33 protein-coding genes, 3 pseudogenes and 1 riboswitch are annotated in these 42206 nt (G+C 59.5%); of the genes and pseudogenes, 19 read left to right on the top strand and 17 right to left on the bottom strand.

Annotated elements, in window-relative coordinates; all coding sequences use genetic code 11:
* Positions 1-95: 95 nt before the first annotated feature.
* From BN1125_RS14605 to sixA, 3 genes are all read right to left on the bottom strand, one after another.
* Positions 96-1013 carry a DMT family transporter gene (locus BN1125_RS14605; protein ID WP_042013149.1) on the bottom strand — a complete coding sequence of 306 codons (918 nt, stop codon included), beginning with the start codon at positions 1011-1013 and terminating at the stop codon, positions 96-98.
* A gap of 166 nt (positions 1014-1179) precedes the next feature.
* Positions 1180-1386, bottom strand: coding sequence for a DUF1107 domain-containing protein (locus tag BN1125_RS14610; RefSeq protein WP_005336998.1), 207 nt, complete (start codon positions 1384-1386; stop codon positions 1180-1182).
* 133 nt (positions 1387-1519) lie between these two features.
* Positions 1520-1987 (bottom strand): phosphohistidine phosphatase SixA, encoded by a 468-nt coding sequence (gene sixA / locus BN1125_RS14615; protein WP_042013150.1) that lies wholly within the window; start codon positions 1985-1987, stop codon positions 1520-1522.
* 162 nt (positions 1988-2149) lie between these two features.
* On the opposite strand from sixA, the gene BN1125_RS14620 reads away from it, so the two are divergent.
* Entirely contained in the window at positions 2150-4936 is a 2787-nt protein-coding gene (locus BN1125_RS14620; protein WP_042013151.1) for an insulinase family protein, read from the top strand.
* Between the two features lie 320 nt (positions 4937-5256).
* Here the strand turns inward: BN1125_RS14620 and BN1125_RS14625 are convergent, their stop codons facing one another.
* From BN1125_RS14625 to BN1125_RS14635, 3 genes are all read right to left on the bottom strand, one after another.
* Positions 5257-5904 carry a thiopurine S-methyltransferase gene (locus tag BN1125_RS14625; RefSeq protein WP_042013152.1) on the bottom strand — a complete coding sequence of 216 codons (648 nt, stop codon included), beginning with the start codon at positions 5902-5904 and terminating at the stop codon, positions 5257-5259.
* Positions 5905-6190: 286 nt separating this feature from the next.
* Positions 6191-7564 (bottom strand): leucine-rich repeat-containing protein kinase family protein, encoded by a 1374-nt coding sequence (locus BN1125_RS14630; RefSeq protein WP_042013153.1) that lies wholly within the window; start codon positions 7562-7564, stop codon positions 6191-6193.
* Between the two features lie 224 nt (positions 7565-7788).
* Positions 7789-8580, bottom strand: coding sequence for an alpha/beta fold hydrolase (locus BN1125_RS14635; RefSeq protein ID WP_042013154.1), 792 nt, complete (start codon positions 8578-8580; stop codon positions 7789-7791).
* A gap of 118 nt (positions 8581-8698) precedes the next feature.
* On the opposite strand from BN1125_RS14635, the gene BN1125_RS14640 reads away from it, so the two are divergent.
* The 3 genes from BN1125_RS14640 to BN1125_RS14650 are packed head-to-tail and all read left to right on the top strand — an operon-like array spanning position 8699 to position 9957.
* Complete coding sequence (locus BN1125_RS14640; RefSeq protein ID WP_042013155.1) at positions 8699-9079, top strand: MmcQ/YjbR family DNA-binding protein; 381 nt, start codon at positions 8699-8701, stop codon at positions 9077-9079.
* A complete protein-coding gene (locus BN1125_RS14645; protein ID WP_042013156.1) occupies positions 9076-9564 on the top strand; it encodes a GNAT family N-acetyltransferase in 489 nt (162 codons plus the stop codon). Before BN1125_RS14640 ends, BN1125_RS14645 begins: the two co-directional genes overlap by 4 nt.
* Positions 9565-9621: 57 nt before the next feature.
* A complete protein-coding gene (locus tag BN1125_RS14650; RefSeq protein WP_042013157.1) occupies positions 9622-9957 on the top strand; it encodes a DUF3802 family protein in 336 nt (111 codons plus the stop codon).
* A gap of 260 nt (positions 9958-10217) precedes the next feature.
* On the opposite strand, the gene msrA is transcribed toward BN1125_RS14650, so the two are convergent.
* Positions 10218-10850, bottom strand: a complete 633-nt coding sequence (gene msrA, locus BN1125_RS14655; RefSeq protein ID WP_042013158.1) for a peptide-methionine (S)-S-oxide reductase MsrA — start codon at positions 10848-10850, stop codon at positions 10218-10220.
* Positions 10851-11118: 268 nt separating this feature from the next.
* On the opposite strand from msrA, the gene argA reads away from it, so the two are divergent.
* Positions 11119-12447 carry an amino-acid N-acetyltransferase gene (gene argA, locus BN1125_RS14660; protein ID WP_042013159.1) on the top strand — a complete coding sequence of 443 codons (1329 nt, stop codon included), beginning with the start codon at positions 11119-11121 and terminating at the stop codon, positions 12445-12447.
* Positions 12448-12554: 107 nt separating this feature from the next.
* A riboswitch (Lysine riboswitch) is annotated at positions 12555-12778 on the top strand.
* 90 nt (positions 12779-12868) lie between these two features.
* Complete coding sequence (lysC, locus tag BN1125_RS14665; protein ID WP_042013160.1) at positions 12869-14221, top strand: lysine-sensitive aspartokinase 3; 1353 nt, start codon at positions 12869-12871, stop codon at positions 14219-14221.
* 82 nt (positions 14222-14303) lie between these two features.
* Here lysC and BN1125_RS14670 read toward each other — a convergent pair whose 3' ends face one another.
* Positions 14304-15389 (bottom strand): protein kinase family protein, encoded by a 1086-nt coding sequence (locus BN1125_RS14670; RefSeq protein ID WP_042013161.1) that lies wholly within the window; start codon positions 15387-15389, stop codon positions 14304-14306.
* Between the two features lie 256 nt (positions 15390-15645).
* Here BN1125_RS14670 and BN1125_RS14675 point away from each other — a divergent pair, with 256 nt between their 5' ends.
* Complete coding sequence (locus BN1125_RS14675) at positions 15646-17901, top strand: LTA synthase family protein (protein ID WP_042013162.1); 2256 nt, start codon at positions 15646-15648, stop codon at positions 17899-17901.
* Positions 17902-17993: 92 nt separating this feature from the next.
* Here BN1125_RS14675 and aroG read toward each other — a convergent pair whose 3' ends face one another.
* The 5 genes from aroG to BN1125_RS14700 all read right to left on the bottom strand — a co-directional run bounded on the left by aroG (position 17994) and on the right by BN1125_RS14700 (position 23770).
* Positions 17994-19049, bottom strand: coding sequence for a 3-deoxy-7-phosphoheptulonate synthase AroG (gene aroG / locus BN1125_RS14680; RefSeq protein ID WP_042013163.1), 1056 nt, complete (start codon positions 19047-19049; stop codon positions 17994-17996).
* Between the two features lie 219 nt (positions 19050-19268).
* Positions 19269-20552, bottom strand: coding sequence for a 3-phosphoshikimate 1-carboxyvinyltransferase (gene aroA, locus BN1125_RS14685; protein ID WP_042013164.1), 1284 nt, complete (start codon positions 20550-20552; stop codon positions 19269-19271).
* Between the two features lie 228 nt (positions 20553-20780).
* Complete coding sequence (gene serC / locus BN1125_RS14690) at positions 20781-21869, bottom strand: 3-phosphoserine/phosphohydroxythreonine transaminase (RefSeq protein ID WP_042013165.1); 1089 nt, start codon at positions 21867-21869, stop codon at positions 20781-20783.
* Positions 21870-22094: 225 nt separating this feature from the next.
* On the bottom strand, positions 22095-23021 hold the full coding sequence (locus BN1125_RS14695; protein ID WP_042013166.1) for an electron transfer flavoprotein subunit alpha/FixB family protein: 927 nt from the start codon (positions 23019-23021) through the stop codon (positions 22095-22097).
* A complete protein-coding gene (locus BN1125_RS14700) occupies positions 23018-23770 on the bottom strand; it encodes an electron transfer flavoprotein subunit beta/FixA family protein (RefSeq protein ID WP_042013168.1) in 753 nt (250 codons plus the stop codon). Before BN1125_RS14700 ends, BN1125_RS14695 begins: the two co-directional genes overlap by 4 nt.
* A 169-nt stretch (positions 23771-23939) precedes the next feature.
* Here BN1125_RS14700 and BN1125_RS14705 point away from each other — a divergent pair, with 169 nt between their 5' ends.
* The 6 genes and pseudogenes from BN1125_RS14705 to BN1125_RS14730 all read left to right on the top strand — a co-directional run bounded on the left by BN1125_RS14705 (position 23940) and on the right by BN1125_RS14730 (position 31024).
* A complete protein-coding gene (locus BN1125_RS14705) occupies positions 23940-25583 on the top strand; it encodes an electron transfer flavoprotein-ubiquinone oxidoreductase (protein ID WP_042013169.1) in 1644 nt (547 codons plus the stop codon).
* Positions 25584-25964: 381 nt separating this feature from the next.
* Positions 25965-26912: a magnesium/cobalt transporter CorA gene (gene corA / locus BN1125_RS14715; RefSeq protein WP_005337059.1), complete on the top strand. Its 948-nt coding sequence runs from the start codon at positions 25965-25967 to the stop codon at positions 26910-26912.
* Positions 26913-27060: 148 nt separating this feature from the next.
* Positions 27061-27537: a DUF2919 domain-containing protein gene (locus tag BN1125_RS14720; RefSeq protein ID WP_042013171.1), complete on the top strand. Its 477-nt coding sequence runs from the start codon at positions 27061-27063 to the stop codon at positions 27535-27537.
* 218 nt (positions 27538-27755) lie between these two features.
* A pseudogene (locus BN1125_RS19585) lies at positions 27756-27957 on the top strand (hypothetical protein); the annotation flags it as partial.
* A 58-nt stretch (positions 27958-28015) separates the two neighbouring features.
* Positions 28016-29710 carry a hypothetical protein gene (locus tag BN1125_RS14725; RefSeq protein WP_042013172.1) on the top strand — a complete coding sequence of 565 codons (1695 nt, stop codon included), beginning with the start codon at positions 28016-28018 and terminating at the stop codon, positions 29708-29710.
* A 102-nt stretch (positions 29711-29812) separates the two neighbouring features.
* Positions 29813-31024, top strand: coding sequence for a Bcr/CflA family multidrug efflux MFS transporter (locus BN1125_RS14730; protein WP_042013173.1), 1212 nt, complete (start codon positions 29813-29815; stop codon positions 31022-31024).
* A 77-nt stretch (positions 31025-31101) separates the two neighbouring features.
* Here BN1125_RS14730 and nhaD read toward each other — a convergent pair whose 3' ends face one another.
* Both nhaD and BN1125_RS14740 read right to left on the bottom strand, forming a co-directional pair.
* Entirely contained in the window at positions 31102-32544 is a 1443-nt protein-coding gene (nhaD, locus tag BN1125_RS14735) for a sodium:proton antiporter NhaD (protein ID WP_042013174.1), read from the bottom strand.
* A gap of 109 nt (positions 32545-32653) precedes the next feature.
* The gene (locus tag BN1125_RS14740; protein WP_042013175.1) at positions 32654-33121 is read right to left on the bottom strand and encodes a DUF4357 domain-containing protein; all 468 of its coding nucleotides are present in this window, start codon (positions 33119-33121) and stop codon (positions 32654-32656) included.
* A gap of 198 nt (positions 33122-33319) precedes the next feature.
* On the opposite strand from BN1125_RS14740, the gene BN1125_RS14745 reads away from it, so the two are divergent.
* From BN1125_RS14745 to BN1125_RS19140, 4 genes and pseudogenes are all read left to right on the top strand, one after another.
* Positions 33320-34000, top strand: coding sequence for an ABC transporter ATP-binding protein (locus BN1125_RS14745; protein ID WP_042013176.1), 681 nt, complete (start codon positions 33320-33322; stop codon positions 33998-34000).
* Positions 34001-34033: 33 nt separating this feature from the next.
* A complete protein-coding gene (locus BN1125_RS14750; RefSeq protein WP_042013177.1) occupies positions 34034-36463 on the top strand; it encodes an ABC transporter permease in 2430 nt (809 codons plus the stop codon).
* A complete protein-coding gene (locus tag BN1125_RS14755) occupies positions 36460-37527 on the top strand; it encodes a lipocalin-like domain-containing protein (RefSeq protein ID WP_042013178.1) in 1068 nt (355 codons plus the stop codon). The genes BN1125_RS14750 and BN1125_RS14755 overlap by 4 nt, the downstream gene beginning before the upstream one ends.
* A gap of 50 nt (positions 37528-37577) precedes the next feature.
* Positions 37578-37723: pseudogene (locus tag BN1125_RS19140) on the top strand (IS4 family transposase); the annotation flags it as partial.
* 47 nt (positions 37724-37770) lie between these two features.
* Here BN1125_RS19140 and BN1125_RS14760 read toward each other — a convergent pair.
* Together BN1125_RS14760 and BN1125_RS14765 are read right to left on the bottom strand one after the other, a co-directional pair.
* On the bottom strand, positions 37771-38097 hold the full coding sequence (locus BN1125_RS14760) for an Hpt domain-containing protein (RefSeq protein WP_042013179.1): 327 nt from the start codon (positions 38095-38097) through the stop codon (positions 37771-37773).
* A 66-nt stretch (positions 38098-38163) separates the two neighbouring features.
* A complete protein-coding gene (locus BN1125_RS14765; RefSeq protein WP_042013180.1) occupies positions 38164-39804 on the bottom strand; it encodes a response regulator in 1641 nt (546 codons plus the stop codon).
* A 340-nt stretch (positions 39805-40144) separates the two neighbouring features.
* On the opposite strand from BN1125_RS14765, the pseudogene BN1125_RS14770 reads away from it, so the two are divergent.
* Together BN1125_RS14770 and BN1125_RS19275 are read left to right on the top strand one after the other, a co-directional pair.
* Positions 40145-40991, top strand: a pseudogene (locus BN1125_RS14770) (transposase).
* 359 nt (positions 40992-41350) lie between these two features.
* A partial coding sequence (locus tag BN1125_RS19275) for a hypothetical protein (RefSeq protein WP_042013181.1) occupies positions 41351-42206 on the top strand: 856 nt, incomplete at its 3' end.

Below are 42206 nucleotides of genomic sequence, written 5' to 3' on the forward strand. Positions count from 1 at the left end.
GGCAAGATGTGACCATAAAAAGCGCCTGCATTGCTGCAGGCGCTTTTCATTGGCGACCAGCAGGCCACTTGGCCCATCTACGCTTTCGCGCAAGATTACTCTTCGGGACAAGGAGCCAACACCACCCTACGGCGCCCCACCACCACCGGCCGCACCAGCAGCTGTGCCAGCAAGACCCCCAGCAGGGTCAGACCGCCCCCGATCAGGTGATAGCTGGTCAGTCGCTCGCCCAGCAGGGTGATGGCAAGGCCAGCCGTCATCACCGGCAGCAGGTTCATGAAGATGGCGGTACGGTTGGCACCGAGCAGGGAGATCCCCTGCATCCAGAGCCAGGGAGAGAGCGCCGAGGTAGGAATGCCGGCATAGAGGATCAGCCACAGGGCGCGTCCATCCGGCCAGTGGCCATCCACCAGCAGGAAAAAGGGCGTCAGCAACAACACGCTGCAGAGCACCTGACCATAGAGCAGCGACCAGTTGTCGAGCCCCAGATCCCACTTCTTGAGCAGTACGCTGTATAACGCATAGGTGCTGGCCGACAGCAGCATATAGACAGAACCGATATGAATGCCCCGGGTCAGCAGTGCAGCAGGATCCCCCTGCCCCAGCAAAATAGCCAACCCGGCAAGAGAGAGGATCCCCCCCACCAGCGCGCCCCAGGTCGGACGCTCATGCAGCAGCCAGATGCTGAGCAGCAGGGTGAGCAAGGGGGTCAAGCCCATCATCAGGCCGATCTCGGTAGCGCCGAGGGTCTGCGCGGCGTAATAACCAAAGGTCTGGTTGAGCACCATGCCCAGCAGCGCCAGCGTGGCGATTTGCCACCACCCGGCCAGCAACCTGGCCCGTACACGCCAGACGCGCCGGATCAGAAAAGGGGTCAGGATCAGAGCGGCGACCGTCCAGCGTGACCAGGCCAGCGCGGCAGGAGAGAGGATACCAACTGCCAGTTTGCTGACAATGCCATTGCCAGCCCAGATGGCAATGCAGGAGAAGGGAAACAGAAAAGCAAGGGGCATGAGAGATCCCAGATCACAGAAAAGAGAGGAGCCGGGAAGTATAGGGGGCAACGAGGGATAAACAAAGACATCAACAGGATCGGGCCATTACCAGAGCCCCTTCACCAGATACAAATATGCCCGGAAAGTGCGGGCATATCGATGCAGAAACAGGTTCAGAAGCACATCAGGCTGCATCCATGTGCAGTCTGGAGATCAGCTCGTTGACCTCGGTGACTGTCTGGCGGTGGGGAATATCCGCAGGATTCGGCATCAGCAACAAACCGGATTGGAAATCAAACCGCCCCCGACCATGGATGTAAATCCGACCTTTAAAGAAGGTTTTGACATGCTTTGCCACCATGAGTGGCAGGTACTTCTTGAACACTCTCATCGTTTGCAACCTCTTGCAGTTGTATCCGTATGACAGCAGCTTCTGCGAATTAATTCCGTAAAATATTTATAAAAATCCGGAAAACTCGCCCACCTCTTCCCGAAAAATTCAATTCATAACTTTTTATTAACTTTTAGCCTATTGTATGCGGCCCTTCGAGCCAGAGCAAGGTGCCTTTGCCATCGCACCACTCGATACAGGCGATGCCCGAGGTGGCGAACATGGGGGCTCCTGCGGCCGGGCAGAGACTTTGCACCAGATAACCCACCAGCGGCAGATGGCTGACCATCAGGATCTGGTCGTGTTGTGCAGCCAGGGCGGTGAGGTAGCTGGCCACGAACGCGGTATCTCCGTAAGGGGTAATATCACCGCTCTCTTCGACGGCTGCTGCGTCAGGCAAATCATTGCATATGGCTTGCCAGGTTTGGCGGGCTCGCAGATAGTTGCTGTGTATCACCCGATCCAGCGGGCCGACCAACTGAGGTGCCAACCAGCGAGCCATTTGAATCGACTCGTCAATACCCTGCTCGGTCAATGGACGCTGTTCATCTGTTTTCGCATTCATGCCAGCTTGGCCATGACGCATGATATAGATCTTCATTACAACCTCGCCCAACGGGCCTGTTTTGATAGCCGGGGGATCTTACCCCGCTACGGGAGTGGAAACAATTGCGCTACCTCTCAGAAAAGGGTTTGCCTGACGGGATAGCGGGGTCGATAATCATGTTTAAATTCAAATAAATCCAACGTGAGTCACACGCCAATGAGCCCATATGCCAGTCCCAACGACCATCGGCAATACCATTATCTGGAGCTGGCCAACCGGCTCAGGGTCTTGTTGATTTGTGATCCCGATACCGACAAATCCGCCGCCTCGCTGGCCGTCAATACCGGCCATTTTGACGATCCCGCCGACCGGCAGGGGATGGCCCATTTTCTGGAGCACATGCTATTTCTCGGCACCTGCACCTACCCCAAACCCGGAGAATACCAGCAGTTCATGAGCCGTCATGGCGGCAGCAACAACGCCTGGACCGGTACCGAATTCACCAACTTCTTCTTCGAGATCGATAACGGCTTCTTCGAAGCGGGGCTGGATCGCTTCTCCCAGTTCTTCATCTGCCCCACGTTTGATCCTGAATGGGTGGATAAAGAGCGCAACGCCGTCGACTCCGAGTATCGCCTCAAGCTGCAAGACGACATGCGCCGCAGCTATCAGGTGCATAAAGAGACGGTCAATCCGGCGCACCCCTTCTCCAAATTCTCGGTGGGCAACCTCGATACCCTGGCCGACCTGCCTGGGCGCGATCTGCGCTCAGACCTTATCCGTTTTTACGAAAGTCACTACAGCGCGGATCGCATGGCGCTGGTGATGATCTCACCGGAATCCATCGATACCCAGCTTCAGTGGGGCTGTCGCTATTTTGCTCCCATTTTGAATCGCAATTTGGGAACGCCGACCCTAACCATGCCGCTCTACCGGCTCGATGATCTCGGCGTGCGCATCCACATCAATCCGGTCAAGGAGACCCGCAAGCTGTCGCTCAGCTTCCCCTTGCCCAATGTGGACGAGTTTTACGACAAAAAGCCCCTCACCTTCCTGAGCCATCTGATTGGCTACGAGGGGGATGGTAGCCTGCTCTCCCTGCTCAAGGCGAAAGGCTGGGTCAACCAACTCTCGGCGGGCGGTGGCATCAGTGGCGCCAACTTCAAGGATTTTGGCGTCAACTTCGGCCTCACGCCCCTGGGACTTGAGCATATGAACGACATCCTCGCCGCCCTGTTTGGCTATCTGAAGCTAATTGCCCGCGAAGGGTTGCAGAGCTGGCGTTACGACGAAAAACGGACCGTACTCGAATCGGCGTTTCGCTTTCAGGAGCGCGGCCGCCCCCTCGATACCGTCTCAGGATTGGTGCTCAATCTCTTTAGCTACCAGCCTGAGGAGCTGCTCTACGGCGACTACATGATGCGCGAATATGACGAGCCGCTGATCCGCCGCTTTCTCACCAAGCTCACCCCGCACAATCTGCGCATCACCATTACCGCACCGGAGGTAGCGACCGATCGACTGGCGCGCTGGTATCAAACCCCTTACAGCGTGGCGACCATCACCGAGACCGAGAAGATCCGCTGGCAGCAGAGCGAGCCGGATCCGGCGCTGGCCCTGCCCAAGCCCAACCCCTTTATCAGCAGCCGGCTCGATCCACGCACGCCAAAGCTTACCGCTGACATGCCTACCGGCCTTATCGATCGCCCTGGTTTTCGCCTCTGGCACCTCCATGAGCACCTGTTCAACGTGCCCAAAGGCAATCTCTATATCTCCATCGATAGCGCACATGCGGTGAAAAATCCGCGCAATATCGCCATGGCGCGCCTCGCCGTGGAGCTCTTGGCCGATCACCTCAACGCTCTCACCTATCCGGCAGAGCTGGCGGGACTGGGCTACCAGATCTATGCCCATCAGGGGGGGTTTACTATCAACCTGAGCGGCTTTGCCGACAAGCAACCGCTCTTGCTCGATATGATCCTCAGCAATCGCACGTTGGGGTATCCTGATCCGGACCGCTTTAGCGAGATCAAAGAGCAGCTCATTCGCAACTGGGAAAACCAGTCCAAGGCGCGCCCCATCTCCCAACTCTTTAACCAGCTCACCAGCCTGTTGCAACCAAACAACCCGCCGTTCGAGCAGTTGCTGCGCCACCTGCGCACCGTCGAGCTCTCCGAGATGCCCGCCTTCGTGGCCCAACTGTTTGGTGAGGTGCATGTCGAGGCGCTGGTGCACGGCGACTGGACCGCCGCCGAAGCGCTGGAACTGGCGGCCCTGATGGAGCGCCACCTGAGCGATATCAATGGCACCAGTAGCAAACCGAGCGATGAGACCCGCCGCCCGCTCATCTCCATTCAGGACAGGGGCACCCTTATTCGCGAACAGGGTTGTGATCACGAGGACTCGGCGCTCTTGGTCTACTACCAGTCCCGCACCACCCGGGCGCGGGATCTCGCCTGCTTTACCCTGGCGAACCACATTATGTCCTCCACCTTCTTCCACGAACTGCGCACCCGCCAGCAACTGGGGTATGTGGTGGGCGCCGGCAACCTGCCCCTCAATCGCCACCCGGGGCTGATCTTCTATATCCAGTCACCCGTGGCGGGGCCGCAGATCCTGCTCGATGCGGTGGAGGAGTTTATCGACCTCTTCCCGCTCGCCATGCTCGAATTCACCGAGCAGCAGTGGCAGGAGAGCAAGGCGGGGCTGCAAGCCCAGTTGAGCGAGCGGGATGCCAACCTGCGCAGTCGCGGCCAGCGACTGTGGGTCAGCATCGGCAACAAGGATCTGGGGTTCGATCAGCGGGAACGGGTCTGCGACGAGGTGGGCAAGTTGAGTCGTGCCGATCTGGTGCGCTTTATTACCCAGCTGCGTTCGCGCACCTCCGATCGGCTGATCCTCTGCAGCTATGGCCAGGGGCATGAACATGATGAGCGGATCACCGGCCAGTTTATCGATGATCCACAGGCATTTCGGCTCAATGCCGCCACCTTCGAGGCCTGATCAGGCCTCGCTATCCCCCGTTTTTCCTTCCCACCGCAAATCGCAAGCAATAAAAAGCCGACCCATCAGGGTCGGCTGGAAAAACCATAACAAGTGCGACCAAAGCCGCCAAAAGTGAACATGAGCGTGAAAATCAGACACTGATCTGCCGATCAGCAAGCGGGACAGACCCGATACTCGCTTTTCAATGCCAACAGTGATTGAGAAACAGCCTCATAGTAGGCTCTCCCCCCGAGAGTCACGTTGATCTACGTCAAAGGAGGTAGCGAAGAGCGCGCAGCCCGACGATTTGTCAGCGCGGATCACGCTTTGGCCGACCGTTAACCCCGGCGAACCAGCCGGTAGGCCACCTCATCGAAGTAGGAGAGCTGACCCGACAGTACACGCGGGTGATCCACTTCGGCGGCGCGCCCCAACACCTCAACCCGAAAGTCCCGTTCAAACAGCGCCCGTACCTCCATCTCCCCCACCGAGAAGGGGGGCTGAGTCTGCTGCTCAGGCTGATATTCAAGGGTCACCAGCAGGATCTGGCCACCGGTCTCGACAAGCGAACTGATCAGGGCCGCATACTGGCGGCGCATCGCGGTCGGCAGGGCGATCAGCGCCGCGCGATCATAGACCAGCCAGTAACGGCGACCCAGACTGGGGGCGGCGAAAAAATCCCCCTGAAAAATGCGCAGGCTGTCCACTTGATGGCACTGATAAGGGCCCACCTCGCTCACGGTCGCGGCGAGCTGGTTTTCACTGAAGAACTGGCTGACGGCAAGGCTCGATAGCTCGAAACCGTCGATTGGATGACCCTGAGCGCTCAGCCAGAGCATGTCGCGGGACTTGCCGCACAGGGGAACCAGCACCGGCTCGTCCGCTTGCTGGGCCGACCACCAGGTTTGCAGCCAGTGGTTGAAGTCCGCCTGATGAAAGCCAATCCGGTTCTCTTCCCAACGCTGATGCCAAAACGCAGCTTCCATCGTTATTACCCTTCTGAACTAAAGATGCCTCAATATCACAACTTAACCGGCACCGCGCAACCCTCTGCCCTCCCCTTTTTGCCGCGTAGCCCCTGCCTGTTATCGGGCACATGACAGGCGATCCCCTTGCCACACACCTCGCTGTCGCAATGGGCGCTATTGGGTGCGTTAATGACAGGCAGAGGCACACCAATCCATGCAAAAACGTCATGGGTGTATGGCGATGAATGAATAAGAGGAATGGCGTTGGCAGGCCAACCCGTGCCTGCCAACGCAAGAAAGGTCATCAGACTGTGGCGCGAGCGACCGCCAGTTGACGTTCTATATCAGCAAAATCGGGGCGATCTGCGGGGAATTCGGAGAGACAGGCCGCTTTGAGCTGATGCAACCTATCCAGCTGTGAGCCTTGCGTATCGCAATGGGCCAGCAGCTCCTCCAGCAGGCAACCAAAGGCGCGCACTTCCAGTCGTTCAAGGCCCACGGCCCGCTCGCGATCGCTGCGGTTATACAAGGACGCTGCACCAAAATCCCCCAGCAAGGCGCGAGCCGGCGCGTCAGTCCCGCGGGCAAACAAAATATTGTGGCCGTAGAGATCCCCGTGCATGATGCCGGCGCGGTGCAGATGACCCGCTACCGAGGCGATGCTGTGGGCCATCGCCAGCGCATCCGGCACACTCAGACGCAGCCCCTCGGGATAGACATCCCGGGTGCAGGAGTTCAGGCTCGGCGGCCCGGCCAGATTGGCAAAAGCCGGGTCGATCAGCTCCATCACCAGTGCTGGAATGCCGGAGGGGTGATCCGCCACCTTCCCCATCACCTTGATAAGGTTGGGGTGGCTGCCAGCCGCCAGCGACGCCGCCATCTCGCAGCGGGGCAGCCCATCGCTGGTCACCTCCCCCTTGAATAGCTTGACCGCCACCTGACTGGCATCGCCTCTGTTGCTCACCTGACTCATGTCATCAGCAACAGGCAGGTCGCCAGCAAGGGTGGCGCGATGGATCACGCCGGATGCCCCCTGCCCCAGCAGCTCGCCCAGCGCCAGCGTCTCCCAGACAAAAGGCGTGACATGGACCTCTTCGATGGCCCGCGCCTCCTCCCCTTCGCTAAAGGGGTTGCCGGAGTAGGCAAGCCAGGCGAGACGCGGCAGAACCAGCAGCCACTCGGGGAAGCGTTCAATGCGGTTGGCGGCGATACGCAGCAGCTCCAGACGGCGGCAATTGGCAAGGCTTGCCGGCAGCTCGCGCAGGCGGTTGCCCGCCAGCATCAGTTTTTGCAGGCCGTCACACTGGCCCAATTCATCCGGCAACTGTTCCACCGCGTTATCGGTCAGGATCAACCAGCGCAGCCCGGCAGGCAGCGCCCTGGCCGAGACGGTGGCAATCCGGTTGGCCTTGAAGCCCACAATGGTGAGTGCCGGGCAGCGCCCTAGCACCTCAGGCAGTTCGGTAAAGCGGTTCTCGGAGCAGAAGATGATGCGCAGGTTGCGAAACCCGGCCAGCTCGTCAGGGAGTGTGCTTAGCTGGTTGCCGGTGAGATCCAGCACCTCCAGCGTCTCTTTCAGGCTCAAAATCTCGTGGGGGAAAACCGCGAGGTTTTCAGAGAGTTTCAAATGGCGGGCACCGCACAGTTCACCTGCGCGCAGCTGTTCCAGAGTATGCATAACCGTTTCTCAATCCTGATGATCTGCCTGATGGCGCAACGGCCATCAGCGCACGCCGAACCCGGGGCCGGCGATTTTAAAGGGGGGCATTATAAATAATTCGGGGCACAGATCGCCCCTTGCAGCTTGAAAGGGTGCTGCTCACGCCACGGGTTTTATCATCAACACCGCGACAAACAAGGGGACCTCTCTTGCACGCCCTCACGACAGAGGGGAATGACTCGTTATTTCCGACCACTCCCCAGCGATTGAATAAACGCCAACGTACGGCGATTAAACTGCTCCGGTTGTTCTACATTGCAGACATGGCCGCACTGCTGGATCACCGCCAGCGAGGAGCTGGCATCGCGGGCCACCTGTTCGCGTACCGGTGCCAGAAACATATGATCCTCCTCCCCCATCACATAGAGGGTGGGAATGGGCAGGGAGCGTTCGCGGAAGTAGCGCATCAGCGGGTTGACCTCGGTGGCGAGGCGGAACCAGCGTTTGAACTCTTTCTGGCAGAGCTTGCGGGCCTCACGCACAAAGAGGTTGCGCGACTCCTGATGGTGCTGGCGCGGCATGATAATGAAGGCAAACAGCCGGTAGAGCCACATATAGGGCAGGATATGCTGGCCGAGTCGGCCCAGCTGTACCAGCACCCGCGAGCGGATATCGAGCCGCAAAATGGCGCCCCCCAGTACCATACTCTTGACCCGCTCCGGGCAGAGCTCCGCCAGATGGCGAATCAGGATGGTACCAAGAGAGATGCCGACAAAGTGGGCGCGGCGGATATTGAGATGATCGAGCAGCCGAACGATATCTTCGGTCACTTCCCGAAAGCTGTAGTGGCCCTTGACCACCTGTTGCAGCTGGTGGGACTGGCCGTGGCCGCGCAAGTCCAGCAGCAGCACGTTGAAGTGTTCGCGATAGGCACGCAACTGCTTGAACCAGATGGAGGAGCTGCCACCGGCCCCGTGGACAAACACCACCCAATCCCGCTCGGGACCCAGCTCGAAAGTCTTGTGATACAACATCCAATAGGCTCCCTTGGTGATGGGGGGTATACTCGGCAGCGGGCATATTAACAGAACAGACCCGCCGATAGATATGCGCCTGACATGACCCGGATCACCCCTTGCGCGAGAACTCTCCATGGATTTGACCCGTTTGCGCCACTTTCTGCTGACTCTGCCGGGTGCCACCGAAGATACCCCGTTTGGCCCGGAGATCCTGGTCTACCGCATCGCGGGCAAGATGTTCGCCCTGGTGGATTGGCAGGCCGAGCCTCTCACCATCAACCTCAAGTGCGAGCCAGAGCTGGCGTTACTGCTGCGCGAGATCCACCCCGAGGTCAAACCGGGCTGGCATATGAACAAGCTACACTGGAACACAGTGACCCTGAACAGCACCTTGCCGGATGAGCAGTGGCAAGGCTGGGTGCACCACTCCTATGAACAGGTTGTCGCGGGTCTGCCCAAAGCCAAACGGCCACAGGCGCCGCCCCCTCCCCCCATTGATGATCAGACCCCATGATACAACCACTTCACCCACCGCTTTGCATTGTCCCACTAAGCGAGGCGCATATCCCCGCCCTCGTGACCCTCTTTGAGCAGGTGGTGCGACGCAGCGGCCCCGAGCACTACAGCGCCGAGCAGGTCGCGCAGTGGGCCCTCGGCGTCCGCCATCCCGGCTTTATCAGTCAGCTGCGCGAGCACCACGGCTGGGTAGCGGAGATCGCAAATGTTCCCCTCGGTTTTGTCACTCTGAGCCCCGATGGCCACCTCAGCCTGCTCTATGTCAGCGCCGACTATCAGCGCCAGGGACTGGGCAATCTGCTGCTCACCACGGCGCTCGCGGGGGCCAGAGGACTCGGACTGACGCTCATCACCACCGAGGCCAGCGCCTTCAGTTATGAGCTATTTTTACGACATGGCTTTACGTTGACCGGGCTGGAGTGCGTGGAGCGAGGTGGAGTCCGTTTTACTCGCCATCGCCTGCACTGCAGCTTGCCAAGCTAGGGCAAGCCACTAAAATACGCTTAATTTTCGTCTTGTTACTGTATTGAGGCAGCAACCATGGTGGTAGAAAGTGAAGGCTATATCTCGCTGATCGAGTATCTGGTGGAGAGTTTGGAATTGTTTGAATCCCAACAGCAGAGCAACGGTGAAGAGACCATCGAAGATCTGGTCAGTGGCCGTGTTGCCAGCAACCTGATGGCCATTTGCGAGCAAAACCCCCAGCTCGATCCCAAGGTGCGTTTCGCCATTATGCAGGAGGCCGACGCCGTGGTCGCCGATCTGGAAGAGGTGCTCTCCGCCGTCTGGCTGCGCGCCCCGACCACGGAACAGAAAACCTTCCTCATCGAGTTTATTGACCTGATCAAGAACCTGTTCGACAGCGTCATCGGCTGATCTGCCGTCCAGCTCTCCCGCCCAGCGCAAGATTACAAAAACGCAGAAAGGAAAAGGGCCGCCTTGGTGGGCAGCCCTGCTTGCTATCATTTTCAATCCACCCATGGGTTCATTCATGGGGTGGCTTTCAAGGCAACAAATGTGTCTGGACTTTGCATCCGATCCCTGGACGCTACCTAGTTAGTCCCGACTGGTCGTAATAAGTTCCCTCCTCCGACCATTTATTTTCACTTTTATTAAGAAATCGACTATAAACCTGTTCAGCGGTTCAGGCTGGGCGGCAAACAGACTCCAATACCACCCAGCCCGCAGTAACCATCCGGGTTCTTCTCCAGATATTGCTGATGGTAATCCTCGGCATAGTAGAAAGGCGCCAGCGGCAGAATGCGGGTGGTAATGGCACGACTGTCGCCGCTCGCCGCCATCGCCTGCTGATAGGCCGCCATGCTCTGCTGGGCAATGATCTGCTGACTCTCGTCGCCATAGAAGATCACCGAGCGGTACTGGGTGCCCAAATCCCCCCCTTGCCGCATCCCCTGCGCCGGATCATGGTTCTCCCAGAACAGTCTGAGCAGCTCGCCGTAGCTGATCACCGCCGGATCAAACACCACCTGCACCGTCTCGGCATGGCCGGTCAGCCCGCTGCACACCTCTTTGTAGGTGGGATTCTGGGTCACACCGCCCTGATAACCGGCCGCGGTGGAGTAGACGCCCGGCTGCTGCCAGAACAGGCGCTCTACCCCCCAGAAACAGCCCATGCCAAACCAGGCCACCGCCATCCCTTCCGGCCAGGGGCCCTGGGTCGGGATGCCATTCACCGCATGCTGCTGACCAATCACCATCGCTTCGCGTCGTCCCGGCAGGGCATCTGCCGGTGAAATAATCTGTTCCATGAATTTTGTCCTTGTATAAAACCCTGTGAAATCACACAGCTGACGAAAAGGAGCATCGAAGATAGCAGTTTATCGCGCCGGATCAACCGGCAGGCCCCTCCCCGCTCGCCCCAGCGGCCATCTGCGCTTCCTGCCACCTGTTCCCGATCCGTACGGCCAAGCCGCCTCTACTAGACCAGAAACAGCCAAAATCAATATTTAGTCTTGATTTGTGAATTAATTTTCATATATTGAGCCAATCGCTGTTTTTTTATGGAAGAAATATCAAGTGCGTGAACGCGAACCCAGTCTGGTCAATGCCTTCCGGCAATCCACCCCCTATGTCAATGTGCATCGGGGTGCCACCTTTGTGCTGATGATGGGGGGAGAAGCCATCTGCCACCCCAACTTCGCCAATATCGTCAGCGATATCGCTCTGCTGCAGACACTGGGCATACGCCTGGTGCTGGTATTTGGTTCACGTCCGCAAAATGATGAGGCGCTGGCCCGCGCCGGCATCGAGGCCCAGTACCACAAGCGGATCCGGGTCACCGATGACGAGAGTTTTACCGTCATCAAACAGGTGTGTGGCGGCCTGCAATATGACATCACCGCCCAGCTCTCCATGGGGCTCGCCAACACCCCGATGCAGGGGGCGCGGATCAGCGTGGTGAGCGGCAACTTCGTCACCGCCCAGCCGCTGGGGGTGGATGATGGCATCGACTTTTACCACAGCGGCCGGGTGCGCCGCATCGACGTGGAGGGGATCACTCGCCAGCTCGACCAGAAGAGTCTGGTGCTCATCTCCCCCATCGGCTGCTCGGTTACCGGCGAGAGCTTTAACCTCAGCTCCGAAGAGGTGGCCCGCCGGGTGGCGGTCGATCTCAAGGCGGACAAGCTCATCTGCTTTAGTAGCACCCAGGGGGTGATGGACAGGCGCGGTGAAGCCATCTCCGAGCTCTTCCCCGAGCAGGCCGAAGAGCTGCTGGTGGAGCTGGAGCAGGCAGGCGAAGAGATGTCCGGCACCGCCCGCTATCTGCGCGCGGCGATCGCCTCTTGCCGTGGCGGGGTGCCCCGCTCCCATCTGGTGAGCTATCAGGATGACGGTGCCATGCTGCAAGAGCTGTTCAGTCGCGACGGCCTCGGCACCCAGATCGTGCGGGAAAGCGCAGAGCAGGCCCGCGCCGCTACCATCGAGGATATCGGCGGCATTCTGGATCTTATTCGTCCGCTGGAGGAGGAAGGGATCCTGGTGCGCCGCTCCCGCGAGCAGCTGGAGATGGAGATCGACAAGTTCACCATTATCGAGCGCGATGGCCTCATCATTGGCTGCGCGGCGCTTTACTGCTTTATGGAAGAGGCGATGGCGGAGATGGCCTGCGTCGCCATCCACCCCGACTACCGCAACTCCAACCGGGGGGATCAGCTGGTGGCCAAGGTAGCCGAGCGGGCCAAGCGGCTCGGCATCCGTCGCCTGTTCGTGCTCACCACCCGCTCCCTCCACTGGTTCCGGGAGCGGGGCTTCGATCCGTTGGAAGTGGAAGATCTGCCGGTGGCGCGCCAGCGTCTCTACAATTGGCAGCGTCGTTCCAAGGTTTTGTCAAAGACAATCGCCTAAGCCATTGATTCTGCGTCGAGTTATCCGAAAATTTGAACTTTTTCACAAACTCGATTGACAATGCAATCCAACGCAGGTTATTTCTAACTGCACTCCACCGCCCTGGTGGAGCCAGAAGAGGAGCGCTGCCCAGGCAGCCCAAGGGAGGACGCCAGCGTCCGGTGAACTTGGGTCAGGGGGAGCAGCGCCGAGACGAGTGAGGAAACTGGTGACCTCAACGTCGGCTGCGGGGGCTGAATCCCCCGGGTTGTCATCGGTAGTGATCATCCCCCACCGTGCCCTGTAAGGGGCGGTACGGGATGGGCTCTGCAGGTGGAGTGCTTCTGGCCGGGATAGCTTCGTTCATTCCTGCCATTTTTAGCCTCCTCCTCTCTTTTTTGCCCGACGGAACCGGAAACTTAAATTAAGACAGGAGTAAGCAATGAGCCCGATCAATGTCGCCAAGTTTGGCGGAACCAGTGTCGCCAACGCCGCGGCCATGAATCACTGTGCCGATATCGTACTGGCCAATCCCGCCACCCGGGTAGTGGTACTCAGTGCCAGCGCCGGTGTCACCAACCTGCTGGTCGCCCTGGCACAAGGGGAACTGAACGAAGCGGACCGCGATGAGCAGTTGGCCAAACTGGCCGGGATCCAGCAGGCCATTCTGGCCGATCTCGGCAACCCTAGCGATGTGAGCGCCCTCATTCATGACCAGCTGGGCGAAATCCGACTCATGGCCCAGCAAGCCCATCAGCGTACTGATGCAGAGCTGGCCGATCGCCTCATCGCCTGTGGCGAGCTGATGTCTACCCGCCTATTTACCGAGCTGCTGCGCCAGCGCGGCGTCAAGGCCCACTGGCAGGATGTGCGTCAGCTGATGCGCACCGACAGCCGCTTTGGCAAGGCCACCGTCGATCTGGCCACCACCCGTACCCTCTGCCAACAGACGCTGGGCCCGCAGTTGGGCGACAGCCTCATCATTACCCAGGGCTTTATCGGTGCCGATGGCGATGGCCGCACCACCACGCTGGGGCGCGGCGGCTCTGACTACAGCGCAGCCCTCTTGGCCGAAGCCCTTGATGCCGCCAGTATCGAGATCTGGACCGATGTGCCCGGTATCTACACCACGGATCCGCGCCTCGTCACCCGCGCCCGCCCCATTCCCGAAATCAGCTTTGTCGAGGCGGCCGAAATGGCCACCTTCGGCGCCAAGGTGCTGCACCCCGCCACCTTGCAACCGGCGGTGCGCCAGAATATTCCGGTGTTTGTCGGCTCCGCCAGGGATCCCGCCGCTGGGGGCACCTGGATCCGCGCCAGCACCGATTCAAGCCCGCTGTTTCGCGCCGTCGCCCTGCGCCGCCAGCAGGTGCTGGTGACCCTGCACAGCCTCAACATGTTCCACGCCTACGGCTTTCTGGCCGAAGTGTTCGGCATTCTGGCCCGTCACCGCATCTCGGTCGACCTCATCACCACATCGGAGGTGAGCGTGTCGCTAACCCTGGATCACACCGGCAGCCAGAGCAACGGCGAACCGATCCTGAGCGACAAGGTGCTGGCCGAGCTGGGGCAGCTTTGCAAGGTGGAGGTGGAAACCGGTCTGGCACTGGTGGCGCTCATCGGCAACCGGATGAGCGAAGTGAACGGGGTGGGCAGTCAGGTCTTTGACGCCCTGCGCGAGCACAACATCCGGATGATCTGCTACGGCGCCAGCGCCCATAACCTCTGCTTTCTGGTCAAGGAGAGCGAAGCGGGCAATATCGTCAATCGCCTCCATCAGGAGCTGCTGGACTGACCCTCACCACGAGGCAATTCCGGCCATGCAACAGGGCGCCTACAAGGCGCCCTGTTTATTTGTGTTCCGCTGAGGAGTTGGCTCAGGCAAGGCTGGTGGCGGGCAGCTGGCAGGCCACCGCCTCCCGGCGCAACTGTTGCAAACGGGCCAGCAGCCCGGTCTGGCCCAGCTCCGTCTCCTGTGGCGACAGATGATCCACCAGCAGCGGATAGTGATCCGTCACCGCCTGCTCCAGCCAGTCGAGGCGACGCAGGGTGAGCGGACCGCAGCTCTGGCCGCTCAGATCATCGGCCACATCGAGCCGGTGGCTACGATACATGTCCCGCCACCAGTTGGCGGCCAACGCGTCATCCGTTGCCAGTGCGGCGCGCCACTCCCCCTGCAGGGCGTATAAACGGGCCAGCACAGGGGCTCTGGCCCCTTCCCGTATCAGGTGTTGGATCTCCCGTTTGACCCACTTGAGGCAGAGTTCGCGCCAGTAGCGAAATGGCGGCAAGGGATCGGCTTCATCGAGCCAGAGCCCTGACAGGGTGCGGGTCTCCAACCGCTCCGGCACATGGAACTGCGGGTCGACCAGTCCGTTGGAGTTGTATTCAAAGCGGGGATCGAAGGTCCACATGTAGCCAAAGTCGAACGCGCTGATCTGCTCGCCGTCATCGAGCAGGTTGCCCGGACTCGGATCCCAGTCAAACCAGCCCCAGCGGGCCAGCTCTCCCTGCACCTCCAGCATCTGGGCCAGATTGCGCTCGTTGAGCTGATGGACCGGCACGCCCCGCAACCAGGGGGAGACCAGCACCCCGGCCCGCGCCGAGCCGAAGCTGGTGCAGACCACGTGGGAGAGGATGGTGGGGTGCAGCTCGCGCAGCGCCTCGATTTCACGCCGACGCTCCAGTTCGGTCAGAAAGGCAGTCTTGCCATCGAGGTTGGCCACCAGCGAATCCTGACGCCGCCGCTTGAGGCACCAGTGATGCCCCTCCACCTTGAGGTGAAACACCTCGGCGGTGAGGCCGTGGCGATAAACCTTGACCACCGCCGGATGACTATCCTGCAGTTTGACCAACTGGGCCAACGGCAGCGGGCAGTCACGCTCGCGTCCGATCCGGATCTCTTCCTTGCTCTCCAGCATGCGCAGCAATCTGGCCTGACGCGCCATCACCTTAGGATTCATACATACACCTCCCGTCGCTATTGAGAGACTAAACAGCCCCCCCCCTCCCAGGCCAGCGGCAAAACACCATGATGATGCTTTCATCACATATTCCATGTCACCCCTCGACCGGGATCACAATTTGCAAGGCTGAACCGTAACCAAATATTCATTAAGTGGTCATTAAATTGACAAGCAGGAGCAAGGCCCGCACCATCGGGTCAAACTCTATGCGGATGAACGATCTCTCCCTCACTCGCTCAAAGGATGAGCTTATATGAATCACCCCTCCTCAGGCCGCCCCCGCGTCCTGAGTCTGCCCTCTCTGCTGCTTGCCCTGCTGGGCGGATTGCTGCTGCTGACCCTGTTGTTGCCGCTGATCAATCCCGGTAGCTGGCTCGGCCGTACCCAGCCGCTGGTGCTGGGCCCCGCCGATAATCCGCTGGCCACCCTCACCCGCCACGCCCTGCTCTATAAAAGCGACAGCCGCGGCCTCTATCTGGTGGTGCGCAGCCAGTGGCAGTTGCGAGGGCCTATGCAAGCGGGGGACAAGGTACGGGTGGAGCTGCTCAACGACAAGGGGGAGCGGATCGACCAGCTGAGTCAGGCGGTGGATAAACGTCAGGTGTGCCGCAATAACCGCTGCTCGCTGGATCTCAACAGCACCCTGCGCGCGCCGGACGATGCCCTGGCCAGCCGCTATCAGCTGCGGATCGGTCTGCTCCTCAAAGATCGCCCCGAAAGCAGCAATTTCAGTCAGATCCTGCAAACCCTGCCGGAGCAGGGCTTCAACCTCACCTATCTGGTAGTGAGTCTGACGCTGGTGCTGGCCCTGAGCGCCGCCGTACTCAAAACGGTGCTGCCCAAGCTGCGCCGCAGCCTGCGCTGGCGGATCATCGGCAGCCTGCTGCTTGGCAATCTCACCTTCGTGCTGCTGCACGGCTTCGTGGTGTTCAAGCTGGGGGAGTTTCTGCTCTGGTCAGGCTTTCGGCCGGAGCACTACTATCTCGCCTGGGGCAGTATGGTGCTGGGCTGGAGCCTCTGCGCGCTGGCGGGTTTCAACCTCTATATGGGGCTGGTCTTTACCGCGCTTTCGGGAATAGGCCTGCTCGCCAACTTTATGAAGATCGCCATCTACGGCGTGCCGCTCGGCGGGGATGATTTTGGCAATCTGCTGGCGCTGCTGCGGATCCTGCTCGATCAACATCCCATCCTACCCATCTTTACCGTCTTGTTGGCACTGTTTCTCTGCTGGCGCTTTGCCCTGTCACGCTGGGTGTTGCGCACCGTAGCCGCCACCGTCGCCTTCTTTGCGCTGTGCGTCTTTGCCACCCAGACCGGCAACAAGCTGCTGGGGGCCAACATTCGCTACGTGGATCGCGCGGTCAACTACCACAGGGACATCATCCGCTCCGGCCCGGGCCTCTATCTGTTCAATCTGGTGGACGAGATGCTGCAAAGGGGCAGCGTGTTTCGCTACCCCTTGCAGATCAACGAGCTGACCCCGCAACTGAGCCACCCACCCCAGAGCACGGCGCCGCGCTGGGATCTGGTGATCGTGCTGCAATATGAGTCGCTCTGGCTCGACTGGAAGGGACGGATCTGCGCCCCGGCCCCGACGCTCTCCCTGCCCGCCAGCGTGCAGCAGTGGCACAAGACCATTCACTCCCCCACCACCGGCGGTATGACGGTATTGGCCGAGTTCGAGATGAATACCGGGCTGCCGGTTGGGCTGCTCAAGGAGGGGGTGGTGCCCTACTACTACCTCTCGCAGCAGGTGCCCGGCCTGGCCCAAAGCGCCAGACAGAGCGGCTACCAGACCCTGTTCGCCCACCCCTATGTGGAAAAATTCTGGGGCCGCGCCAAGGCGATCCCAGCGCTCGGCTACGAGGAACGCTGGTTCGATACCCGCTTCACCACCCTTGAGCACAAGGGGCTCTATATCTCCGATGATGCGCTGATCGATCACCTGCTCAAGCGCAGCGAACAGGACAGCCAACCGCTGTTTGCCTATGCAGTCACCATGCAGGGGCACGGCCCCTTCGATGGCCCCCGCTATCAGGGGCAGGAGCGCAGCGGCGCCTGCCCGAACCAGAGCGAGAGCGACACCCAGCTGCTCAACACCTACTACACCGGGGTGGTGGATGCCATGGCCTCGCTGGAGCGGCTGCTCAAGACCCTCGACCAGTCGGGCAAGCGCTATCTGGTGGTCGCTTTTGGTGATCACCAGCCGTTTTTGATGTCCGCCGGCAAGGGGATTCACGGCGACAAACCGGCGCGCGATGCCACCTATCAGATCCCCATGATGGCTTTTGCCCGCGCCGATGATCCCCTCAATCTGGCAACCCAGTTTGCGCCTGTGCGCCAGCTCTACCAGATGGGTCAGGCCACTCGCCTGCTGCTGGCGGGGGATATCACCCCCATCGAAGAGAAGCCCCGGCTCCATCCGGTGCTGGGCGAGGAGAAAGGGTTCGACCCTTCAAGCCTGGTGCCGCAGATCCGCGCCAGCTTCCGGCCCGATGCCCTGCCCTGATCCTCAGCCCCGCAACATAAATAGATGAGGCCGCAATAGCGGCCTCTGGTTATCACGTTTTCTCTGTCAACTTCGGCTGCGAAAGCCTCTCTTTAGCGGGCGTTGCGGGTTGCCACGGCATCCGCCAGATTGCGCAGCAGCACTTCGGTATCGGCCCAACCGATACAGGCATCTGTGATGCTCTGGCCGACGGTGAGCTCACACCCTTCCACCAGATCCTGACGCCCTTCGACCAGATGGCTCTCCACCATCACACCAAACACTGCCTTGCTACCGGCACGCAGCTGGCTGGCCACATCCTCGGCCACAAGCATCTGATTCTTGAACTGCTTGCTGCTGTTGGCGTGGCTGAAATCGATCATCACCTTTTGCGGCAGACCGGCCTTCTCCAGCCCCTTCACTACCTCGTCCACGTGGGCCGCGCTGTAGTTCGGCTCACGGCCGCCACGCAGGATGATGTGACAATCCGGGTTCCCCTTGGTTGCCACAATGGCGGAGTGACCATATTTGGTGACCGACAGGAAGTGATGCGGCGCACTGGCGGCACCAATGGCATCGATGGCGACCTTGATGGTGCCGTCAGTGCCGTTCTTGAAGCCCACCGGGCAGGAGAGACCGGAGGCCAGCTCGCGGTGTACCTGGGATTCGGTGGTACGAGCACCGATCGCGCCCCAGCTCATCAGGTCAGCCACATATTGCGGGGTGATCATGTCAAGGAACTCGGAGGCGGTCGGCAGCCCCATGTCGTTGAGATCCAGCAACAGCTTGCGACCAATGCGCAGACCGTCGTTGATCTTGCAGCTGTTGTCGAGGTACGGATCGTTGATCAGCCCCTTCCAGCCCACGGTAGTGCGCGGCTTTTCGAAGTAGACCCGCATCACGATCTCCAGCTGACCTTTCAGCTCGTCGCGCAACGCCTTGAGGCGCTTGCCGTACTCCAGCGCGGCAACCGGATCATGGATGGAGCAAGGGCCAATCACCACCAGCAGACGATCATCTTCGCCAGCCAGGATATTGTGAATGGCCTGACGGGATTCAAAAACGGTGGATGAGGCGACCTCGGTAGCCGGAAACTTCTCAAGCACCGCAACAGGAGGTAATAACTCTTTGATTTCACTGATACGAACGTCGTCGGTTTGATGCTGCATGATAAGGTTTCCTGCTAAATGACTGCGATTAAGAAATCTCAACATAGCCCGCGACAGAGCATGTGTAAATAGTAAATTACAGCAATCGCAAAACTATTTTATGCGGCAGCCTTGCAAGTTATTGAAATAATGCTAGACGAAAAGGCGATGCGGGTGAAAAGGGTAAAAGGCCCGCTCAGCGCGGGCCCGAAGGGGTGGTGATAACAGATTTGTCAGTGATCAGTCACGCTGGCTGATACTGGCCAGCTTGTCGAAGTAATCCGGAAAGGTCTTCGAGGTGCATTTGGGATCATTGATAGTGACCGGGGTATCCGACAGCGCCACCAGCGAGAAACACATGGCGATACGGTGATCGTTGTAGGTATCGATCTCGGCGTGCTTGAGCTGGGTCGGCGGGGTCACAGTGATGAAATCATTACCCTCTTCTACCTCGACGCCCAGCTTGCGCAGCTCGGTCGCCATGGCGTGCAGACGATCGGTCTCCTTGACCCGCCAGTTGTAGATATTGCGAATGGAGGTCGGCCCCTCGGCAAACAGCGCGGCAACGGCGATGGTCATGGCCGCATCGGGAATATGGTTCATATCCAAATTCACCCCGTTCAGCGGCGCTTGCTCCGCCTCGATGAAATCATCGCCCCAGGTGATACGTGCGCCCATCTTCTCCAGCACGTCGGCAAAGTGGATATCACCCTGAATACTGTGCTTGCCAATGCCGGTCACCCGCACCTTGCCCTTGATGGCACCCGCCGCAAGGAAGTAGGAGGCGCTGGAGGCATCCCCTTCCACCAGAAAGTCTCCCGGGCTGATATAGGTCTGGTTGCCTTTGATGTAGAACAGCTTGTAGTTGTCGTGCTCGATGACCACCCCGAACTGCTTCATGATGTGCAAGGTGATATCGATGTAGGGCTTGGAGACCAGCTCACCCTTGATATGGATCCGGGTATCACCGGCCGCCATCGGCGCCGCCATCAAAAATGCGGTCAGGAACTGACTGGAAACGGAGCCATCGACGTGCACGTCGCCGCCCCACAGCCCCTTGGCATCGACCACCAGCGGCGGATAGCCATCTTTTTTCAGGTACTGGATATGGGCACCTGCTTCACGCAAGGCATCCACCAGATGGCCGATGGGGCGCTCTTCCATGCGCGGCTCGCCGCCCAGGGTATATTCACCGGAGCCAAGACAGAGCGCGGCGCAGAGCGGTCGCATGGCGGTGCCGGCGTTGCCGAGGAACAGATTGACCGGCTCTTTCACCGCGAAGCTGCGACCCAGACCGTGCACGGTGCACTCGGTCTTGTCGGCGGAGAGCTTGTACTTGACCCCTAGCTGGGTCAGCGCCGCCAGCATGTGACGAATGTCATCGCTGTCGAGCAAGTTAGTCAGACGGGTGGTGCCACGGGCCAGCGCCGCCAGCAGCAGCGCACGGTTAGAGACACTCTTGGAGCCGGGCAGATTGACCTCGCCGGCCACACGAGAAATGGGATCCAAACGCAACGAATTCATAGACTTCCTGTGCTATCTCAAAATTAACGCCTGTCCGGACGTTAACAGCCTGCGTCCCGCTCGGCAAGGGCACTTTTCAGGGGAAATCGCACGGCGAGCGCCATCGTGCTGGTTCTGTTGCAAAAAAGACGCCAGGGTATCCCGGCGTCTTTTGAATCACTGCAATAGCTGCAAGCGGGTCACGGGGTGTCGCGAGAGGCTGCTTGCAACCACGTGAGTACTCTCTTCTCAGCCGTTGCGCGTGGCAAAGCCATCCATAAAGCTCACCAGGGCCTTCACCCCCTCCAGCGGCATGGCGTTGTAGAGGCTGGCGCGCATGCCACCGACGATGCGGTGCCCTTTGAGGGCCAGCAGGCCGGCCGCTTCTGATTCGGCCAGGAACTGCTTGTCCAGCTCGGCATTTTTCAGCTGGAACGGGATGTTCATCCGCGAACGACAGCTGACATCCACCTGGTTGCCGTAGAAGCTCGACTGATCGAGATAGTCGTAGAGGAAGTCTGCCTTCTCCTTGTTGCGCGCCTCCATCGCCTCGAGGCCACCCTGCTCTTTGAGCCATTCGAACACCAGACCGGCCAGATACCAGGCGTAGGTGGGCGGCGTGTTGAACATGGAGTCGTTCTTGGCGGTCAGCTGGTAGTCGAAAATCGAGGGCACATCGGCTCTCGCCTGGTTCAGCAGATCGTCGCGCACGATGGCGATGGCCAGCCCCGACGGCCCGATATTTTTCTGGGCGCCGGCATAGATGATGCCAAAGCGGCTCACGTCGATGGGACGGGAGAGAATGGTGGAGGAGAGATCCGCTACCAACGGCACCTCGCCGTTGGCCGGGATGTCGAACATCTCGATACCGTCGATGGTTTCGTTCGGGCAGTAGTGAACATAGGCCGCATCGGCGCGAAACGCCGGCGTCGGCAGCAGGTGAGAGATCCCCTGCGCGTTCTTGGCAACCCCCTGGAAAGTCTGGATATCGCCATACTTTTTGGCTTCATCCACCGCACTCTGGGACCAGACCCCAGTCAACAAAAAGTCCGCTTTCGTGTTGGCGCCGCCCAGCAGATTCATGGGCACGGCGGAGAACTGGCCACGGCCGCCGCCGTGCATAAACAACACCTTGTAGTTGTCCGGCACAGCCAACAGGGAGCGCAGATCTGCTTCGGCCTTCTCGGCAACCGCCATGTAGGGCTTGCCGCGATGGGAAAGCTCCATGACCGAGGCTCCCAGCCCTTGAAAATTACAAAATTCGCGCTGGGCGCGCTCCATGACTTCAACCGGCAGCATGGCGGGGCCGGCGCAGAAGTTGTAAATCTGTTTGCTCATGACGCTTTCCGTGAGTGGATGAGAGTAATCGATGACTTGTCAGGTTTTACACAAGAGCAGCCAGCGGATCAAAGGCTTTTTGGGAGCTGGCTCAACCTTTTACCGTCACTCTGCATCCCCCTTGCAGCAGAAAAAGCCCTGAACGGGTCAGGGCTTGCAGGGAACATGCACAGAAATGGCGGGCAGAGCGCATAAACGACCACAGTTCAGCCATTTCTGACAAATTTACAGTTTGGCGGTGAGCTCGGGCAGCAGGGTGAAGAGATCCCCCACCAGCCCGTAGTCCGCTACCTGAAAGATGGGGGCCTCGCTGTCCTTGTTGATGGCCACGATCACCTTCGACTCCTTCATCCCCGCCAGATGCTGGATGGCGCCCGAAATGCCGACCGCGATATAGAGCTCGGGCGCCACCACCTTGCCGGTCTGTCCCACCTGCAGATCGTTGGCGACATATCCTGCATCAACGGCGGCCCGCGATGCGCCAACCGCCCCACCCAGCTTGTCGGCCAGCGCCTCAATCAGGGCAAACTGCTCCTTGGAACCAAGCGCCCGACCACCGGAGACCACCACCCGGGCGGCGGTCAGTTCAGGCCTGCTGGAGCGCACCGCCCGGCGCTCAACCAGCCTGGTACGGCCAGTGAATTCGGGCACGGCCAAGTGCTCGATGAGAGCCTGCCCGCCCGTCGCCGCCTTGGCAAAAGCCGTGGCCCGCACCGTCATCACCTTGACGGGCGCCGAGCTTGCCACTCTGGCAATGGCATTGCCCGCATAGATGGGACGCAGGAAGGTATCCCTGCTCTCGATAGCCGTCACCTCGGAGAGCATCTCCACACCGAGTCGGGCCGCCACCATGGGCAGTAGCGCCTTGCCCATGGTGCTCGCCGCCATCAGACAGTGGCTGTAACCTTCGCACCAGCCGGCCAGCAGCTTGTCCACCCCATCCAGCAGCCCGTCGGCCAGCAGGGGATGATCGGCAAGCAACACCTTGTCGACGCCGCCGAGAGCTGCCGCCTGTTCACCCGCCTCGGTCAGCCCCTGACCCAGCAACAGCAGATCGATCTGACCGCCGATGGATCCGGCTGCGGTCACCAGTTGTGCAACGTTGTCGGCCAGATGGCCCTGATGATGTTCGGCAATGATCAGCACGCTCATGGCAGCACCTTCGCTTCGTGTTTGAGTTTGTCCACCAGCTCGTCCACCGAGCCCACCTTGATCCCGGCGCTGCGGGCTGGCGGCGCCATCACCCCGAGCAAACGGGTCTGATTGGCCACCTCAATGGCGAGTGTCAAGAACGGGGCGCTATCAAGCGGCTTGCGCTTGGCCTTCATGATGTTGGGCAGCGAGGCAAAACGCGGTTCATTCAAACGCAAATCGGCGCTCACCACCGCGGGCAGTGGCATGCCGAGGGTCTCGAGGCCACCGTCGATTTCGCGGGTCACCAACAGCTCCCCCGCGTCCACCTGGATGGCTGACGCACAGGTCGCCAGCGGCCACTCATTGAGGGCTGCCAGCATCTGGGCCACCTGATTGTTGTCTGAATCGATGGACTGCTTGCCGAGCAGCACCAGATCCGGCTGCTCCTGCTCACACACCTTGTGCAAGGCGCGGGCGACGGAGAGCGGGGGTAGCATCTCGTCAGTCACATAATGGCGCGCCCGATCCGCTCCCAGCGCCAGCGCATGGCGCAGTTGCTCGGCCGCTGCGTCCGGGCCGAAGGTCACCACCACCAGCTCGCGAGCGATACCTGCTTCCCGCAGCCTGACCCCCTCCTCCACCGCAATTTCACAAAAGGGGTTGATCCCCATCTTCACATTGGCGAGCTCCACGTCGGAGCCGTCTCCCTTCACCCGGATCTTGACGTTGTAGTCGACTACCCGTTTGATCGCGACCAGCAGCTTCATGGGGTCATGCCTCGTCTCTTTGGATTGAATTCATTCGTGTGCCTCTGCATTTGTTGCAGTACGCCCTTGCCTGAATTTTTGTTTTTTCTTGCTCAGTGTTGCTTACAACTACTTTACGTTTACGTAAACTACCGTCACTACCCTAGGCCAACCAGAGCGCAGAGGCAAGATGGAACAGGAAGCAATGGAATTTGATGTCGTCATCGTCGGCGGCGGTCCGGCGGGGCTTGCTGCGGCTATCGCCCTGAAACAGCAGGATGCCACTCTCTCCGTCTGTTTGCTGGAGAAGGGGGCGGAGATCGGCGCCCACCTGCTCTCCGGCGCCCTGTTTGATCCCATCGCCTTGCAAGAGCTGCTGCCGGATTGCTGGCAGCAAGCGCCGCTCGGGGTGCCGGTCAGCAACGATCAGGTGCATCTGCTGCAAAACGAGCGCCGCGCCCTGCAGCTGCCCGCCTGGGCCGTGCCGCCGCGAATGCACAATGAGGGCTGCCACATCGTCAGCCTTGGCAATCTCTGCCGCTGGCTCGGCCAGCAGGCGGAACAACTGGGAGTCGAAATATACCCGGGGTTTGCCGCCAGCGACCTTATCATGGAAGCGGGCCGGGTCAAGGGGGTCATCACCGGCGATCTGGGACTGGATCGGGCGGGCAATCCACGGGCTGACCATGTGCCCGGCATGGCACTCTATGGCCGCTACACCCTCTTTGCCGAAGGGGCCCGCGGTCATCTGGGCAAACAGCTGATAGCTGCATTCCAGCTGGAAGCCCCCGCCCAGCCCCAACACTATGCCATCGGCTTCAAAGAGCTGTGGCAACTGCCCCCGGGTCAGGGCAAGCCCGGAGAGGTGCTGCACGGCAGCGGCTGGCCCCTTGGCAAGGAGGGAGAGAACCACAGCCACGGCGGCTTCTACCTCTATCAGATGGAGGGGGATCAGGTGGCGGTCGGGCTGATTGTCGATCTCAATTACCAAAATCCCTGGCTCAGCCCGTTCGACGAATTCCAGCGCCTCAAGCATCACCCGCTCATCGCTGGCGTGTTACAAGGGGGCGAACGCATCAGCTATGGCGCCCGCGCCATCACCAAGGGAGGCTGGCACTCCCTCCCCCGCATGCACTTTCCGGGCGGCCTGCTCATCGGTTGTGATGCAGGCACCCTCGACTTTTCCCGTATCAAGGGGATCCACACCGCCATGAAATCGGGGATGCTGGCGGCAAAAACCGTCGCGATGGCACTGCATGGGGGCGATGAGGGGGGACGGGATCTGGCCCAGTTTAGCGACGCGCTGCAACAGAGCTGGCTAGCCCGCGAGCTCAAGGCGGCGCGCAACTTCGGGGCCGCCCTGCACCGCTGGGGTCCATTGTTCGGTGGCGCCTTTAACTGGTTAGAGCAGCGGCTGTTTGCCAAATCTTCCCGCTTTAGCTTGATCGACAAGGAGTCTGATTATCGCCAACTGCGTCTGGCCAGACGCTGCGAGCCGATCCCTTACCCCAAACCCGATGGCAAGCTGAGCTTTGACAAACTCTCGTCTGTGTATCTCGCCAACACCAGCCACGACGAGGATCAACCCTGCCACCTCAAGCTGCAGGATGAACAGATCCCGGTGAAGGTCAATCTACCCACCTGGGGCGAACCCGCCCAGCGCTACTGCCCGGCAGGGGTGTTTGAAGTACTGGAAACGGAAGGCGCAGCCACACTTCAGATCAACGCAGCCAACTGCATTCACTGCAAGACCTGCGACATCAAGGATCCCAGTCAAAACATTGTCTGGACCCCGCCACAGGGGGGCTCCGGGCCCAACTATCCGAATATGTGATGGAATACGGCGATGCCAAGATGCGGTGACATCAAAGATACTCAGCCCCAAAACATCGTCTGGTCCCCGCCACAGGGGCTATCCCCATCCCCAGCCATTCCAGATCCCAGGGGATGCAACCCCTCACCGGTCTGTTCGGGAACGGAGCGGTACAGGCGAGGGTGGCGCGGCTGCTCCGACCTCGCTGTTTTTTTGAACAAACAGGCTGAATCCCTGATGAATAGCCCCTGACAAGCGCGGCCCGCCCCTGTATAGTTCGCCGCATTCAGGTTTTCCATCGGCCCGATCTGCTTATCCACGGGATCGCCTTCTGCAGCGATCTAAGGCCGCATGACCTGTGCAACCATCCCTGATTACCCATGACTTTTTAAGGGGGGACAGATGATCACCGCCTACATTCTCAACAACAAGGTGCTGGACATAGTCACGCTCGGGCCTGACGACATAGTACCTGACAACACGGTCTGGCTGGATGCCTACAAGCCGGACACGGCAGAGCGAGAATGGTTGACGGGCCTGTTCCTGGAAGAGGTCCCCGACAAGGAAGAGCTCGACGATATCGAAGCATCCGCCCGTTTCTACTGGGATACCGATGGTCTGCACATTCACTCCCTGTTTCCCCAGCGGATCGGTCGTGACACCAAGGGTGTCCACGTCTCCTTTACCCTGCGCAACAACCTGCTGATCAGCATTCGCGAAGATGATATCGGCCTGGTGCGCCTGCTGCGCCACTATATGCGTCAGGATCGGCTGGAGGTGGAGGATGCCCTCGACATCCTGCTGGAGGTGCAAAACCTGAAAGTGGAGTACCTCTCCGACCTTATCGAAGATGGTTACAAGACCTTGGAAAACACCGCCGATCAGATCTTCGAGCCGGATCAGATCAACCCCATGCTGAAAGAGTTGATGGCGCAGGAAGAGGCTAACGGCCAGATCCGTCTCTCTCTGCACGATACCCGCCGCGCCCTGCGTTTCCTCAAACGCAGCCTGCGCCAGCGCATGAGCCTTGAGCAGAACAAGTGGATCGACGAGATGCTGCACGACGTGGAATCCCTGTTGCCCCACACCCAGTTCCTGTTCGACAAGATCAACTTCCAGCTGGAGGCCTCCATGGGGGTGACCAATCTGGAGCAGAACAAGGTGATCAAGATCTTCTCGGTAGCCGCCGTGATCTTCCTGCCGCCGACCCTGATCGCCAGTATCTACGGCATGAACTTTGGCCGCATGCCGGAGCTCGCCTGGGAGTATGGTTATCCCATGTCACTGGTGCTGATGGTGATGTCATCGCTCGGCACCGGCCTCTTCTTCAAGCGCAAAGGCTGGCTGTAACGCCGCCGACGCGCGCTGCGATATCTGAAGAAACGGATTGGGGGGCATGGCCCCCCGATTAATTTGCGCCACGCCCAACGCCTTGCAAAGGGCGCTTCGTCGCCCCATATCCCCTCCATCACTCAATTCACGTGGCTAACGGGCAACCATGACCCTCTACCCCGAACACCGATATGACGATCACGGCCAGTTGCGCCCGCCCCTCTGGTTCTGGCCCATCGCCCTGTTACTGACCCGCTCGGTCTGGCTATTTCTGATGGCGGGAGTGACCCGCGAGAGCGGCAGCGAGATCCTGACCCTCTTCTATCCGGACAAGATCACCCTCTACATCAGCCTGCTGACCGACCTGCCCGCCATGCTGGCGTTGCTCGCCTGCGGCGGCACCTATCAGCAGACCCGTAACTTCCGGGCCAGGCTCAGGCGCCACAGCCCGCTGCTGTTGCTCTGCTCTGCTGTCAGCGGCCTGTTGATGCAACTGCACAGCCTCAACCTGCAAAAGTGGTCGTTTAGCTGGCCCACCGCCCTGGTGCTGGTCGCCAGCCTCTGGTCTCTCTGGTATCTGCTGCGCAGCCGTCAGCTGCGAGAATATGCCGCCGATGAACCTCATCAGGAGCCTAACAGTTAGCCGAACTTTATCGCTAATCAATTGAAATAAATATAAAAAATCTCGTTACTAGCGGAGCGCCCGGGTGCTGGAGCCGTTATAACAAGCCTTTCCCTCTCACCCCGACAATGCTGGCAGTGGCTGGCCTACCCTCATCAGGCCGCCGAGGGCACCCTCTACCTGATGTTCTTCTCAGGCCTGCTGCTGTTTGGCGCCTTTGCGGCTCTTCACCCTCACCGCGGCGGCTGCGGGAGATCACAGCTCTGCCAGTGACGGACGGCTGGTACAAGGGTGATGCCCACCGCGGTGCGCCTGCGCTGGTTTGCCCCGCGTTTTGCTGCCGAACCCGGACGCTGGCTAGCCATTCCTTCGCTGCAGGCAATCAATGGACAAAGTGACAAGCAACATAAAAAGAGCGCGAAAACCCACCAAGACCACTGAAAAATAGGGGAACAACTCGGTTACACTCACTGCGCATCCATAACAGATGAGTCTCCTTATGCGTGTAACCAGAGAGTGGCTGTGGGTTTTGTCGGTGCTGACCGGGGCCTGCGCCCTCCTGTTGCTGCCATTCTGGCTGCGCGGCGGCAGTCAGGGCCATGATCTGTTTCACCATCTGCTCTCCGGTCACTTCTTTGCTGTGCAGCTATGGCAAGGAGAGCTCTATCCGCGCTGGCTAATGGAGATGAACGGCGCCTTTGGCAGCCCGGTCTTTTTCTTCTATCCCCCCCTGCCCTACTATGTAAGCGCCCTGTTCGCCGGCCCCACCCCACTGGCCCACGAGGCGATGACGCCGCTACTTTGGAGTAGCAGTGTGGCACTCTGGCTCTCCGGCCTGTTTGCGTATCTCTGGTTGCGCCCCTTTGCCGGCCACGGGCGGGCACTGGCGGCCAGTCTGCTCTATATGGCGCTGCCCTATCATCTGGCTATCGATATCTACGCCCGTTTTGCCCTGGCGGAGAGCTGGGCCTTCGTCTGGGCGCCGCTGGCACTGCTGGCGCAGGATCGCCTCTGCCGCCACGCCCCCTTTGCCTTGCTGCTGCTCGCCTTCGCGGTAGCCATGCTGGTGCTCTCCCACCTGCCGAGTACCCTGCTTGTTCTGGGCTTGCTCACCCTGCGCAGCCTGCTGCTGGTCTGGCGCTACAAGCGGAGCACCGCGCTCGTCAGTGTTCCTGTCACCACCTCCCCATTCATCGGCACCCTGCTGGGCCAGCTCTGGGGGTTGGCGATGGCCAGCCTGTTGCTGCTGCCCGCTCTGCTGGATCAGGGGGGGATCTCCATGGAGCAGATGCGCACCGGCATGTTCGAATTTCAGCGCAACTTTCTCGAGCGCTTGCCCCAAAGCCGTGATGACTGGCGCTTTCGCGGTCATCTCGCCTGGCTGACGCTGCTCACCCTGGCCCTGCTGCTGGTAGGCTGGGCGGCCGCTCGCGAGCCGCGCCATCCCGAGTTGCTGCTCTGGGGGGTCATTGGTACCCTTATCTTTCTGATGATGCTACCCCCAAGCGAGCCCCTGTGGCGGCTGCTCACCCCGTTGCAACTGGTGCAATTTCCCTGGCGCCTCAATCTGCTGCTGGTCATCGCTACCGTCGCCGTGGTGGCGCTGGGCAGCCCCACCTATCGCCCTTGGCAGTGGGTCTGGTGGCTGCTGCTTGCCGTCACCCTGCTCTCGCAGGGACTCTATATACGCGAGGCGCCGCTCACCCAGGCCCCCGTCAAGAGTCAGCTCGACGGGGAGTTCGATAGCAAGCGCAGCGCCCGCGAATACCGGCCAAAGCAGGTGCCACGCGGTATGTTTGCACCCACCCTGCTGGCCTGGAAAGAGGAATTCCAGCCCGCCATCACCAGCGACCACCAGGGGGTGAACTGGCAGATCCTGCGCTGGCAGCCGCGTCATATCGAATTGACCGTGGAGGCCCCGGCGCCCGCCAAGCTGATCCTGCACCAGTTTGATTACCCGGGCTGGCAGGCAACCCTCGACCAGCATCTGCCCCTGAGCGTCAGCAGCACCCGCAACGGGCTGGTGCAGGTCTGGGTGCCCGCCGGACAACATAGTCTCACCTTTACCCTCACCGCCCGCTGGCCGGAGCGGCTCGGTTACACCATCTCGTTGCTGGCCTGGCTGCTCTGGCTGGGGGGCGTGATCCGAGCAGTACGCCGGCTAGAACGCAAGCGTGATCCCCAAGGGGCCTGAGCGGCAGGGCACCTTCCCCTTTTGAGGGGGCAGGAACGTCATGCCGAGCGGGGGCAAACCTGATAGACTCACCCCTCTCCTTTTTTCACCAGCGGATACCCTATGCCCCACGCACAGCCCTCCCAGGCCACCCAGCTCTCCCCCCGTTTCCTGTTTATCCTGCTCGGTACCCTGGCGGGGCTGACCCCGCTGGCGGTGGATATGTATCTGCCCGCCATTCCGGCCATCGCCCGGGATCTCGCCACCAGCATCGACGGTGCCCAGCTCACCATCAGCGCCTTTCTGGGCGGCTTTGCCATCGGTCAGCTCTTCTACGGCCCGCTGGCCGACAGCTTTGGCCGCAAGCCGGTGATCCTGGCGGGGCTAACCATGTTTGCCATCGCCTCTGTGGGATGTGCCATGGCAGACTCCCTGCCCGAATTGCTGGCCTGGCGGATGTTGCAGGCCGCTGGTGGCGCGGCGGGTTCTGTGGTGGTCAATGCCCTGCTGCGCGACCTTTTCGAGAAGGATGCGTTTTCTCGCGCCATGTCGTTCGTCATTCTGGTGATGACGCTGGCGCCGCTGGTGGCCCCTGTGGTGGGCGGCTATATCAGCGCCCACGCCGACTGGCGGGTGATCTTCTGGCTGCTGGTGGGGATCAGCCTGCTGGTCTGTCTGGTGATGCAGTGGAAAATTGAGGAGACCCTGAAACCCGAACACCGCCAGCCCCTCCATCTTGGCCAGATCCTCAAGAACTACTGGGGAGTGCTCTCCCATCGGGGGGCCATGGGCTACGTGCTGTGCGGCTCCCTCTCCAGCTCCGGCATGTTCGCCTTCCTGAGCGGCTCCCCTTACGTCTATATCGAATACTTCAAGGTGCCGACCGAGCATTATGGCTGGCTGTTTGGCCTCAATATCCTGCTGATGATGGTGGTCACCTTCGTCAATAGCCGACTGGTGAAAGGGGTAGGCGCCGAGCGGATGCTACAGTACGGCCTGCTGGTGCTGCCCTGCGCGGGCGCCCTGCTGATCTACAACGCATGGAGCCAGACCGGCGGCCTGTGGGGCATCGTCATTCCGGTGGTGCTCTTTATCGGCCATATCAGCCTGGTGGGGGCCAATGCCATGACCGGCCTGCTGGGCCACTTCCCGCAATCTGCGGGCACCGCCTCGGCGCTGGCGGGCACCCTGCGCTTTGGCATCGGCGCCGTGGTCGGCATTCTGGTCAACCTCAATCCCCCCCAGTCACCGCTGCCCATGGCCATCGCCATCGCCTGCTGCGGCGTGGGTTCCACCCTGAGCTACTGGCTGCTGGTGGGCAGAAGAGGACGCTGATGAACTGGCGGGCCTGTGCTCGCAGCCAAAATCAAGAGGCGCCCGCGATGGGCGCCTCTTTGCCTCTCACCACCGATTCAGAACATGGCGCTGTTGAGCCAGAGGTGCGCGCCTATGCTCACCAGATAGCCGAGCAAGATAGCGGGCAACCACTTCAGGTGGCCAAAGAAGGTATACATACCATGAGCCTGTCCCATCAGGGCAACACCGGCAGCAGAGCCGATGGAGAGCAGGCTGCCCCCCACCCCGGCGGTCAGGGTCACCAGCAGCCACTGCCCCAGTGTCATGTCGGGGCTCATCGAGAGCACAGCAAACATCACAGGTATGTTATCGACGACGGAGGACAAGACCCCGATAAAGACGTTGGCCATGGTCGGATCCGCACCGTCATACAACCAGTGTGACACCAGACCCAGATAGCCCATAAAACCCAGTCCTCCTACGCACATCACCACCCCGTAGAAAAACAGCAATGTATCCCACTCCGCCTTGGCAAGCTTGTTGAATACATCAAATGGCACCACCGACCCCAAACTGCGCAGCCTTTCAGTATCGCCATTGCGCGCATAGAGCGCCCGTTTGCGTGCCAGCGAGCGCGGCAACGACTTGCGCAGATAAAAACCGAAAAACTGCAGATAACCGAGTCCCAGCATCATGCCCAGCACGGGTGGCAGGTTAAGGAGGCTATGGCACATGACCGCCGTGGTAATGGTAAGCAAAAACAGCAACACGATACGCCTGGCGCCTCGCTTCAGTTCGATCTGCTCGTTGTCAGCGTCTGGCACATGACGCGGCACCATCAGGCTCATCAGGATGGCGGGCACCATAAAATTGAGCAAAGAGGGAATGAACAGTGCGAAGAACTGGCCAAATTGAACCTTGCCAGCCTGCCACACCATCAGAGTGGTGATATCGCCAAAAGGACTGAAGGCACCACCGGCATTGGCTGCCACCACGATATTGATGCTGGCCAGGTTCACAAAACGCCGATCACCATTGGCCACTTTCAACACGACGGCACACATCAGGAGCGCTGTGGTCAGGTTGTCTGCCACCGGCGAGATGCAAAATGCCAGCCCGCCGGTTAACCAGAACAGGGTGCGCAAGTGAAAGCCGGAGCGCACCAGCCAGGCGCGCAGGGCATCAAACAGCCTGCGATCCTCCATGGCGTTGATATAGGTCATCGCCACCAGCAGAAACAGCATTAGTTCGGCATATTCCAGCAAGGTATGGCGAAAGGCCTGCTCGGCCGCAGGGCTCATCCCTTGTTGCTGGTAGGCGATGCCGATCAGGATCCAGATCACCCCCGCCGCGACCAGCACGGGTTTAGATTTGCGCAAATCAAGATACTCTTCTGCCATCACCAGGGCATAGGCCAGAATAAACAGCACCAGAGAGAAGATCCCCACGGAGGACCCTGTCAGCAAAAGCGGACCGCTGCTGGCCCCGGCGGGAAAAACTGCGAGTGTCAACAAGGGGGCGACACGGGTGAGCAAGACAACAGGAGGGTGTGCAGACATGGAGCTATTCCTTATGGAACCATATGTCTGAAAAACTAGCACCTGGATGAAAAGAAACGTTCATCCAGGTCAATAAAAGATCAGTTAATTCAGCGCTGTGAGCAATCTCTTACTTTTTGCCAAAGCCCGACTGCTTAAGGGTATAACCGGCGCTGTTCTGCCAGGCATCCAGTCCGCTGCGGTTGTTGCCCGCCACCAGGCTGGCCGCCAGACTCGGGCTGTTGAACAACTGATCGACGGTGAAGATAAAGCCCCCTTCGCTGCGGGGCACCAGGATCCCCTTCTCCAGCAACTCCAGACGCAGCTCGATCACCGCCTCGCGCAGGGAGGCCGCATCCTCGCCATTGGCGGTAGAACCCGCCAGCACCATGAAGCCGGGATTTGGCCGCTTGCCCACCGGATAACCGTGCGCCTCGGCTCCCTTGCCGTTGAAGTGGTAGAGATCGCGCTCCCCCGGTTTGTTGTCGGAGAGCGCCTTTTGCAGGGTCATCAGCTCGTTGTAGATCTCGATGGGGACCACGGCAGCCTGCTTGTTGCCTTTGCTGTCGATGATAAAACTGACTTGCTTGTGTAACATCCTTGCGCATCCTGTGACCCATTGAAGCCACTATTCTAACCAGCTCGGGCGAGCGGGATCCAGCGAGGATCTGCACCTCTTTTGCCGCCTTGATCACTAACTGGCACTCTCGTCCAGGGATGCAAGGAGCGTGATCATTAGGCAGGGTAGCCACGTACATGGCATGATGAAAGCCATTGGCCATCAACCGGTTATTCCATGCTGATCCTGCGTAATCTCGGCAAGTGCTTCGATAACGGCAGCGAACGGCTGCCACTGTTCCAGCATCTTGAGCTCGCCCTCCCTGCCGGCGAGATCATCCTGTTACTGGGTCAGAGCGGCTGCGGCAAGTCGACCCTGCTTAACCTGATCGCCGGCCTGCTGGCCCCCGACGAAGGGGAGATCTGGCTGGGGCAGACCCGTCTTGACAACCTGTCGCCGGACGAGCGGGCCCGTCTGCGAGGCCAGCATTTCGGCATCGTCTATCAGGATTTCAATCTGCTGCCGACCCTGACGGTGGGCGAAAACCTCGCCCTACCGCTCGCCATCAACGGCCTGCCACGGGATGAGGCCAGAATTGACCAACTGCTGCAACAGCTCGATATGACCCACAAGCGCCACGCCTGGCCGGAGCAGCTCTCCGGTGGCCAGCGCCAGCGGGTGGCGCTGGCCCGCGCCCTCATTCACCAGCCCCGCTGGCTGCTGGCGGACGAGCCCACCGGCAGCCTCGATGAACACAATGCCAAACAGGTGATGGCACTGATGATGGCGGCGGTGCGCAATACCGGCGCAGGGCTGCTGCTGGTGAGCCACAACCCCGCCTATGGCGCGCTTGCGGATCGGGTGCTACGCCTCGAAGGGGGCCAACTGGTCGAGCTCAAGGGGCCCTGCCATGACTGACCCCCGCCACCGAGCCATGCCGGATTGAGACAGATGTTGCCACTGCTGGCGCTGCTGCGCCTCTATCGCCGCCATCCCTGGCTGCTCTTGATGAGTCTGGCCGGCCTCACCTTGGGGATCTCGCTGGTGGTGGCCATCGAGCTCCTCAACCACAGTGCCCGCACCAACTTCGTCGCCGCCCGCAGCCAGCTTGCAGGAGAGGCCAACTACCGGCTGGCCCCCACCGGCGGGCTCGATGAGCAGGTCTACGTCCGGCTGGTGCGCAGCCAGCCCGCCCTTGAGGCCATACCCCAGCTGCACGCCTGGATCAAGGATGAACAGGGACGCAGCTTTCAGCTGCTGGGGATGGATCTCTTCAACCCCGGCCCCCTGCGCCAGCTGTTAGGGGCCTCTGAAGAGCGCGAGCCTGCCTTTTCCCTCAACCGCGCCGACAGCGTCTGGCTGGCGGCCCCCGAGGCAAGCCGGCTCGGCTGGCTGCCGGGCCAGAGCCGGCGCTTCGTGCCTGATGGCAGCGCAGGATCGCCACCCCACCCACTGACCCTCACCCTCGCTGGCACCTTCGAGCCCGGCGCCATGCCCATGGAGCGGCTGCTGGTGACCGACATCGGCCTTGCCCAACCGCTGCTTGGCAAGGAAGGGCGGCTCGATCGCATCGTCTTCAAGCTAAGCGAGGCACAGGCCACTTCCCTGCAGGCCGCACTGCGAGCCGACTTCCCCCATCAGCCACTCTGGCTCGAACCCGTCAGCCCGGCGCTGGATGCCAGCCAGCTTGGCGATGCCCTGGCCCTCAACCTCACGGCGCTCTCCCTGCTCGCCATGGCGGTGGGGCTGTTTCTGGTGTTCAACGCCCAGCGCTTCGTGCAGAGCGTGCGCCGCCCCCAACTGGCCCAGCTCATTATTCTGGGGATGGCGCCACATCGGCTGCTGCGCTGGCTCGCGCTGGAAATATTGATCCTCGCCTCCATCGGTACCCTGTTCGGGCTGCTGCTAGGGAGCCTCTTGGCACTTGCCCTGATGGGACAGCTCACCCAGGCACTGGCCGACCTCTATGGCCCCAATCCCATCGACCTGCTGCGCCTCTCTCCTGCAACCCTTGGCAAGGCGCTGGTGATCGGCCTGGTAGGGACGCTGGCCGCCAACCTGCCCGGTTGGTGGCAGTTGCTGTGCCAATCCCCCCTTGCGCTGCGCGATGGCAACAGCCACCCGCCTGCTCACCCCTGGCAACGTAGGGGGCTCGCCATCGCTATTCTGTTGCTCTGCGCTCTCTGTCTGTGGCGGCCAGAAACCGGCCTTGGCGGTGCCCTCTTTATCGCTGGCGGCTGGCTGCTGGCCATGGCACTCATCCTGCCCGATGCCCTGCGCGCCCTGCTGGGGCGGCTGCGCCGACGCGAGTCCAGCCCCCTCACCACTCGGCTCGGGGTGGCCGAAACCCTCTATCATCTGGATCGCACCGCCATCGCGGTGATGGCGCTGCAGCTGGCCATCGCCGCGGCCATCGGCATCGGGGTCATGGTGTCGAGCTTTCGCTCAAGCGTGGAGATCTGGCTCGGCCAACGCCTGGCTGCCGATCTCTATGTCACCTCCCCCAGAGGCGCGGCAGGCAGCAAGGGCACCCTCGGCGAGCAGACCCTAGCTACCCTGCTCGCCGCCCCCGGCGTGAACGCTGCCTCGCGCCGCTCGGTCCATCCCGCCCGCTGGCAGGGTCAACCCATCGAGTGGGTGCAGATGGATTTTATCCCCGAGCTCAAGGCCGCCTATCCGCTGCTGACCGGGCGCTGGCCCGCCACCCCAGACGAGGTGCTGGCGAGCGAACCCTTGACGGTACGCCTTGGGGTCAGAGTGGGACAGACCCTCGAGGTGAGCGGCGAACAGGGGCCACGACCGTTCACCGTGACCGGCGTCTATCAGGATTATGGCAGCGACAAGGGGCAAGTCATGCACGCCTTCGAAGGGGGCGCGGTGCAATCCCTCGCCCTCTTCAGCCACCAGCCTGATCTGCTGGCCGATCACCTGCGCGCCCGCCTTGGCGATCGCGTCAACCTGTTGCAGGCCCCCGCCATTCACGCCGCCGCCCTCAAGGTGTTCGACCAGACCTTTGTGGTGACCGAGCTACTAAAATTGCTGATCCTGGGGATCGCCTTCGTCGGCATCGGCTCGGCCTTTATGGTTCTGGGGCTGGCCCGCCGCGGCGAGTTGCAGACCTTGCAAAGCCTTGGCCTGAGCCCCCGCCACTGCCGCCGGTTGCTGGTGTGGCAGGGGGCGGGGTTGGGGCTGCTCACTGCGCTCTTGGCCCTGCCGGTGGGGTATGGCCTCGCCTGGGTGCTGATCGAGGTGGTCAACCCTCGCGCCTTTGGCTGGCGGCTCGCCTTCGAGGCGGCCCCGCAGCACGCCGTCATCGCGCTCTTGCTGGCGCCGGTGTGCGGCGCGCTCGCCTCCTGGTACGCCGCAAGGAGAGTGGTATGAAAAAAATCAAAACGTGGCCGCTGGTGCTGATCTGCATCCTGCAGAGCGCCGGGATCAGTGCCAGCGATCTGGGGGCCATCCTTGGCGGTGGCAGCGATCACTTCAAAAAGGCGCAGCCGGGCCAGCGCGTCATCCTGCCCGCCGATCACGCCACCCACCCCGACTACCGCTCCGAGTGGTGGTATCTCACCGGCAACCTCAAAGACGAGCAGGGGCGTCACTACGGTATGCAGTGGACCCTGTTCAGGCAAGGCATCGAGCGGGAGTTCAAGTCCAACAACCCCTGGCTTGTGCCCCAGCTCTGGCTGGCCCAGTTCGCCATCACTGACGTGAGCAAGGGGAGCCATCAGCAGGATGAGCGCACCAGCCGTCAGGGGCCGGGGCTGGCCGGCGCCAGTGGCGGCCACTATTGGCTGAAAGAGTGGATGCTCGCTTCCGAAGGAAAAGCCCTCTTTCCCGCCACCCTCAAGGTACAGAGCAAGGCGGGAGATCTCGCGCTCAGGGTCAGCGCCGCCAAGCCGGCGGTGCTGCAGGGCAACCATGGCTATAGCGAAAAGAGCCCGGGCAACGCCTCTTTTTACTACTCCTACCCGCGTCTGACACTCAGCGGCACCCTGACACGGGATGGGGAAACCCGCAACGTCACGGGCCAGGGCTGGTTTGATCACGAATGGAGCAGCTCGGTACTGGCAGAGTGGCAATCGGGGTGGGACTGGTTTTCGCTCCAATTGAACGATGGCCGCGAGCTGATGCTGTTTCGCCTGCGCACCAAGGCGGGCCGCTCCGAGCCGGAGAATCGCTACGGCATTCTCATTGAGCGCGACGGCAGCAGTCAGGTGCTGAGCCCGGAACAGATCCGCTTTATGCCGGACAAGAGCTGGCGCGGCCCCAAAGGCCAGCCCTACCCCGTCGAGTGGCGGCTCGAGGCGGCCGGGTTACAACTCACCATCCAAGCCCGCCAACCCAATCAGGCGATGAGCGGCCGCTTTGAGTACTGGGAAGGGGCGGTGACCGTCTCGGGAGAGGCGCAAGGTGTCGGCTATCTGGAGATGACCGGCTATTGAGCCAGGGGTGTGGCTGTTGATTGCAACGGGCATAAGTCGCCGTCAATACCCAGGGTTTTGTGACGGGGCAGAAAGCTATCGCGGAGGAATTGGTGTGGGCCAGTTTGTTGTCGCTGGTGCTGAATCTGTAGTGGTTCAGACACTGATGAACGATAACCTGTTGTCGCTCAAAGCAGCGAAGAGTGCCGTGACATGGTGATTACCGATATTGGAAGCTGTATAACCATGAGCATTGCAAATAATTTAACTATCAGCCAACCATTGCGAAGTCTCAGCAATCATTCGTTCTAGTGTGTGCTCAAGCAGACATATTTGTTCTTTTACACAGCCCTCCCGTTTGGCAATCTCTTGTAATGTAGCCGCCTCGGCTGCCAAGTCAACCAACCCCACCATGGCTGCAGCTCCTTTAATGCGATGTGCAAGTTGCACAATCGTCTCAAATTCAGTCTGCTCACTAGCCAAACGCAAATGTGCGTAATCGATACGGGCCGCCTCCAGAAAAATAGTTGCAATCTCTCGGCAATCATCCAGATCAGGGTATAAAGCATTTAAAAAAAATGGTTCATTCATTGTGCTGCAGTCCTACTATCGGGTTCTTTCAGGCGAGAGTTTACGTGGCATTTACTAATCACCAACTCACTCTTTATGATTATTTACAAAAACACAGGCTCGCTCGTAAATATCCTGATATTTGAGCTGCTCTAGTACATCCTCTGTAAGCATTTCGCGGATCACCAGATCAGAATGAGCGATCAACTTTCTGACACTATCGACACCAAATCCTGTAGGCCAAACAATCGATAATAACTTCATAATATTTAGCGATACCCGATACATATACGGCATTGCATCCTGAATTTTCAGGTAAATATCCATTGCTACTATAAAGCGCCTTTGCTGACATGCAAAATGAGCAGACTGATAAGCGCTTGCAATGAAGTTACTGCGCTCCTGATGTTTATCATTCAACCGTTTGAGCATCAGTAGCTGACTTTTACTAATAACATCAGATCCCAAAGTGACAATTTGGGTACCGGCATATTCCAAGTATTCCCGAAACTCTCTGTCTATCACCAACTCAGAAAGGAGACTACAGAGATGATAACGGGCGTAGAAGTCAATATCCTCCGCCATCGAGAGAGCACTCTTTAAAAGAGTCATCAGCGTAGGCAAATCATTATCAATTAATGCCAAGTGACAGGCTATGAGAGATAATTGGCAGCTAAGAGCATTGTTCGGTTCAAACTTGGACAACTGGCCGAGATGAGACTGGATTTCGTTTCTCAAACTTGCCATATCGCACTCATCGGGACAAACTGAAAGCTGCCAAACCAATCCCCTAACCCAGTTCATATGAGACACTAGCGTATCACGAAAGGTTTCACGATTTATCTCATGGTAAAACCGATATTTCATGGTCGCACTAGCATAATCCCCCTCAATCAAGCAGAGGTTAGCCAGCAGCAATTCACGCTCCGCATGTCCAGGCACTAGCTCAGATGCCATAGTCACATGACGGATTGCAGCAGGAATATCCTCCCGATAAAGCTCAAAACGGCTGACAGCATTGAGTGTTGCAACGCTAACTACTGGCTGAGCTAGCAAGCTGGCAAAACATTTTTCTGCCTCTTCATAATCTGCAATATCAACCAAGGTATTACATAAACCCAACTGAGCCCACTCGTAATTATTAGTGCACAATATTGACTCATATAAAACCTTGGCTTCTTCCGCCCTGGACAGATCCCGTAAAAACTGGCCTCTAAAGCGTTTGATAAGTGTATGATAAACAGGGTATTTGGCTTCAAGCTCATCACAAGCCTTCAAACCAGCTGTGGGATTTCGCTCTTGTTCAGCACTGTAGATAGGCAATAAAGAGTGCTTGCGTTTGATCGCTGTGCGCAATCTTTCATGCAAGTTTTTTTCGGTATAAGGCTTAAGGAGGTACTCATCAGGTTCCATTTCAATGATAGATCTGACGATTGGTCCTGAAGCCTCCCCTGTCACCATGATAAATACTGATCTCGGTGTCATCAGATGATAATAACTCAGCTCTTCGAATATCTGCTTACCATTGAGTCCACTACCGAAGTTGTAATCACAGATAATTATATCGTAAGCGCGATTACGAGCGAGATGCAGCGCGCTGCGCGCATCCTTAGCACTATGTATGTGATCATCAAGCAATCCCATCTTGCGAAGCATCACACGAAGTGTTGCCACCACAACAGGTGCGTCGTCTACAATCAAGGCATAAATATATTTATATATTGACATATTATCTCAATAACAAACCAAATTTCCAATATTTTTAGACACTTTGTTTTTTAAAATAGACAGAGCACAAATCTAATTATCATCTGACACCGCTTTCAAACCGACATTTTACATGTGCTACTTTAGTGCACACTTCCTTCGGTATCAAGCTCAATCCAGTGCCTCCACATTGAGCATGAGTGTTCGTTTTGTGAACAGGCTTTCTATGGCAACCGACATTCCGCACCTGATTGGGGATTTTTTTGGTTCTTCGCATTATCGCGGGAAAGAGAGGATTGACAGTCAGTGACTCTGGTAAATGGGTCGTCGCCACCCCCCCCCCCTGAGCCCTGCTGTCACCATGCATCCTATCGATCTTGCCACTTTTTGGCCAGGCTACGCTGTCGTAGCCAGCCACCAAGATACCAACAACACCCTCACGCACACGCTAGAGCCGCTCACCACTGAGCTTCCACGCTGCGGTCGCTGTCTTGAGCCAAGCCCCCTGACCCAGAGGTTGCGAACGTGGGTCGAGACCTTGCTGCAGATGCTACCGCTATGTCATATCAGTCGCCTCACCGGGCTGCACTGGTACACTATCAAGGCCATCGACAAGCGCCGCCTACAAGCCGGCGTGGTTGACTTCGATCCTGGAGGTGAAGCAGCACTGCCCTCAGGCCGAGGTGGTGTACGACCTGTTCCATGTCGTGGCCCGTTATGGTCGCGACGTGATTGACCGCATTCGGGTCGACCAGGCTAACGCACTGCGCCATGACAAGCCCGCCCGCAAGGTGGTGAAGCAGAGTCGTTGGCTGCTCCTGCGTAACCGGGACAATCTCAACGCTGGGCAGGTGGTGCAGTTGCAGGAGCTAATGGCCGCCAATCAGCCGCTGGCCACGGTTTACGTGCTCAAGGACGCCCTGAAAGAGATCTGGTATGCCCCGAGCGTGCGTGAAGGCTGGCGACGCTGGAGGAGTTGGTTACGGCATGCGCGGGACAGTGAAATGGCCCCGCAGCAGCGTTTTGCCCGCAACCTCAAACGCTACGCCAGAGGGATCCTCGCCAGTGCTCGCTTCCATATGCATACCAGCCTGCTGGAAGGGGTGAACAACCACATCAAGGTGATCAAGCGGATGGCCTATGGCTTCAGGGACTCGGACTACCTCTTCCTGAAAATCAAGGCGGCCTTCCCCGGAAAAGCGCGATGAACCTTTCATTTTGACAATTTAGGTTGTGAATCGACCTTATTGATCACATCCGACGCCTAAATAGCAGTATTCCATCAATTGTGATTGCTCAATTTACTGACTGCTGTCAGCTGACAGCTAGCTGACCGTTACAACTACTTATCTGACCATCACTGGCCTGCGACATAGGGGGACGCCGTTGGTGACCTTTCACACCCGCGACCAACAGGCCCAGTGACGAGGCGTGATTCGGATCACATCCATTAACTTAAATTACCTCCAATTGGCTAGATTAATCATACTTTGCTTTGGTTGATCAGTTTGGCCGTTCACGCTCGGCTGGAGCCCCCAGTGTTGGCCAACACCTCAAGGAGCATGGGATGAAACAACGTTTAATTTTCAGCGTACTGGCGGTGGCCGTCAGTACCGCACTGACTGGCTGTGGTGGCAGTGAGGGTGAGGGTGAGGGTGAGGAAAACGCGTCGCCCTCTTTTCTGCAAGCGACGGCTATCGATGGCTATCTCAGCAATGCGCTGGTGTGGCTCGATCTCGATCGTAACGGCGAACCAGACAGCGATGAACCTCAGGGTCGGACCGCTGCTGGCGGCAAAATCACGTTAGAGGTCAGCAACATTGATCAGCCTGAGCAGTTCCGTTTGATGGTTCGGGCGATCGCCGGGGAAACGGTGGATGAGGTGCGTGGCCCCGTGACCAAGACGTTCTCTCTCTCCGCGCCTCCCGGCGTCAATGAGGTCACTCCGCTCACGACCCTGGTTGACCTGAAGATGCAGCAAGATCCTGCGCTCGATCGGGACGGGGCGGTGGCGGCCATCGCCAGTGAGCTCGGGCTGCAGCCGGCGCAGATCCTGGCGGATTTTATCGCCTCCGGCGATATAGAGGCGCAAATCTATGCCATTAATCTGGCCGATCAGTTGCCTGATACCCTGCCTGATGACCCGGGCCAACTGTTGGATACCAGCAAGCAGATGGGTCAGGCGCTGGCTCAATATCTGCAGCAGAACCCCATCACGGCAGATACCGATCCCGACACCATCAATGTGGTGCAGGATGATCAGGGCAATCTGATCACCATTGCCGATCAGGATCGTGATGGCGTGAGTGATAACGATGATGCCTTCCCGCTCGATGCCACTGAATCCAAAGACAGCGATGGCGACAAGGTCGGCGACAACGCAGACGCCTTCCCGCTCGATGCCACTGAATCCAAAGACAGCG

Source organism: Aeromonas fluvialis (assembly GCF_000819885.1).
GTDB lineage: Bacteria > Pseudomonadota > Gammaproteobacteria > Enterobacterales > Aeromonadaceae > Aeromonas > Aeromonas fluvialis.

What these genes read in the sequence shown, in the direction of transcription:
- BN1125_RS14605 (WP_042013149.1), bottom strand. Translation starts at nt 1,013, where the DNA reads ATGCCCCTTGCTTTTCTGTTTCCCTTCTCCTGCATTGCCATCTGGGCT.
- BN1125_RS14610 (WP_005336998.1), bottom strand. Translation starts at nt 1,386, where the DNA reads ATGAGAGTGTTCAAGAAGTACCTGCCACTCATGGTGGCAAAGCATGTC.
- sixA (WP_042013150.1), bottom strand. Translation starts at nt 1,987, where the DNA reads ATGAAGATCTATATCATGCGTCATGGCCAAGCTGGCATGAATGCGAAA.
- BN1125_RS14620 (WP_042013151.1), top strand. Translation starts at nt 2,150, where the DNA reads ATGAGCCCATATGCCAGTCCCAACGACCATCGGCAATACCATTATCTG.
- BN1125_RS14625 (WP_042013152.1), bottom strand. Translation starts at nt 5,904, where the DNA reads ATGGAAGCTGCGTTTTGGCATCAGCGTTGGGAAGAGAACCGGATTGGC.
- BN1125_RS14630 (WP_042013153.1), bottom strand. Translation starts at nt 7,564, where the DNA reads ATGCATACTCTGGAACAGCTGCGCGCAGGTGAACTGTGCGGTGCCCGC.
- BN1125_RS14635 (WP_042013154.1), bottom strand. Translation starts at nt 8,580, where the DNA reads ATGTTGTATCACAAGACTTTCGAGCTGGGTCCCGAGCGGGATTGGGTG.
- BN1125_RS14640 (WP_042013155.1), top strand. Translation starts at nt 8,699, where the DNA reads ATGGATTTGACCCGTTTGCGCCACTTTCTGCTGACTCTGCCGGGTGCC.
- BN1125_RS14645 (WP_042013156.1), top strand. Translation starts at nt 9,076, where the DNA reads ATGATACAACCACTTCACCCACCGCTTTGCATTGTCCCACTAAGCGAG.
- BN1125_RS14650 (WP_042013157.1), top strand. Translation starts at nt 9,622, where the DNA reads ATGGTGGTAGAAAGTGAAGGCTATATCTCGCTGATCGAGTATCTGGTG.
- msrA (WP_042013158.1), bottom strand. Translation starts at nt 10,850, where the DNA reads ATGGAACAGATTATTTCACCGGCAGATGCCCTGCCGGGACGACGCGAA.
- lysC (WP_042013160.1), top strand. Translation starts at nt 12,869, where the DNA reads ATGAGCCCGATCAATGTCGCCAAGTTTGGCGGAACCAGTGTCGCCAAC.
- BN1125_RS14670 (WP_042013161.1), bottom strand. Translation starts at nt 15,389, where the DNA reads ATGAATCCTAAGGTGATGGCGCGTCAGGCCAGATTGCTGCGCATGCTG.
- BN1125_RS14675 (WP_042013162.1), top strand. Translation starts at nt 15,646, where the DNA reads ATGAATCACCCCTCCTCAGGCCGCCCCCGCGTCCTGAGTCTGCCCTCT.
- aroG (WP_042013163.1), bottom strand. Translation starts at nt 19,049, where the DNA reads ATGCAGCATCAAACCGACGACGTTCGTATCAGTGAAATCAAAGAGTTA.
- aroA (WP_042013164.1), bottom strand. Translation starts at nt 20,552, where the DNA reads ATGAATTCGTTGCGTTTGGATCCCATTTCTCGTGTGGCCGGCGAGGTC.
- serC (WP_042013165.1), bottom strand. Translation starts at nt 21,869, where the DNA reads ATGAGCAAACAGATTTACAACTTCTGCGCCGGCCCCGCCATGCTGCCG.
- BN1125_RS14695 (WP_042013166.1), bottom strand. Translation starts at nt 23,021, where the DNA reads ATGAGCGTGCTGATCATTGCCGAACATCATCAGGGCCATCTGGCCGAC.
- BN1125_RS14700 (WP_042013168.1), bottom strand. Translation starts at nt 23,770, where the DNA reads ATGAAGCTGCTGGTCGCGATCAAACGGGTAGTCGACTACAACGTCAAG.
- BN1125_RS14705 (WP_042013169.1), top strand. Translation starts at nt 23,940, where the DNA reads ATGGAACAGGAAGCAATGGAATTTGATGTCGTCATCGTCGGCGGCGGT.
- corA (WP_005337059.1), top strand. Translation starts at nt 25,965, where the DNA reads ATGATCACCGCCTACATTCTCAACAACAAGGTGCTGGACATAGTCACG.
- BN1125_RS14720 (WP_042013171.1), top strand. Translation starts at nt 27,061, where the DNA reads ATGACCCTCTACCCCGAACACCGATATGACGATCACGGCCAGTTGCGC.
- BN1125_RS14725 (WP_042013172.1), top strand. Translation starts at nt 28,016, where the DNA reads ATGCGTGTAACCAGAGAGTGGCTGTGGGTTTTGTCGGTGCTGACCGGG.
- BN1125_RS14730 (WP_042013173.1), top strand. Translation starts at nt 29,813, where the DNA reads ATGCCCCACGCACAGCCCTCCCAGGCCACCCAGCTCTCCCCCCGTTTC.
- nhaD (WP_042013174.1), bottom strand. Translation starts at nt 32,544, where the DNA reads ATGTCTGCACACCCTCCTGTTGTCTTGCTCACCCGTGTCGCCCCCTTG.
- BN1125_RS14740 (WP_042013175.1), bottom strand. Translation starts at nt 33,121, where the DNA reads ATGTTACACAAGCAAGTCAGTTTTATCATCGACAGCAAAGGCAACAAG.
- BN1125_RS14745 (WP_042013176.1), top strand. Translation starts at nt 33,320, where the DNA reads ATGCTGATCCTGCGTAATCTCGGCAAGTGCTTCGATAACGGCAGCGAA.
- BN1125_RS14750 (WP_042013177.1), top strand. Translation starts at nt 34,034, where the DNA reads ATGTTGCCACTGCTGGCGCTGCTGCGCCTCTATCGCCGCCATCCCTGG.
- BN1125_RS14755 (WP_042013178.1), top strand. Translation starts at nt 36,460, where the DNA reads ATGAAAAAAATCAAAACGTGGCCGCTGGTGCTGATCTGCATCCTGCAG.
- BN1125_RS14760 (WP_042013179.1), bottom strand. Translation starts at nt 38,097, where the DNA reads ATGAATGAACCATTTTTTTTAAATGCTTTATACCCTGATCTGGATGAT.
- BN1125_RS14765 (WP_042013180.1), bottom strand. Translation starts at nt 39,804, where the DNA reads ATGTCAATATATAAATATATTTATGCCTTGATTGTAGACGACGCACCT.